This is a genomic window from Pseudoalteromonas sp. AOP7-A1-14, from assembly GCF_052376275.1.
Taxonomy (GTDB): domain Bacteria; phylum Pseudomonadota; class Gammaproteobacteria; order Enterobacterales; family Alteromonadaceae; genus Pseudoalteromonas.
Window position 1 is genome coordinate 1 of the sequence record NZ_JBQSVO010000016.1, and the last position, 42,817, is coordinate 42,817.

Here is a 42,817-nt window from a genome sequence, read left to right on the forward strand (position 1 = left end):
GCTTTGTTACATATCAACAGTGCAATATAACGCCCTAAGCCTGAGAAAATAAAAATATACTATCCATTCTGAGTAATTAGCGGGATATTAAAAAAGGTGTAAGAATAAGTGCCATAAATACATTACGGTAAATATGCATGGCAATAAACCTAACTTAGAAAGGTATAAATAACGTTAAATGGTATTTAAAACATTTAACTTCTACATAGTGATTAATATGCCAATTTTTTAGGGCAGATAAAAAAGTGCGTGCAAATAATGCCCACCACCAATGATAACGTTACCACCTCCGGATTGAAGGGAGTTCTTCGACTATTGTCTGATGTCTAGTTAGTCTTGGAGTAACTCGTTACTTATCTGCGCTAGAGCTAAGTCTATTTGGTTTTTTAGAAAGGATTTAAAGCAAAAAGCGAGCATTAATGCTCGCCTTTAAGTTTAGCTTCTATCGATATCGGGTTAAGGTGCCCAATAAACCTCAATATTGATTTCTGGGTGATTTAATACCGCGCGAAGTGGCATATCGTTTACATCGCCACCAGCCTTTGCCGCTTTATATACAGCAAGCTTTTCTTCTCCGCTAATTAACAACTTCACCACTTTAGATTGCGCAATAGCATTTAAAGTCAAAGTCATACGTTCAGTTATTGCGCCGGTAACATCACTTTCAATAGCATTGATAGCACAGACAAGACTATCGGTTTTTAAACCGTTATCCAAACCTTGTGCATGTGGAAATAATGAGGCGGTATGCCCATCAGGGCCCATTCCTAAAATTGTAATATCGAAGGGGCGTTTGAGTGACTGATAAGCACTTTCACATGCTTCACTTCCCTGCTCTGCTGTCGATGCATCATTTTTCATGGTGATAAAATTGGCTGTTGCTGCATGATTTTGTAGAAGCGTGTTTTTAATAAACGCTTCATTACTTTTATCATGACTTGCATCAACCCAGCGCTCATCGACCATAGCCACATCTATACTTGCCCAATCAAGCGCAAGATTTGATAAATGTTTATAAGCTGGTGCTGGCGATGAACCACCTGAAACCATTAATACTGCACGGCCATCAGTTTCAATGCCACTAACTAAACGCTCTTCAAGGCTTGATGATAACGCGTGAGTTAGTGCTTCTTTTGAATCGAAAAACTTTTCTACAATTGCCATTATTTATGCCTTATCGCCAGTATTAAACCAAACGTGATTATTTTCAGCTAATAACTCATCTGCATCATCGGGCCCCCAACTACCTGCACGGTATAAAGAAGGTGCACTTTTTTGCTGCCAACGTTCAATGATTGGATCAATCCACTGCCATGCTTGACGGACTTCATCACGATGTATAAATAATGATGGATTATCTGCTGCGGCATCAAGCATTAAGCGCTTATATGCATCTGAGTGAAAGCCATTACTATAAGCTTGTGATAACTCAATATTCATTGTTACTGGCTCAAGTTGCATCTCAAGGTTATCTAGGCGTTTTGACATCAGGGTAAGTTGAATCGACTCTTGCGGCTGTAAACGAATAACCAAACGGTTCGGTTCAATATCACCTACGTTGTCGTTATAAACGTTATGAGATACTTTTTTGTATTCTACGATAATTTCTGCACAGCGCTTTTTCATGCGCTTACCGGTACGTAAGTAAAAAGGTACTCCCGCCCAACGCCAGTTATCAATGTGCGCACGAATGGCTACAAATGTTTCAGTTTTACTTGCGCCTTCGTTTAACTCTTCTAGATAACCGGGTACAATTTTACCGTCTAAATCCCCTGGCACATATTGACCACGAACAATGTTGTTATCTACATCTTCATCAGTTAGTGGGCGTAATGACTCAAGCACTTTTAGTTTTTCGGTACGGATACTACTGGCATTAAGCTTATTTGGTGACTCCATTGCCACAAGGCAAAGCAATTGTAGCAAGTGGTTTTGCACCATATCACGAAGTGCGCCAGCTTTATCGTAAAAGCCAGCTCGAGTTTCAAGGCCCACTGTTTCAGACAAACTAATTTGAATATTATCGATTGATTTAGCATCCCACATGTTTTCAAATATTGAATTTGAAAAACGTAACGCCATTAAATTCTGTACCGTTTCTTTACCTAAGTAATGGTCAATACGGAATATTTGATCTTCACTAAAAAACTCTGCAATTTTAGCGTTAATTTCTTCAGCTGAATTACCACAGTAACCAATTGGTTTTTCAACAACCACACGGGAGGTTTTAGTAATGAGGTTTTTATTTGATAAAATTTCACAGCAACTACCGTAAACAGCAGGTGGAAGTGATAGGTAAAATACGCGAGACTTATCTTCTTCATGTTCATCTAAAATAGCTTTTAGCTTATCCCAGTCATCATCAGCTTCGGTAACGTTGGTAACAACCGGCACTAAAAAGGCTGAAAAAGCTTTCCAATCCTTGGCGTTAAATTCACCTTTTGCTAAAAACTCTTTAAGTGCAGCGTGTGCCGCATCAATATATTCTGCACATTTTGTATGATCACGAACAGTTGGTAGGATACGCGAACCTTGAGGTAAATTACCCTCTTGGTATGCACGATACATAGCAGGTAATAGCTTGCGTAGAGCAAGATCACCGCCGCCCCCAAAAATGATGATATCAAAAGGATTTAGCATAATTAACTTCCTACGTTGGATATACCCGGTTTTCAGCTACTTTAAAAATAAAGAGCATAGGTATACATACTTGTTATTTAGATGATAGGACCTTGCAGGAAAACTGATATTCAAGCAAAAGCCTTGGCTGTTAGTAAATGAGCCTTAGGGGCCCTGCAATTCCTCTCACAAAAGTACAGGCCCTAAGAACTCCAGCGCTACCCGTTCAAAGGTAATTGGTTTTGGCGTATAGCCTACTAAACTTTTACTGTTTGCGATTCGCTTTGTAATGCGCAATTAAACCGTCAGTTGAACAATCGTGAGCGTTTGAAATGTTATCGTCAAAAAGTTCAGCTTCGATTTTTGAAGCCAACCCTTTGCCAAGCTCAACACCCCATTGGTCAAATGAACAAATCTCTAAAATAATGCCTTGGCAAAATATTTTATGCTCATATAAGGCAATTAAGCGCCCGACTGTTTTAGCATCAACCTTATCTAACAACATTGACGTTGTTGGGCGATTGCCTTTATGAATTTTATGTTTTAGTAATTCAGCAATTTCATCTGCCGACTTACCTTTAGCCGTTAAGTCGGCTGTTATTTGCTCTGCATCCACACCCATCATCATTGCTTGTGTTTGTGCAAAGAAATTCGATAATAAAATATCGTGATGCTTACCCACACTCGTTTGCGGTTCAATAGAGGCGATAAAATCAGCTGGAACAATTACATTACCTTGATGCAAACATTGGTAAAAAGCATGCTGGCCGTTAATACCAGTCATACCCCAAATAATAGGCACCGTTGTATAAGGCACTGTTTCGCCATTAAAATTAACATGTTTGCCGTTACTTTCCATCTCACCTTGCTGTAAATAAGCTGGCAACATATGTAATGCTTGATCATATGGTAGAATAGCTTGCGATTCATAGCCTAAAAAGCTGGTATTCCATACACTTAACAGAGCCATTATTAACGGCACATTTTCATCGGCAGGTGCATTTTTAAAGTGCTCATCGATTTCAAAAGCACCTTCAAGTATTTCTTCAAACGCTTCAAAGCCTAAATATAACGCAATAGGTAAGCCTATGGCACTCCATAGTGAAAAGCGACCACCGACCCAATCCCACATAGTGAATACGTTTTCATCAGCGATGCCAAACGCTGCGGTTTTTTCTAAATTAGTGCTCACCGCCACAAAGTGCTTGGCGATATCTTGCTCTGCGGCTGTTTGTAAAAACCATTCAACTGAAGTTTGCGCGTTAGTCATGGTTTCTGAAGTGGTAAATGTCTTTGATGAGATAACAAATAACGTAGTTTCTGCGTCAAGCTTTTCTAATACAGAGGCTATTTGTACGCCGTCTACATTTGATACATAGTGTACGTTTAATGTCTCATCTGCATTCGATGCCAGTGCTTCTGTGGCCATTTGTGGACCCAAATTTGAGCCCCCCACACCAATTGCAACTACATCTTTAACCGCTTTACCGGTATAACCTTGCCATTGACCACTGCGCACTTTATTTACAAACTGCTTCATTTTAGCCAGTTCACTATTCACAGCATCAGTTATGTTTTCACCATCGACAATAAGGGGGGTACTTGCACGGTTTCGTAATGCAGTATGTAATACAGCTCTGTCTTCGGTGATATTAATTTTTTCACCGCTAAACATTTTTTTGCGCCATGTATCTATGTCGCACTCTTTTGCTAAAGAAATAAGTTGTTTAAACACCGTTTCGTCGACACGTTGTTTTGAAAAATCAAAAAGCAAGCCCGGAATTTGAGTAGAAAACTGCTGAAAACGTGCGCTGTTTGCGGCAAATAAATCTTTAAGATGAACGTCCTTCATCTTAGTTGCACTATTTTGCAATGCTTGCCAACTTGCTAACTTTGTACGGCTACTCATAAATATACCCTCTAAAAACTTGCAACAAACTGATTTACAACTATCTTTTAATTTACTTCGCTTTTCGATAGCGTAATAACATACAAAAAAAGTCAACGATAAGTTAAAATCACAACGCTATCAATTATCCGATTTTATATTTTACAACCGAGATAATAACGCACTTTTACGCTTTTGACACCGGTATCATAAAAATTTTCTCAATTATTTTACTGCTAATTTTGCTGAACATTCGATACACTAATAAGTCTTGATGAAAAACGGGGAAATTAGCTAAGTATTTCATAGTTAATTACTTAGCTTCATTAAAGCATACACACTTTGCTTTAAAAATAGATAAAAGCGGCCGGAAAAACATCAAGTACGGTTAACCACACAAGTGCTAGGCCATAAAAATAAATGACAATAAATAACAACCTATAAGCAACTTTATGAAAGTAACTATTAATGATGTAGCGAAACTCGCTGAGGTTTCCATGAAAACCGTCTCAAGGGTAATTAATAAAGAGCCATCGGTACGTAAAAGGACCTACGACACTGTCATGGAAGCCGTCGCACAACTAAATTATCAGCCAAACTTAGCGGCGCGTAATTTAGCGGGTACTTCATCATTTACTGTAGGTTTAGTTTACGATAACCCAAATGCATACTATGTCATCGACATGCAAAACGGGGTATTGTCACGCTGTAAAGAAGAAGGCTATGAGCTGGTTATTCACCCGTGTAGTTCAACCGATAGCAACATGGAGCATGACTTTAAAACCATGGTTAAACGCTCTCGCTTAGCCGGTTTAGTGCTCACTCCTCCGCTTTCTGAGCAAACCAATATTACCGATATGCTTGATGATCTAGGTATTCATTATGTGCGCGTATTATCAGGGCGTCCAACTGATGACAATCAAGATACCTGCATTTATGTAAATGACTATAAAGCAGCCTATGAAATCACAAGCCACCTATTAAGTTTAGGTCATCTACATATTGGCTTTTTGTGTGGGGATAAAGAACATAAATCGACCACAGAACGCTTTGCAGGTTATAAAGCAGCACTTACTGATCATAATATAACATTTAATCCTGAGTTTATTTATGACGGTAATTATTCGTTTGAGTCAGGCGTTAATGGCGCTAAAACATTATTAGCCAATAATAACAAACTCGCCATCACTGCGTTACTTGGCGGTAATGATGAAATGGCGGCAGGGGCATTATTTGCGGCACGCTTGATGGGCATTGGCATCCCTGAACAACTTTCTATCACAGGGTTTGAGGACTCGCCGTTCTCACGCCAAACGTGGCCAAAGCTCACCACCGCGCATCAGGCCAATGATGTTATTTCACAGCATGCTGCGCGTTTATTATTTACTAAAACCCGTGGAATACGTAACCAAGATAAAGAAATTATTACTTCTTTTACACCATCGCTAGTGGTGCGTGAAAGCTCAGGACCGAAAATACCATAACGCTGCAATAAAAATGATGTTTTGATAACTTCATGTTTTGTATCCGTTATTAACCTATTAATGCTTTTTAAACATTAAACAAAGCTAACCCCCCTCTTAAATTATACACGTTTTCAAAGCCTAACTGAGTCAGGTTAAACGCAGCCTGCTTGGACCGGTTACCACTTCGGCATAACAAAATATAATCGGTGTGTTTTTTAAGTTGCTGTGCAACTAATGCATTCGCCATCCGGCTTAGCGGTATATTAATAACGCGCTCAGCACTCACTCCGAATAGCAGTGGGATATCAGCAACACTGTGCTCATACGGTTCTCGAGTATCAATTATATAGCAGCTTGATTTTTTAAGCATCGCTCTTGCTTGTTTGGGATCTAATTCCTTTGCGTTGATATGCTCTAAACTTTGCGCATAACCACAAAGACTAGCAAATTGATCCATATTAACCTCATCACTGGCCAATTTCTGCTTTGCAAACTCTTCGTCACTCAGATCATTATTTAAAAGTGAATTTAAAAGCGCAGTTTGTTGCTTTTGTACCTGCCAGTTAATTGCAAAGCATTGCTGATAATCATGGCCAGAACAAATCACTGAATCTTCTGATAAACATGCGTTAAGTAACTTTAAAGACTTTGCCATCAATAACGCATTACCGCCTTTAATAGCCGTATTACCGAGCCCCGCAGGCAATAATAAGTCACCACAAAAACAAAATTGTACCTGATTAGTATTATTACAGCGTAGTAAATAGCTCACGCTGTCATCACTGTGCCCTGGAGTCGCTATTGACTCGATAATACATTCAGATAACAAAATCTGAGAAGTGCTGATTGGCCAACCTAAATTATTACTTTCAGTCAAGGTGAGCTTAAGCGCTTCTGTAAGTAGCACTCTCGCTGCGGTACGCTCTTGATGGGCATGTGTGTCAAGAATGGCGACAAGCTGTAAATTTTGCGTTTGCACTATTTTTTCAAGGCGAGGAATAAGCTCAACAATAGGGTCAACAATCACTGCTTGCTTATTATTGCTTACATACAGCCAGCAGCAGGCTCCTTGATGTCTAAATTGAGTGAGCCCTAAAGCGCAAACGTCTTGGAACGGCTCTGTAGAGTCTGATACTACTAAACAGTTAACTGCTAAAATAGTTTTTAATGAACGAATTCGTATACAAGCTTGTTCAATTTCACTTTGCGTTATGCCAGGGCCAAACGATAATCGAATGGCATTTTCACTTTGCCAATCACTCATACCCATGGCATCTAACACAAAACTGCGATTAGCGCCTGAACTACATGCAGAACCGCCACTTACGCGAATACCTGCAGCATCAAACATATCCATGACTTCTTTACTGCTTAAGCCATCAACAGCAAAGTTTAAAGTGGTCGGTACTGAGTGTGAAAAGCTGTGATTAAAAGTTAAAGAACCAAACGTATCGAGTAATGCTTGATGTAGCTGAGTGCGATACTCATACAATATATCCAGTGATTTGAACGTATTGTCATCAGTATCAAGTAATAAGCTAAACAGTTTATTTAAACCTGCAATACCAGGCAGGTTTTCAGTGCCTGAACGCATACCACTTTCTTGCCCACCGCCTGCTATAAACGGGGTATATGCACTGCCCTGTCGAATATACAAAATACCTATGCCTTTGGGTGCATACAGTTTATGGCCAGAAAATGGGGCGTAGTCTATGCTGGTTTCACTTAAAGCCAGCGCCGTTTTACCAAGCGCTTGTACACAGTCTACCATCCAAGCCACATCAGTATTATGACTGCGAATTGCATTTTCTATAGCTGCCAAGTCTTGAAAAACACCGGTTTCGTTGTTCACAGCCATAGTGCAAATCATCAGTGCATTTTTGGCGTGTTTAGCAATAAAGTTACAATCTAATATGCCGTATTCATCTACAGGTATGGCCAAGATTTGTGCATTAATACCTAGTACTTGATTCCAATGCTCTAATGTATTCGGTACGGCTTTATGCTCTGTGGCACCATATAATAATACCGGCGCACGAAGACCGTGATTTTTTGCGGCAATAAGTGTCGATACTACACCAGTTTGAATACCTTCTGTAGCGCCTGAGGTAAAGAGTATATCTCCCGTTGTCGCGCCAATAACCCTACGCGCTTTGCTGCGAGCACTCTCTAATAAACTTTTTGCCTGAATACCCGAGATATGTGATGAAGAAGGGTTACCAAAACAAATTTGCATAGTATGAGATACAACATCGCTAATTGATTTTAACACCGGCGTTGTGGCATTCGCATCAAGATAAATTTGTGAAGTGGGATCATTTTGCAATAAAAATTCAGACATTAAAAGCGCACCATATTACTAAAAAGCATACCTTATAACCCATTCTACATAAATTTAATGGGCTTGGTTATAATCAATTACTTAGTAAGGTGCGCTTTATATATTATTTAATACTATCTATCAGTTTATTATGAGTGATGCTCAATTGCATATTCTTCTTGCTTGGTTGACCAAGCATTAAGTAAAGCCTTAACCAACGACGCAAGCGGTATAGCAAAAAACACACCCCAAAAGCCCCATAAACCACCAAAAAATAGCACCGCAACAATAATAAACACCGGGTTCAAGTCAACCGCTTCAGAGAAAAGTAAAGGCACTAACACGTTGCCGTCCAGCGCTTGAATAATTCCGTAAACAATTAAAATAGTCCAAAACTGGGTTTCTAAACCAAATTGAAATAGTGCTACTGCAGCCACCGGAATAGTGACAAGCGCCGCACCAACAAAAGGAATTAATACAGATAACCCCACTAATACACCGAGTAATACTGCATAACGTAAGTCAAAAATAGTAAAGGCAATAAATGAAGAGGAGCCGATAATTAAAATCTCAAACACTTTGCCACGAATATAATTCATAATTTGCTGATTCATTTCATGCCAAACTTGTAGAATTAAACGTCGCTGTTTAGGTATTAGCTTTTCAGTACTTTTAATCAAATCAAGCTTATCTTTAAGCATAAATAACACTAGTAGTGGTACTAAAATTAAGTAAATAAGCCACGTCACCAGATCTTTTAATGAAGTCAATGATATTGAAAGTAACCGCTGACCAAATTCAATAGCTTTGGTTTCAACACCGGCAACCATCGACTTTACTTGCTCGGCATTAATTAAACTAGGATATTGCTCAGGCAAATGTAGTAAAAATGACTTACCCTGCTCAACCATATACGGCGACTCTTGTACTAAATTAGTAGCTTGCTGCCAGAGTACTGGGCCAATACCAATAATTAAGGTCAACATCAAACCACTAAAAATAAGCATAACGATAATGGTGGCGGTCACGCGGCGTAAACCAAAACGTTCTAAGTGTACAACTGGCCAATCAAGTAGATAAGCAATCACCAATGCAACTAAAACCGGCACGATAAAAGCACCAAAGAAATAAAACATTGCCATTAGAGCAAGTAATAAAAATAACAGAGTTACTGAATGAGGATCTGAAAACTTTCTTTCGTACCATAACTTTACATATTCAAACACGTTTTGGCTCCACAGTAAGCAAATGATGCTGCTGTTTTAATTGATATTGAAAATAGTATTTTTTTAAATACCGCTCAATGTCATGAGTTGATTGACCTGTTGGTAATTGAAACACAATACCTTGCTGGCTTGTTAATGCCTCACGTAACCCTAATTTAAACTGAATAAATAGTTGCGGGCATTTATATTGTTGTAAGTTGTATTCTAACACTAGCAAAATCTCCAACAAATAAAATGAATAATTAATTGCATAACAAAGGTCTTTTTTAAACTGCTCGCTATCAAAAAAAGAACTTTCTCTTAAAACCCGCTCTGCAATAGTTTATCCTTGAGGTATAAACAGCAGTAAGGATACGTTAATACTTAGTACTCATAATAAAACGCAACTACTCAGTAATCCAACATTAAAAGAGGTTACGGGTATAAAAAGCAAATTAACAGAGGTGAACTGCCACCTTTTTATCATATGGTTAGTGCTAGGGAGTCTGAGGGGAATTTAAAAGATAGCCTGATGACACAGTAAAGCGATTACTTGATAAACATAATTTGTATCTCGGTTTACTCGCTAAATATAAAGGTGTTTTTTGCGAAACTCATTATCAGCATAAACCGTGTAGCGCTGTGTATAAAATCTTATAGGCCACAGGTTTAAGCATTATGGGTACTGGCTTTTACAAAATATACTAATACAGAACAGGATGTTAAATATAATCGTTTTATGGAGTTTATGGTGTAGGATCTGCTCACTATAAAACTTCAACTGTATAAATTAATTACATAAGTTTATTAGGTTTTACTAGTAAACGAGATGGCAAAGCCAATAAAGCGTTGATACTTCAGTATAAACGAAGTTGTTCATTTATTAGTTTTTATAACGTGAATTGAACGTTATTAAGCCTAATGGAGTCACAATAAAAAGCTTTATCAATTATGTAAAAAATAGCAGAGCCTATCGTGATGACATAGACATTACGAAACTAATGCTCGATGAAATTATTAACAAGGAATAAAATGCAGCTAAAATCAGCCTTTATTACACTGTGCAGCGCACTACTTACATTTAGTGTACTGGTGAGTGAGCCATTAAAGGCACAAAATAGTTTTCAGTTGCCTGATTTAGGCACTTCAGCATTACAAGCATTGCCACTTGAAAAAGAACAAGCGATTGGCAAGGTAATGATGATGCAAATCCGTGGCTCGTCACCAGTAGTGAACGATCCTGTTTTAGATGAATACTTAACGACCATTGGCCGAAAACTGATCGCTAATGCTAGTGATGTGCGCTTTCCGTTTTCATTTTTTTGGATCAACAACCCCGAAATTAACGCCTTTGCCTTTTACGGCGGACATGTTGGCGTACATACAGGATTAATCGCACAATCAGATAACGAAAGCCAATTTGCATCAGTGCTTGGCCACGAAATTGCCCACGTTACCCAGCGTCATCTAGCACGTCGCATTCAGCAACAACAAGATAATAGTGCCTTAACAATTGCCGGCATGATTGCCGGAATACTAGCAACGGTAGTATCCCCTGATGCGGGTATTGCGATAATTTCAGCTAATCAAACCCAGGCTGCATTTAGCCAATTAACTCATAGCCGCTCTGCAGAGCAGGAAGCCGACCGTATCGGTATGCAAACTCTAAATAATGCAGGGTTCGACCCTTACGCATCGAGCGAGTTTTTAACCAAACTAGCTGCGCAAATTCGCTATCAATATAAACCACCTGCATTCTTGCTTACTCACCCGTTACCTGAAAGCCGAATATCTGATGTACGTTTACGTGCTCAGCAGTACGAAAAGCGCCAATACCCCACAAGTTTAAATTTTCACCTTGCCAAAAACCGAGTTATTGCTCGTTATCATCAAGACCCTGAAGGTGCAGAAAACCAATTTAGAAAGCTCATTCGTGAAAACAGTTTTTATAACCTAACAGCGCTTAATTATGGTCTGGGTATTAGCCTATTAGATCAAGAAAAGCTCGATGAAGCCGCGCCTATTTTAAATAAGTTATTGGCTGATGATCCAAAAAATTTATTTTATATCGACACCCATACCGATTTACTCATAGCCCAAGAAAAAGCTGACGAAGCGGTTAAGTTTTTAGCGCCACTGCATGATAATCGTCCTAACAACCAAGTGATCACTTTAAACTATGCTAATGCCGCAATAGAGGCAAAGCAATATAATGTTGCAGAACGAGTACTAAAATCATTTTTGTTAGCAAAACCTAACCATAGCTTAGGCAAGCAATTGATTGCGGATGTATATAAAAAGCAGGAAAAATTAGCCGCCTATCATGAAGCTCACGCAGATGTACTGTCGCAATACGGCGCCTATTTAAAGGCTGCTGATGAAATACAAAAAGCCCTTAACTTTGTTGAGCCAGGGGAGCTTAATAAACAGCAGCGTCTCAAAGCATTGCTAACACAATACAGGAAAATGCAAAAAGAACTCGCGAGACTTTAAGTCTCGTGCTGCATGGCCTAAAATAGCGCTACTTTATTTAATTGGATTGTTACTATGTCAGTTACTATTTATCATAACCCACGCTGTTCTAAATCTCGTGAAACACTTGCTTTATTAGAACAACAATCAATTCAGCCTGAAATTGTTGAATACCTTAAAACACCGTTAAATAATGAGCAAATTACCACTTTAGTGAAACAACTCGGCTTTTCGTCTGTACGCGAGTTAATGCGTACCAAAGAAGATACTTACAAAGCCCTTGATTTACAAAATCAACACGATGAGAATGTACTTATCAATGCGATGGTCGATAACCCTAAATTAATTGAACGCCCTATTGTAGTTAATAACAATAGAGCAGCATTAGGCCGCCCACCTGAAAATGTATTAAGCGTACTTTAATGAACGTTAATATCGTTGTTTTGTACCATTCTAGCCATGGCTCTGTTGCAGCTATGGCCAATGAAATAGCCGATGCTATTGAAAATCAAGGTGGGACAGCATTACTGCGTACCTTTGTTGCAAAAGAGTCTCACGATATCGTGATAACAAAAGATGACTTAATAGCCTGTGATGCACTTGCCTTTGGCACACCGACTCGTTTTGGCATGATGGCCTCACAAGCAAAAGTATTTTGGGAAACCACCAGCGATTTATGGTTAAAAGGGCAACTCATAGATAAGCCAGCATGTGTCTTTTCATCGTCAAGCAGTATGCATGGTGGTAATGAAGCAACGTTACTGAATTTATCATTGCCACTATTACACCATGGAATGATGCTCCTTGGCGTGCCCTACGAAGTCCCTGAGTTATTAACCACACAAACCGGTGGCACCCCCTACGGAGCAAGTCACGTTGCAGGGGCAAAAAATAGTGCACAGCTGAGCAAAGACGAAATAAAAATCTGCCAAAGTGTTGGCCAGCGCCTAGTTAAAATAGCGAGAAAACTACAATGACAACATCGCCTAGCGATTTATCTGTAAAGCAAACACCTAAAAAATCAATTACCTTAAAATTTCAACGCACTGCAATTATTGGTTATGTTGGCTTGTTAATTTTAATGCCGCTGTGGTTATTTTTTATTGCCCCACGAGATGGGCATAGTAATGGTTTTATGTTTGCGGTGTATATCCTGCCTTTATTATTACCATTAAAAGGCATTATTCAAGACAAACCTTACACTTATGCGTGGGCTAACTTTATTGTTATGTTTTATTTTATTCACGGTTTTACCTTACTGTGGGTCGCGACTGATGAGCTGGTATGGGTATTACTTGAGTTGTTATTTGCTAGCATGATGTTTATTGGCTGCACATATTATGCACGCCACCGTGGACAAGAGTTAGGACTTAAAATACGCAAATTAAAAGAAGAGCTAGCGGAAGAAAAAGCCGCTCACGAGCAAGATAAATAATCATTAAAAAACGCGCTATCTAAGCGCGTTTTTTGTGGTATATATTTATGCCGAATGCTATTTACGATGTGTTCATAAATATTCAGCTAAACAAGTTCACTCAAGGTCGCAAGCGCAACAATGCTCGCTAAACCTAACTGCCCTACTAAGCTCACAAATGAAAAAAAGCGCAATACGAATAGCCCAGCTGGGTGCTTTAAATGTGGATATAAGGCGCAGCGTTTTAAACTCATAGCAAAGAAAAAACACACCACCGAGAGCATTGTTAAGCCCAATGTCAACTCGCTTTTTATAGCAAAATCGTCATCAAAAAAGAAGAACAACTGTAACGGTAACAATATAGTGACGATGGCATGTAAGGCATGCACTTTTTTAATACGAGCAAACTGCCCATCTGGAGATAATTCTTTTATACCAAAATCACGCTCTAAGCATTTAACTAGCTGCGTTGCTTTAATATTCACCGCAAGGCGATAGCAACTGAGCCCATCGTTATTGCGCACTCTAAAATCGTAACCCGCTTTAAGTAGCAGTACCATCAAGGGTTCATTTTTAGCGATAACCGCATAATGTAGTGCGGTGTTACCCAGCTGGTCTTTTTGCTTTTTATTTTGCTTATCTAGTAATGTTTGTACTAAATCAACAAAGCCATTTTCTGCGGCCCACATAAAAGCTGTTTTCTCGTTTTCATCTGTTAAGGTACCCGTAGCACCTTGTTCAATAAAACGCATAGCCATAGTTTGCTTGGCATTAGAACCACTCAAGTGAGCTAACAACGCTTGTTCTAAAAGCACCACAGAGTCGACATCAGGCGACACTTGCCTTAATAAGGTAAAGTAATCTTCACCACCAGCTACTTTTTGTGCTGCCAGTTCGCTAAGCTCTGTGATATCAGCAACAGAATCAGGAATAAATAAACTTAAACGCTCTCTAAAATCAACTTCTTTCCAAAGCGACAAGATATCTTCTGCACTAACTTTACTGCCAGAACTAAGTGCATACTCGATAATCGTAAAATAACGCTTGTTAAATAGCTGAGAAATTAACGAAATAGGCGTATCAATCTCAGCTTGCGCACTAATGCTAGCGTATTTTTCTAAGCGTTGGCAAAGCATTAGCACTAGGCTTTCAGGGGTATATTCATTAGCATAAAAGTGTTCTTTTGCCGCTGCAATATAATGCTGAGCAGATTCGTCATACTCGCCAATATGCTGAAAATAACATTCTTCAAAAGGTTCAAGCGGGGTAAGCCAAGTAAGATAATATAAAGGCGGTAATACAGTTGTGCAAACTCCATCATCTTCTTGGGTTGAGCGACAAGCAGGCCACGCTTCTAAGGCGTCCAAGATAAAGGCACCGTTTTGCTCTATTAGCCCTTTTAGCAATAACGGGTATTCTTTTGGCCAAATCAGTACATTTTCCATTAAAGCAACACAACTCCAGTGTATATTGACAGGTGTTTGGATTAGCAGGCAGTTATAGCAAACACAAACTGACACTGCGCTTAACATTGAGATTCTACCACACCCTTCACTCCACGCTAGCGCAAAGTAGGTGATTTTTATAGAAAATGATAAATAACATCAGTTGCTCATAAAGCCACTTTGTTGTAGGTTTACAGAGCAACTTTAATCACTTTATTTAGTCACCTAACTTTAAGGCTATCGATATGCAAGCATGGCACATAGTTGTAATTTTTATCATCGTATTTGCCGTCGTCATTGGCAATATCATGTTACTGAAAAAAACAGCTAATATGGAGTTTAAAAAAACATCCACAGATAAAGCTGACCACGATGATGATAATAACGACGAGTCACCACAAAAAAACCTTAAACCTTAACTTTTCACCAAGGCTTTGCATCACAGGGAATGCCTGCTGAACTTTAGATCTTTGGCTATTTACTTAGCTTTTTAAACAACTCTTTGGCGGCTCTACCCATATTATCAAGTTCTTCACGCGCTTCACAATGACGGGCTTTTAGGGCGCAAGCTGAGTTAACCCTATTGGGGCGCGGCTCCGGCCAGTTCTAAATAAATCTAAGTTCACGCTTTTTACCTACACGACACGCTTTTTTCCTACACGAGGAGATCCTAAGCTATGTAATTGTGCCCTACTACCAACTCCGCTTAGGTATTTCGAAGGCTAAAACACTGCATTCGCGTGTTCTGTGTTACAAATATTCGCCCTTCAGATTCAACTTGAGGTATTTTCATGAACATTCATTTTTAAAACATAAAAAATAAAATAATAACGCTGTAAAACTGAGCCATACTGTTAACTTGTAAAGTTTAGGTAAAATAAATACGAATTTTAGCCATCTAGACGTTGAAGCATCTTATTAAACAACGTAATATGTTCAAACTTTGAGTTTAACTCGCTTTTCTTATGAGATTTTTTAAAGATGATTGATATAAAACACCTAAAGACTATTTCTACCCTTAAAGAGACAGGCTCTTTAGTAAATACTGCCCGGGGACTATTTTTAACTCAATCGGCTTTATCTCATCAAATTAAAGATTTAGAAAATAAGCTCGACTGCCAATTATTTGAGCGAAAAACCCAACCGGTGCGCTTTACACCCCAAGGGATGTTGCTGCTTGAACTGGCAAATGAAATACTGCCGCGCGTAGAAGCAACTAAATGCCGATTAAAAGAAAGCCTGAATCAGCCAATTTCACAACTGCGTTTAAGTGTTGAATGTCATGCTTGTTTTCATTGGTTATTGCCAACAATTAAAGAATTTAATAATTTTTGGCCTGATATAAAAGTTGACTATGAGCGCGGCTTTAGCTACGACGCTATTCCAGACTTATTAAATGATGAACTTGATTTAGTATTAACTTCTGATATTCGTGAACCTGACAAACTCGAATATGCTCACCTATTTGACTTTAAGCTTAAGCTTATTGTCGCACCCGACCACGAGCTGGCTAAAAAAGCCTATGTCACCGCGCTTGATCTAAAAAACGAAACAATTATCTCGTATCCTATTCCTCGTGAACGCCAAGATATATTTAAGCACTTTATTCAAAATGCACGCTTTGACGGCACGCTAAAAAATGTTGACCAAGGTTTGTTGATATTTCAATTAGTCAGCGCCGGAATGGGTGTTGCAGCATTACCTGACTGGTTAGTCACACCTTATGAAAGCCAAGGCTTAATAAAGTCAATTCCGCTTGGTGCGCTTGGTTTAACCCGTCCAATGTATTTAGCTATGAAAAAAAATATGAAAGATAACCCCGTTTATCGTCACTTTTTAAATACCTGCAAGCTAAATAACGGTCGATAAAATCCATTTTTCGCAGTAGCATAGTGAAAACTTTTTATATGTGTTTCTGCTATGTTTGAACTTAAAAAAATAATAGGTGCGCTAATAATGCCACTGCCGCTAGTTGGCGTTTTGACCCTGGTTTTCTTAATTATGGCGCTCAGAGGCAGTAAACTTGCAGGTACGCTAGGCTTATTAAGTATTACTAGTTTGCTAGCCCTATGCACACCCTTTGTAGGGCAATTTATTGTCGCGCCACAAAACCAAGTAGCACTGCATTTTGAGGTAAAAAAACATAAATCGGTCGATAAAATAGTGGTACTTGGCTGTGATATAATACCAAATTCCATCCTTGCGGCTAACAGCCAACTTGGTAACTGTGCCAAAAGCCGCTTAATTGAAGGGCTGCGGCTAGCTTATTATTACCCTAAAGCCCAATTAATTGTATCCGGTGGTGGTTACGGTAATGTCACAAACAGCAATTTAATGCGTCAAACCGCTATTAGTTTAGGGGTTAACGCAAAGCGTATAAAGCAAAACCCAGCCGCAATGGATACCGCCGATGAAGCTAAATTCTTAGCCCCTACATTAGTTGATTTTGATGTTGCATTAGTTACCTCAGCGAGTCACATGCCAAGAGCTAGCGATTTATTTTACACACAAGGCGTCAACGTGATACCCGCAGCCACTGACTTTCATGACTTTAGTCAGTGGCCAGGCCATAAGCAGTTTATACCGAATGCTGATGTGTTATTGGCTGTGACCCGCCATTGGCATGAAGTTATCGGTAGTGCTTGGATTGCAGTGCGCCGCTGGGTTACCCCAGAGGCACTGTAACTGCATGTGTATTAAAGAGTACTTAAACAGGGTTATCTATATCAATAAAAGTAACATCAAAGCCATGCTCTAGTGCTAATAACTCTCCAAGAGCTTTAACGCCATAACGCTCAGTTGCGTGATGCCCTGCGGCAAAAAAATCGATGTCCTGCTCTCGAGAGCTATGAATAGTTTGCTCTGAAGCTTCACCAGTTAAATATGCATCTACACCTTGGCTTGCTGCTAAATCGATATAACCTTGGCCACCGCCAGTACACAAAGCAATGGTTTCAATTGGTTCATTTCGCACTAAACTAGTTAATGGTTCACGTCTTAACACTTGTGTAATTTTTGCTGCAAATTGCTCACCACTCATCGCCTGCTTTAACCGCCCTTTAACCGCAACGCTATTATTTACAGGCTCCAACCCTGTTTCAAGCTCAATATCAAGCAGCTTTGCCAGCTGTGCATTATTACCAATTTCAGGATGAACATCCAACGGCAAGTGATAAGCAAATAAATTTATATCATTAGCGAGTAATGCTGATATTCGGCGTTTCTTCATGCCGGTAATTGGCTGTGGCTCGCCTTTCCAAAAATAACCATGATGAACTAAAATGGTATCAGCGCCTTGCTCAATAGCGGCATCGATAAGTGCTTGGCTTGCAGTAACGCCTGTGACAATTTTTTTGATTTTCATGCGCCCTTCAACTTGTAAGCCATTTGGGCAAAAGTCTTTTATCGAATCTGGCTGTAAAATTGTGTTTAATAATTGATGAAATTTTTTACGCTGCATTTCTTACCCCACATTAGTATTAGATTTGTGCAAATTTTGGCGTTTATGAAGCTAAAATGAAAGGAAAATCGCAAAAAATTGAAAAGTAAGATAAAAATAGGTATAAATACCTATTAATAATCTGTGTTTACAACGTATAGGGTCTCCACTGATGAGCAAGCTAGATAAAACAGAAGTGTTAAACGCCTTTGAAGCCGCTTATGAAGCAGCCAATGGTAAAAAACCTGATATCACCACAAAATCAGGTTGGTACAGCATCGATGGCGGAAAAAACTTGCGCCTTGCCGATATCGCTGAACTAACTGAAGAACTGTCTTCAGGAAAAAGTGCAGGTAAAAAGCCTGCCGCTAAAAAAGCGCCGGTAAAAAAAGCTAAAACAAACACTCCCGTGCCTGCTAAAAAAGCCTCATTTACTGTTGTTAAAAGCAACGATGACGGCTATATCGCTGAAGAGCTATGGATAGTAGCGCTTGCTGAAAAAGATCACGATTGTCGCCTACCGCGTGGTGTTGTGTGATTTAAAGTAATACATTTTATAGTAAAAACCGCTTTTAAGCGGTTTTTTATGTCTAGACTTTCGTAGATAGCTATAAAAAAGCGACAATTAAGTCGCTTTAACTGTACTTTTAACGCTGATAATTACTTTTTTCAAAGTACATTTTTTCGCGTTGTTTTTTGCCTACTTCATTCATCGTGGCGGCATTGAATAATCGACCGTTGATCATAGTGTAATCAACTTTGTCTGTAGCACGGATATTGATCAGTGGGTTGCCATCAATCACTATCAAATCGGCAAGCTTACCGACTTCAAGCGAGCCTATATTTTTATCAAGGCCAATATATTTAGCTGGATCAAGCGTCGCTGCTCGAATAGCTTCAAGTGGCGTCATACCGCCTTGTGCAAACATCCAAATCTCCCAGTGAGCTGCTAAGCCTTCGCGTTGACCATGAGCCCCTAAGTTTACTAATACACCTAAATCTTGCAGCTCTTTTGCTACGCGGGCGTTATTAAAGTGATTGTAGTGATGATCTGGCGCTTTTACTCGGCGCATTGAACGTGGTAGTAATTGGTTTTTTGGTACAAATTTACTCAACCTTGGATGATTCCAAACATCGGTTTTATCGTACCAGTAGTTTTCACCCCAAATACCTCCATAAGCAACACCTAAAGTTGGCGTATAACCGACATCACTTTGTGACCAAAGCTGTTTAATGTCGTCATAAATATTAGCAACTGGAATTGAATGCTCAATACCGGTATGACCATCCACAACCATCGTTAAGTTATGTTGTAATAACGAGCCACCTTCTGGCACCACCATCATTTCAAGCTCGCGGCCAGCTTCAATTACTTGTTGGCGCTGCTCACGACGCGGTTGGTTATATGATTTAACACTAAACGCTCCTACTTTCTTTAAGCGCTCAAGATGAAATTTCGCATCATCCAATGAATCAATATGCGAGGTATAGCCCGGCATATTAGCGCCATACAAAATAGTGCCGGTGGAAAATATACGTGGGCCAACAATATCCCCCGCTTTTTGCATTTCACTGGCTACAAAAATTTCAGTGGTATCATTTGAAGGGTCGTGAATTGTGGTCACACCAAGAGACAAGCCGGCAAAGTTTTTCCAGTTTTGCTGTGGGATAATTTCATCGCTACCTTGTGAGCCATGTGCGTGGGCGTCGACAATACCAGGCATAATAGTTTTACCCGATACATCAATCACTTCTGCCCCTTTAGGAATGCTCACGTCAGCAGCACTGCCAACGGCTTTAATATGTTTACCATCAGTGAGTAGCACGCCATCTTCAATAACTTGCTCACCCTGCATGGTGATTATACGTGCGCCCGTTAAGGCAATCATACCTTTAGGTTCAGCCATTTTAGTACTAAAACCAATGCTTTCGCCGCTTTTCACTTTAAAGTCGGCGTCATCGGCTTGTTGAATATTAAATACACCGTCTAAGTTAGCATGATAAAGCTCAGGGCCAAGCGTCCAATACAACTTATCGCTAGTCGCACTCCAGCTAATGTTCTCACCGGCGCGAACAGATAGTTGTTCAATTGGAAACTGGCTGTCTTTTGGGCCTATATTAATAGTTTTACCGCTTGCAACTAAAGGAGTAACAAATACCTTAAAACGCTCTGCAAACGCTAAGTATTTGCCATCTGGAGAGACTCTAAACTCAGTAGCGTGCTCAGATTCATAAAGTTTAGTTATTTTTTTAGACTCAAGTTCAACCGCACTTAATGTCGGTTTAGGCCACGGACTCATCACAAATATGCGTTCGTTATTAGCGCCGAACTGCGGTTGATAACCACTTTTAATAATAAGCTCAGATTTGCCTCCTTTTGCGCTAACACCATAAATACCCGGATGTAACGACCAATCTGGATTTAAAATACTGCCACCTGACGCTTTACGATAAACTACGGTTTTACCATCAGGGCTAAAAGTAGGCTCTACATATTTACCCGGTTCTTCGGTAATCGTATCGCCGCGGCCACTGTGCGCTGACACAACACGCACTGCACCTTGTTCGTTGTCATCCCAAGTTACATAAACGATTTTTTTACCATCGCGTGAAAACTGTGGAAATAGCTCAAAATGTTCATCTTGTTTAGTTAAACGTTTTATTTTTCCTGATTCTAAATCACGTTTATAAATATGCCCAAGCGCTTCAAAAATGGCCGTATCTCCATCAGGAGATACTTGCACGTTACGGAGCATTTTTACGTCAAATTCATCGCTGTCGATATTTTGTGTAAAGCGTACTGCTTTTTGAATTTTTTTACTGGTTTGTACTTCAAATGGCACTGTGCCAACATCGCCATTTGTAACGTCAAGTTTATGGATAGTACCACCAGCCCAAAATACCAGCTCTTGGTTATCTGGCGTCCACGCAATAGTTGGGTAAACACCATGAATAGCCCATGTTTCTTGCATATCTCGCTCAAGTTTATCGTAAAGTTTGGTATGCTTTCCTGAGGTTAAATCATATAAATATAAGCTTGTTTGGAAATCATCACGCTTAATATACGCCAGCTTTTTACCATCTGGTGAAGGGGTTGGCCGAATTGCGCCACCCATGCCGTCAATAATGGTTTCTATTTCACCCGTTTCACGGTCATAGCGTTTAATTTTATAAATACCGGCTACAGAATCTTTTGAGTAATGAAAGGTTTTACCCGGTGTTGCATCATGCGAAAAATAAACATACCGGCCACCAGGTGAGAACATTGGCTCGCCTAAATCTTTTTGGTCGTCCGCGCGCTTGGTTAACTGTACACCTTTACCACCGGCTTTATGATAAAGCCATACTTCACCGGCACCGAGTGAACGCGTTGCAGTAAAATGCTTACGGGCAACAATATAATCACCATCTGGACTCCACGCGGGGCTATTTAATAATCGGAAGGTTTCATCAGTGACAGCTGTTTGGTTTTCGCCGTTAATATCCATCAGCCAAATGTTATCGCCCCCCCCTTGATCAGAGGTAAACGCAATATGTTTACCATCAGGGCTAAAACGTGGCTGCATTTGCCATGCAATATCAGTGGTTAATAGCGTAGCTTTTCCGCCACTTGCCGGCATTGTGTAAATATCACCGAGTAAATCAAACACAATCGTGTTGCCATCTGGGCTGACATCGACATTCATCCAAGTGCCTTGTGAGACACTAATATTAGCATCAACAAATTGACCTTGTGGTGCATTAACTTGCCATTTTTTATCTTCGCTCGATTCCTGAGCTTGAATTTGCCCTGTAAAGGCAAATGACACAGATACCGCTAACGCAGTTCGGAGCATTGTTTTCATGGTATTCTCGCTTGTTATTACTTATTGTTATTACTTATCCTAATATTGATTGCAACAAAAAGCACAGCAAGATTCCAGTATTACGTGTTAAATACCCCGGTTTAAACGATTAATGCCATTTTATAGGGTCAAATTGATAATAGTTAACCAACAAGCGATATATTTGTGGGTCATATTGGCGCAGTTCACTGGGTTTTTCTAAAAAAGTTTCAGTGAGTACCGCAAAAAACTCAGCCTCGTTAGTCGCACCATAACTATGAATTACATGGGGCATATTATAAGCGACATGACTTTTTAGTTGAGTAAATGCATGACTAAATACCCTTCCCCACTCCTTATAGTCTGCTGAACTGGTTAATAATGGAGTGCCCGTGGTTTTACCTGTTTCTTGGTCAAGCTGATGGGCAAATTCATGAAAGACTAAGTTATGGCCGTCACTTGGCAAGCGGTTACCTTCAAGTACATCATGCCAGCTAAGTACCAAAGTACCACCGGGCCAAGATTCACCTTGTCGCACAGTATTATGATAACTCACAAGCCCAGCACCATCACGAGAGGTTTGAGCTGCATAATAAGCACTCGGATATAGCAAGATTTCTTTTACATTTTGATAAAGTGGCCATGGCTTATTAAGCACCAAAACACAGGCATCTGCTGCAACAATTAATTTCATTGCGTCATTAAGTACTAATCCATCACAACCAACAAAACATTTTTCATGCAAAAACCAAACAATATGACGCTCAAGTTTTTGCCGCTCTGCATCAGTCATTTTTTGGTAAATAGGCATAGAACGTAACAATATTGTTTTTTGGTTTTCATTTAAAAGCGTTGCTTGATACTTTTTTTGCCATAACTGGTTTTGAATACTCGGCCAACGCCAATAAATAACTACAAACGCAAGCAATGTGAGAATTAATAACCCATTTATCATGGTACGACCTAATTAATTATAATAACTAGTTAATATGTCCGAAATGGATAAATTTCAATCTATTTAAGAATAAAACCGTTTTTGAAAGGAAATAAGCTTCACGTAAACAAAACCCATCATTGGTGGCCTGCTGTTGTGAGATGAGCTAGAACAAGTAGTCTAGCTTTCTGTAAAGTCGTCGTTTAATAATAGCTTTAAGTTCGCCGACATTAGAAAAACCAAGCAAAATATAATATCTAAAAAAAACAACCTTGCCATCAATTTAGCAGGAATCATTGCAAAAAAGTGTCATCTGCTTGTTTAGTGCAGCAATAAACTGTGCAACATGTAAACCATCCATTAGAGCATGGTGAACATCAATCGACATAGGTATTTCACCGGTTTGATCGTCGTACTGGCCAAATACTATTTTTGGAATAGCAAGGCTTGAACCGTGAGTTACAGCATGTGAAAAGCTGGTAAAATTAAGCCACGGTAATACTGAGATATGAACTAAATCTGGTTGGCCTTCTGTCGCCTCAAATGCATCACAAAAAAGGGCTTGTTCTTTGGCATCGCGACTGGCTTTTTTAGCATGATTTATAAAGTCTTGGGCGTTGTCGCAAGTATTAAAGTAACTGAACCGAAAGGTATCATCATCAGCAAGTTCAACAACACTAGCTCTTATTGTATCGAGCTGCCAAGGTGAGTTGTTTACTATTCGTTGTCGCATCGGTGCATATGCATTGCACGCAAGCAATGTCGTATAAATATACCCGTGAAAAAAAGAATACTGCTGCGATTTACAATAATTATACAGCTCCCTAATTGGCAACTTAATACAAACATTAAAATAAGGCTGGCTAAAGTCTTTAAAAAGCGCAAAATGCTGGCTGCGTGGCCAATTTGCTAAATCGATGGGTGTCATTTTTAGCTTAAATAGGGGTAAATGCGAATTGTAACGTGGTTTTTTAACCAAATAAAGTAAGAGCGTGAAAGTTCACGCTCTTACTAATTTATAGTATAACTTACAAACCGTTGGTAATGATCTCTTGAGCAAGTTCATCAGCAATAATATGCGTCGATTTTTGCTCTTTTTCACTACGAGCAAAAATTTCAGTTAAAGTGTTATAAATCCCTTCGACATGTTTATTTGAAGCCGCTTCGCTGTAACCTTCTGGCGCAGTTTCGTAATACACATTAATAATACCACCGGCGTTAATTACGTAATCAGGGGCATATAAAATACCTTTTTCACGAATAATTTCACCGTGGCGCGATTCTGCTAACTGATTATTTGCACAACCCGCAATAATCGTTGCTTTAATACGTGGAATAGTTTCATCGTTAATCGTTGCACCTAATGCACACGGTGCATATACGTCAACATCAAGGTCATATATCTCGTCAATACTTACTGCTGTTGCAGTAAAGTCGTTAACAACGCGGTCAATAGCAACTTGATTAATGTCGGTTACAAACAGTGTTGCCCCTGCCTCATGTAAATGCTTACATAAACCATAGGCCACAGCGCCTAAACCTTGCACTGCTACTTTAATACCCGTTAGATCCTGATGACCACGTTGATGTTGTAACGCTGCTTTAACACCTAAAAACGTACCGTAAGCTGTAAACGGTGATGGATTACCGCTTTTACCCTCAAGACCTAATACATAATTAGTTTCTTTGTTCATTAAGGCAACATCAGCACAGTTGATATTTACATCTTCTGCTGAGTAGTAACTGCCACCTAAACGTTCAAGCTGGCGACCAAAGGCACGAAATAGCTGCTCTGATTTAATTTCTTTTGCATTACCGATAATCACTGACTTACCACCACCAAATGGTAAACGCGCAACGGCATTTTTATAAGTCATGCCTTTAGATAAACGCAGTGCATCGACAACTGCATCATCATCGCTTGCGTAATCCCACATTCTACATCCACCAACAGCAGGACCTAAATTAGTGTTATGGACGGCAATAATTGCGCGTAAGCCAGATTCTTTATCTGCACAAAAAACCACTTGTTCGTGGTTATCAAAGTCAACTCGATTAAACACAGCCACTTTATATACTCCGAAATTTGTAACCCATGAAAGGGTGTGAGCACTGAAATTGCCGAGACTTTACCACTTCAAATTAGTGCTTACTAGTATATGAGATGATAAAACTAAACATACTTTTCAAACTGAAATAAACAATCAAAAAACAAGAAAATAAAGAATAAATAAATCACATTAAAACAAAATTAAAGATTTATTATTCAATTTAATTTCAGTGTTTCAACATTTACTTTACGTGACCGTAAACGGCAACCATAGCGTAAACAAAAAAGGACACTCAGAACATAGCTAAGAATACTAAAAATATAGAAGATATAAAAAGGTAACAGCTAGGCCGCCGTGTAGGCTAGGCGTTTGTGGAGGAATCCTTAAAGCACAAAAAAGCGGCATTCTCAGGCTTGAGTATGCCGCTTTTATACTTATCTTTTCAGATGCTACATTTTACTGAAGCTTACCGTCAAGCTCTTCAATTTTAGCTTTCCAAATTGCAGGACCTTGAGTGTGGGCATTCGCGCCTTCACTATCTACAGCAACAGTAACTGGCATATCTTCAACTTCAAACTCGTAAATAGCTTCCATACCTAAGTCTTCAAAGGCAACTACACGGGCCTTTTTAATCGCTTTAGATACTAAATAAGCAGCGCCACCAACAGCCATTAAATACACTGATTTGTTGTTTTTAATAGACTCAACCGTTGCAGGGCCACGCTCAGCTTTACCAATCATGCCAATAATGCCGGTCTTTTCTAACATCATATCAGTGAATTTATCCATACGTGTTGCCGTGGTTGGACCCGCAGGGCCTACCGCTTCGTCGCGTACTGCATCAACGGGACCTACGTAATAAATAAATTTATTATCAAAGTCAACACCGTCAGGTAAGCCTTCACCTGAGTTAATCATATCTTGTAAGCGCTTATGAGCTGCATCTCGGCCAGTTAAAATCGTGCCTGAAAGCAACACTGTCTCGCCCATCTTCCACTCATGCGTGTCTTCTTTGGTTAGCGTATTTAAATCAACACGGCGCGTACCTTCACCCACTTCAAAAGTCACTTCCGGCCAATCTTCAAGTTTTGGTGCTTTTAAATCAGCAGGGCCTGAGCCATCTAAGGTAAAGTGTACGTGGCGTGTAGCTGCACAATTTGGGATCATAACTACAGGTTTTGAAGCAGCATGAGTAGGTGCTGTTTTGATTTTAATATCAACAACCGTTGTTAAACCGCCTAAACCTTGCGCTCCAATCCCCAGTTTATTGGCGCGTTCAAATATATCTAAACGCATTTTTTCTTCGGTTGTTTCTGCGCCGCGTTCCATTAACTCATGAATATCAACCGGATCCATGAGTGACTCTTTAGCAAGTACCGCTGCTTTTTCAGCTGTACCACCAATACCTATACCTAGCATGCCCGGCGGACACCAGCCTGCGCCCATAGTTGGCAATGTTTTTTCAACCCACTCTGCCACATCATCAGATGGGTTTAGCATCACCATTTTAGATTTATTTTCAGAGCCGCCGCCTTTTGCAGCCACCATAACCTCTACTTCATCACCCGCCACTAAATCAATATGCACAACAGAAGGCGTATTATCTTTGGTATTTTTACGTGTGCCAGCAGGGTCTTCAACAATAGAAGCGCGCAGTGGGTTATCAGGATTTAAATAAGCGCGGCGCGTCCCTTCATCAACCATTTGTTGCACAGTAAGATCTGTTTTATCCCACTTAACATCCATACCTACTTTTACAAAGCAGGTAATAATACCGGTATCTTGGCACAATGGACGCTTACCTTCAGCCGACATACGCGAGTTAATTAAAATTTGTGCAATAGCGTCTTTAGCCGCTTTACTTTGTTCTTTGTTGTAAGCTTTTTCTAGTGCTTGAACAAAATCAAGGGGGTGATAAAACGAAATATATTGTAAAGCATCTTCAATGCTATCAATAAAGTCTTGCTGAAGAATTGTACTCATTGGGGTTCCTTAAATTACCGTTACGTAACAATGCACGTAATTAAGATCAAACCGGTGACGGTGGTTTGCACAGCGTATTAACTATTACTAAACGCTGCCAAAAAAATTTAACTTATGATAACCTCCCAGCCCGTTTCGAGCCAGTTATTCAGAGTAAAAAGTAGATGATTAATGATGAAAAAACCTGCACTCAATTAAACATAACGCAAAATTGTCTTGAGGTTTTTGCTCATTTTGCAGATCAACCTTATGCAGTGCTACTTGACTCTGCCAACAGCGAACATGTAAATAGTCGTTTTGATATTATTGCAATCAGCCCTAAAAACACTCTTGAAGTAATTGATAATAAATGTTTTTTTGATGAAGTACCAAGCACAGATAATTGCTTTGATATAATAAAGCACACACTGACAACACTCGATAATAGTAAAGCCCCATTTGATTTACCCTTTAACGGTGGTTGGCTCGGTTTTTTTGGTTATGACTTAGGCCGAGTAATTGAGAAAATCCCCGAACAGGCTTGCAACGATATTTCCATGCCGCAAATGACTATTGGTTTATATTTAGATGCACTTATTTATGATAAACAACAAAACAACTGGTTTTATGTCGCCCAGCCTAACGTTAATCGTCTCGCAATGTATCTTGAGCCACTTAAGCAACCCGCTTTATCAGCACACTTTGCGCTAACCAGTAACTGGCAATCAAATATGAGCCGCCAGCAATATGGCGAAAAATTCGAAAAAATTCAAGCTTATTTAAAAAGTGGCGACTGTTATCAAATTAATTTGGCGCAGCGTTTTAGTGCAAGTTTTGAAGGCTCACCATGGCAAACTTATTGCCGTTTGCGTACTGCTAACAAAGCCCCTTTTTCAAGCTATATTAATCATCCGCAAGGGGCTATTTTATCAATCTCGCCAGAGCGCTTTATTGCCATTAACAATGGCAATATCGAAACCAAACCAATTAAAGGCACTTTGCCACGCTGCGAAAATAAAAACCAAGATACTGAGCAAGCAATACGCTTACAAACATCAACTAAAGATCGTGCTGAGAATGTTATGATTGTTGATTTACTGCGAAATGACTTAGGTAAAGTAGCAAAGCCTGGCAGTGTGCAAGTCCCCTCACTCTTTGCTATTGAAAGCTTTCCCGCGGTGCATCATTTAGTCAGTACAGTGACCGCAGTGTTAGCTGATGATAAAACCCCCGTTGATCAACTTAACGCAGCCTTCCCTGGTGGCTCGATCACTGGCGCGCCAAAAATCCGCGCGATGGAGATTATTGAAGAGTTAGAACCTCACCGCCGCAGCGTATATTGTGGGTCAATCGGTTATTTGAGTGCCTGCGGGAATATGGATACTAGCATTACTATTCGTACCTTAGTGTGTCATCAAGGACAGATTTACTGCTGGGCCGGTGGCGGTATAGTGGCTGATTCAGAGGTCGGTTTGGAATACCAAGAAACTTACGATAAAGTAAATAAAATACTCCCTTTATTAAAGTAATAACGTGAATACTCAGCAGCTTTTAGCGCGTTTTCAACTTAGTGCACCTGTACAACAGCACGATTTAAGAAGTACAAAATTAAGTGCATCAAAACGCGCTAGTGCCGTGATATTACCGCTAATAGATATAGATAATCACGCTCATATTTTATTGTGTAAACGCCCCGCTCATTTAAAGTACCACCCTTCAGAGATATGCTTACCCGGGGGTAAACATGAGCGCAGTGATAAAACGTTGCGCGATACTGCATTACGTGAACTCAAAGAAGAGCTTAATATAGCAAGTGTTGATGTGACTATTCACGGTAAACTTGCTAATTATTCAACCCTCACAGGCTTCACCATTACCCCTTATGTAGGCTTATTAGCTGCAAATACACATTGGCAAGCGGACCAAAATGAAGTCGCGGCAAGCTTTTTACTACCCATCAGTGCCCTTATTAATGTAAACAATTGGCAACCCTTGCTCTTTACCTACCAAGGGAGAACCATTACTTTACAAGGATTTTCAACACATTACGGGCTACTATGGGGAGCAACTGCAAACATTATAAAAAACTTTACAAAACAGCTCTTATTGCCAGTATAAATCTCTACTACAACAGGTTACACAATTAGTATTCCACGTTATCATATGCGCCCGTTCAAGGTAGCAGTAAGCTAATTAGTAGAGTTGAGTATAAAAATATGATCAGTGCATTTGATATGTTTAGTATTGGCATTGGCCCATCATCGTCACATACGGTTGGCCCGATGCGCGCGTCTCGTTTATTTGTTAATGACTTAGAAGAAAAAAACTTATTAACTAATGTCACAGACGTAAAAGTAGAACTGTACGGCTCACTTGGGCAAACCGGTATTGGTCACGGCTCAGGAAAAGCGGTTATTTTAGGTCTTGCAGGTTACGAGCCTGAAACCATTGATGCTGATTTAGTTGATGACATTTTAAATAAGATTGAACAAGAACAAATTATTTATCTAAATCAAACCCATAAAACTAAGTTCCCAAAGCAAGGTGGGATTGTTTTTCATCGTCGTAAAACCTTGCCTAAGCACTCTAATGCGATGGAAATTACCGCTAGTAATAATGGCGATAAAGTATATAGCCAAGTGTATTACTCGATTGGTGGTGGTTTTATCGTCACTGATGAAGAGTTTGAAAAAGAAAAGCAATCTGCATTAGATATCCGGGAAGAAAACCCCGCGCCATATCCGTTCAATAGCGCAAAAGAGCTACTTGAACAATGTAAAGAAACCGGTTTTAGTGTATCTACCTTAATGATGCATAACGAAAAAACACTGCGCAACGAAAAAGATATTAAAGACGAGCTATTTAATATCTGGCAAGTAATGAAAGCGTGTATTGAACGCGGCATGCGCACCGAAGGTATTTTACCTGGTGGCTTAAAAGTAAAACGCCGCGCACCCAGCTTACATTTAAAACTTAATATAGAAGTAAGCAATGACCCGCTTCGTGCTATGGATTGGGTGGATTTATTCGCCCTTGCGGTAAATGAAGAAAATGCAGCAGGTGGCCGTGTAGTAACTGCCCCCACCAACGGCGCGGCGGGTATTTTACCTGCGGTATTAATGTATTATCACACATTTATCAAAGAGGTAGACCGCGATATTGCAACACGCTACTTGCTTACCGCTGCAACTATTGGCATTTTATATAAAAAGAATGCTTCTATCTCGGGTGCGGAAGTGGGCTGCCAGGGTGAAGTAGGCGTTGCTTGCTCAATGGCTGCCGGCGCGCTAACTGAAATAGTCGGTGGTAATGTTGTTCATGTTGAAAACGCAGCTGAAATCGGTATGGAACATAACTTGGGTCTTACTTGCGACCCTGTAGGCGGGCTTGTTCAAGTACCCTGTATTGAACGTAATGCTATGGGTGCTATTAAAGCAATTAATGCTTCACGCCTTGCCATACGTGGCAGTGGCGAGCAAAAAGTATCGCTCGATAAAGTTATTAAAACTATGCTTGATACCGGTAATGACATGAAAACCAAATACAAAGAAACCGCTCGCGGTGGCTTAGCAGTTAATATTATCGAGTGTTAGATTAAAGCTTAAATGTAAACTATTAAAAAAGCCGCAATTGCGGCTTTTTTGTTTTTTGCTTTGATACAAATAATAACTTTATTAGTAATTACTTTACCGGTAGTTCAATATCTGCAAACAATTTATCTACGTCTTCTTGATTACGTAATAGGCTTGCGCGCTCTACTCTTTCTTTGGTTAGATGCGGTGCAAAACGCTCAATAAAGTCATACATATAACTACGTAAGAAACTACCTTTTCTAAAGCCAATTTTAGTCGTACTGGCTTCAAATAAATGGCTGGCATCAATACAGACTAAATCAGTATCAGAGACTTGATCTATCGCCATTGATGCCACAACCCCAACACCTAAACCTAAACGTACATACGTTTTAATCACATCGGCATCAGTGGCAGTAAATACAATATGTGGCTCAAGGCCTTGTGCGTTAAAAGCTTTATCAAGCTCTGAACGCCCAGTAAAACCAAATACATAAGTAATAAGTGAATACTTAGCAATATCGGCAACAGTTAGATTATCCGCCTTTTTAGCTAACGGATGATCTTTAGCAACCACAATGCTGCGATTCCAATGATAACAAGGCAACATCACCAAATCAGAATATAAATGCAGCGCTTCAGTGGCTATGGCAAAGTCTGCATCGCCTCGGGCTGCCGCATCAGAAATTTGCTGCGGCGTACCTTGATGCATGTGCAATGACACTGCCGGGTATTTCTTCATGAATCCTTGAATAACATTAGGTAATGCATAGCGAGCTTGAGTATGGGTAGTAGCAATGTTTAATTTACCTTGATCAGGTAAGGTATGCTCATTAGCCACCGCTTTAATACCTTCTACTTTAGAAAGAATTTCGCGAGAGATATTAATAATCTCACTACCCGCACTGGTAACATGGGTGAGGTGCTTACCGCTGCGACCAAATATTTGTACACCCAACTCATCTTCCAACATACGCACTTGTTTAGAAATACCGGGTTGCGAGGTAAATAAACTTTCAGCAGTAGCTGAAACATTCAATTTATGATTTTGAACTTCGACGATGTATCTGAGTTGTTGTAATTTCATGGCTGCATTTTAAATTTTATTATTCAGTTTATTTATAAATGCTGCGCACTATTAAGCCAAGTGTTATTTGTCTAAAAAACAAATTAAGCAAAAAGAGGAGCATATTTATAACTTCAATTGCTTTAGGCTAGCATATTACAAGGTATTGAGGTAGCCATCTTTTTTAGCAAATTAGTCTTATTTTTGGGCATTTAAAGCTATAACTACTGCAAACTGTACTAATAAATCATGAATAATTGCTCATTATGAGCACAAATCCACGCAAAACTACCCCGCTGGTAATTATTTATGTCAGATTTATACCACTAACTTGTGATGCTTAAGGCCTAAACCATGATCGTTTCTATCATTATGTTGGCTGTTGCAGTTATCGTTATTGCCCTATGAGTGAGTACAATACAACAACATAAAGAGAAACAAGAAGCCTGGCGCCGTAAAGAATTAACAAAACAAAAATCATCGAAGAATCTGAAGACGTGCTACTTAATAATGCGAATATTCCCATGTCAGAAGATACGCTTAGAATAGTTCAACGCCGTATATTCGATGCACTGAACGCCTTGGTTCAACTTTCATCAACTTCAAAAGAACTTAAAAACCGTTTCAACTATGCAAAAGAACGCTTAACCGCACCTGTTTAGGGAAATAATAAAGAAACGCTGACACTTCCAGATAACGATAAACAACTTGTAAGTCTTGTTCAGGGGATAAAAAAACTACGCGCAGTGCTTCGCTCGGAGCATGGTAAAGATAAAGTCGACAGCCAGACAGTATTTTGAAAAAGCTTATGCCGCAGTTAGCGCAGCGCCCTACTCTGATGAGTATATTGTTGCAAAGCGCACCGAATTTGAAGGTTATTTAGAAGCAATTAGTACTGAACTAAAAACCTCTAAAGCAACGGCATTAAAGAAAAAAACAGAACAAGACAACTTAGCTATTTTATTTGCACCAAAGAAAAAGTGGTAAACACTTTTTCTTTTATGTTTTGTCTAATTTCTAAACTACGCTAGGGCCTGTTGATCTTTGCGGATTAAAATTCGTTCAAACTAGGGGCGGTTTAATCGCGGCGCGAGGTTTGTAACCTAGTGGGCTAAGTAAAAACCGAGCAAAGCTCCCGCGTCCTGCTCACGCCCCTTACCTACATCCATGTAGGCAACAAAGAGTTAATCGCCCCTAGGCAGAACCCTTTGGACAGCGCCTGTTTGGCATTAATACTGCGTTACCGCCTATTTATGGGGAATAACACCACATAGGCGCTGCCTTGCCTAAATACCAAACAGACTGCTGCAAATTTAACCTTGAAAGGTCAACAGGCCCTAATCTAAAAACGCAAACTTTAATATAAATAATGCCGTTAGTATCCAAACACTAATGGTTATTTCTTCACGCTTACCACACACTAATTTAACGGCTGTATAAGCAATAAAACCCAGCGCAATCCCATGCGCAATTGAAAATGTAAGTGGTGTCATTAAAAGTACCACACTGACAGGAATAGCATCAGTCATATCATCCCAATTAACCAACTTTAAGTTTTGCATCATTAACACTGCAACATACAAAATTGCTCCAGCAGTTGCATAAGCAGGGATCATTTGAGCAAGTGGCGCGAAAAACATCATCAGTAAAAAGCACATACCCACTACCACCGCAGTAAGGCCTGTTCTACCGCCAACAGATACACCTGCAACCGACTCAATGTAAGAAGTAGTAGTAGAAGTACCTAACATTGCCCCTGCGATAGTCGCAGAGCTGTCAGCACTTAAGACACGGCCCAAGCGTGGCATATTGCCTTTTTCATCAGCAATACCTGCTTTTTGTGTTACAGCAACTAATGTGCCCGAGGTATCAAATAAATCCACAAACAAAAAAGCAAAAATAACGCTTAACATTGACAGTTCAAACGCCGCTGAGAAATCGAGTTGCATAAAGGTCGGCATTATCGAAGGCGGCATTGATATAACTCCATGGTACTCGACAAGTCCCATTGATAGGGCAATACCGGTCACTAATAAAATACTAATCAATACACCACTTTTCATATCACGATAAAGTAACGCTGTAATAATAAAAAAGCTCAAAATAGCCAGTAACGGACCCGCTGAAGTAATATCGCCTAATTGTACTAACGTGGCAGGACTTGCTATGATTATTCCGGCTTTTTTTAATGCAATTAACGCTAAAAAAGCACCAATCCCTGTGGCAATGGCTCGTTTAAGCACTAAAGGAATCGCATTGATGATCCACTCTCTGACTTTAAATAAACTTAGGCATAAGAAGATACAGCCTGACATAAATACAGCACCTAACGCAGCTTGCCATTCGTAACCCATGCTAAATACAACACCGTAGGTAAAAAATGCGTTTAAGCCCATCCCAGGTGCTAGTGCTAATGGATAATTGGCCCATAAGCCCATAATAAAACAGCCAATCGCCGCTGCAATACAGGTAGCAACAAACGCAGCACCTTGATCCATTCCTGCTTCAGCTAGCATTGCAGGATTAACAAAAACAATATAAACCATCGTAATGAAGGTAGTTAGTCCAGCAATAGTTTCACGTTTTACTGAGGTGTTATTAGCGCGGATTTTAAAGAGAGCGTCGAGCATTGTCGTATACTTAAGAAGTTAATAAATAGTTAATTAATTTTACCATAAAATTTATTAAGCTATAGGACAATTTGCTTCTGAATGACTAAATTACTTAACTGAATTAAATTATAAAAGTGACTCATGACAGATCAAACACCTGTAAGCTTTGACCTAGAACAACAATTAGATAACGTACTGTCTTATATTACCTAACCCCTATGTGATAAAAAGCGCCTAATGAAGACACCTTAATTAAAGCGCTTTATTTTAAAAAATAAACAAGATCCGTTAGCCTCTAAATCGATGCACTTAAGCGCTATGAAAGGAAACCAATAAGCGCAATTTTATTTAGGGTTATTTTTTATTAAAGTAAGGTGTACCAAAAAGTGTTTTTCATGCGCTGCATGGTTACGCTTGCTAGTAGCTAAGAATATAAGCCGGCAAATACCGCCCTTGATGAATTAAGAAAATATATATCTACCCGCCCGCTTCACTGATGCACAAAGCTACGCAGCCAGCTTGTATGAACAAATACATCAATTGCAGTTTTCTTATTTAATTTCTCGGCCGCCTAGCTCTGATAACACATCAAATGATAGTTAACTGAACAATCGTTTAAAAAAATAGCAAAATAAACCTTGCACACCAACACTGTATGAACTACTGTATACAAATACTGTATAAACAACCAGTGAGCAAAATTATGTTACAGCCTATTACCGTAAGAACAGTTAAAAGCTATCAACAAGATAACCAAAGTTCATCTGTCAACTTAATTCAGATAGAAGATGAGATCTCTGCAACCTTTGAATTACTGAAAGTTTTACACCATTATAATAATCAAAGCGCTTGGACATTACTGATTGCACCTGATCATGTTCCTAGTAAAGCATTACTCGACTCATGCTCAATTGATACCAGCAAACTACTAGTTATACGTCAAAAGCACTTAGTCAATTTAGAGTATGTTTTAAACTCAGCATTACATAATGGTAACTTTGCCGCCGTAATAACATGGACAGGTATAATCAAAGATAAGCAAATTACTGACTTATCACTAAACCTAGAACAAGCCAGTGCCAAGCTTTATTGCTTTACTAAAGCAGCGCAAACACCTGAGATAGCATTTGCGCAATAAGCTGGTAAAATACGCTTTTTATTAAAAAGTTATTTTTATGATCCAACCCACTAACAGCGCGTGTCTATGCGGTAGTTTACAAAACTATAAAGACTGCTGCGAGCCTCTGCACTCAGGAAAAAGTTCAGCACTAACGCCTGAGCAATTAATGCGCTCTCGTTATGCTGCCTACGCGCTTAAAAATGCCACCTACATTCACCAAACTTATGCACAAGAAAAGCAATCCCAAAACCCAATAAAAGAAATTGCTGACTTTGCTAATAGCTGCCGCTTTAGCGAACTTAAAATAATTGCCAGCTCAAGTGAGGAACATACCGGTATTGTTGAATTTTGCGTTAGTTACTTTTATCAAAATTTATATTGCCAACTACATGAGAAATCGTCATTTATTAAAGAAGATGGGAATTGGCGCTATCTAGATGGCGAAATTTACCCAATAGCTGATATAAAAGTCGGGCGTAATGATGAATGCCCCTGCTTAAGTAGAAAAAAATATAAAAAGTGCCATAGTGTTTAAGAAAGTTAAAATCTACTTTTTGTAACTAAGCTGTGATCATGCCCTAATATTTAATTTCCGCTATATACTCTGGCTACATCACTTAAATAATTAAGGAAGGATTATGTCGGTCATGACGATGGTGGTATTAATTGTATTAATCTCTGTAGGTTCGGGGGTTATTTACGATATGTATAAAAAGCACCTAGAATTTAAAAGGCGCACATTCCTTGATAATAAAGAATCAAACGGGAAAATTGCCGCGATGGCGGCTGAAATACTAGCACTTAAAGAACGTGTACAGACTCTAGAAGCTATTGTCACTGACTCAAGCTATAAAGTTAAACAGGATATTAATAATTTATAACCGTCTTGAATTTAAGCTTTAGAGAAGATTGTTATACTGCGTTATCACATCAGCATAATAGGCTGTATTTTTATTTTGCATTTGCTGGTAATGCTTTATCAGCTTTGTGTGATATTGCTTATGTGAAGGTTGGTTAAAATCCCACATTTCACCGGTAGCCGTTATTTCTGTTTTTGCGGACTGGCTAAGATGTAATACTTCATAAAATCTTTTATTTTCAGTAACTATTGATTCGTACTTTAACCCAAGCCCCAGCTCATTCAATCCTGAGCGTAATGTGTAAGCATGATGAACAGGGCAAACTATAAACTCTAATGGCTGAACTCGCGCTTTAGTAAACGATAAAGTTGCCTGAGTATAATAAGCTATTATTTGTTGCACCAACCAAAGTAGTAGTTCCCCACCAACACCTGCAATAATAATAATATTTTTCTGTGTAGGGCTCACATTAATAGCGGCCACATCTTGGCAATAAACTTGCCAATGCGGCTCATTCTGCCAAGGACTGAACTGACTCAACTTACTCTCAAGTTCATTCATTAAGCTTGGCACAATATCAACAAAGTTCACCATAGGTGCAGCTTTGCGTTTTAACAGCTCGATGCCCAGTAACCCATGATCGCAGCAGCAGTCCCAAATCACATCATAATATTTATCACCACGCACATCGATAAGTGCATCAATTTCAACTAAACGTCTACTAAGCGCCATAGACTAAAACTTATTCACTTATCGCACTTTCGTACACGAGCGCTTTTAAGCTACGATCAGCGTCTACGTCAATAAAACCCGCTGTTGCATCAAGTCGCTGTTTAAAGACAATACTACCTTGTGTGTGCTCGCTGATCAGATCTTTAAATGCTTGTTCAGATAACTCAGGACTATTAGCACAAAGCAATATTTTAGTTTGGCTGTTTAACAGTTCAGGTAAACGGCGCAACACCTTTTGATAGTCTTTAGTTAATATAAAACTCCCCTTTTGAAAGCTAGGCGGGTCAATAATGATCAAATCAAACGGGGCTGCTTTTTTTAACTTACCAAATGACTTTAAAATATCGTGAGGTAAAAAGCTCACTCCGCGGTCAACATTATTTAGCTGGTGGTTTTGTTTTCCGGTTCTAAGTACACCTTTATTCATATCCATATTCATTACAGAATCGGCGCCGCCATGCATAGCAGCCACAGAAAAACCGCAGGTATATGCGAATAAATTAAGTACTTTGGCATCACGACTATGATCCATAATAAATTCACGGCCACTTCGCATATCAGGAAATATTCCGGTGTTTTGGCGGCTTAATAAGTCAACATGAAATGCAATGCCGTTTTCTTGTACTGTGTGCTTTTCGGGTAAATGGCCGAAAACTAACTTATTAACTGTATTTTGTCCTGCTCGCTGTTGATAAATTAATGCAGTAACAAGTTCAGGGGCATTTTTTGCTATCCAATTCTCTACTCGTTCAGTCAGCTGATGAAGTTCATCATCAGCGATTTCTTGATACGACACTAAAAACAAAGCTGGTGGATAAAAATCTATATTTAAATGACTCAGGCTTTCAACACTATGGCCTCGACCATGAAACACTCTACATAATTCGTTGGCTGATAAAGGCGCCTTATCTAAGGCTGATAATATTTCAGTAAAATTGCTTGTCATTAGTTGATCAACTGTTGCTGTAGTTCATGTATTTGGTCACGTATTGAGGCGGCTTTCTCAAACTCTAAATCGCTTGCGTAGGCATGCATTTTTCCATCAAGCTCTTTAATTTGGCTAGCAATCTCTTTTGCACTAAGTACCTTATTTGACTCTTTTCGGATAAGCCTAAGGTTATCTTTGGGCTGCGCGTCTTCACCTATATCCATTATATCAGTAATGCGTTTTACAAGTGCTTGCGGCTCGATGCCGTGCTTTACATTGTGCGCATGCTGTATATCTCGACGACGCTCGGTTTCATCAATCGCTTTAGCCATTGATTTAGTAACACGGTCGCCATATAAAATAGCTCGACCATTTAAGTGACGGGCAGCACGACCAATGGTTTGAATAAGTGCACGTGCGGAACGTAAAAAGCCTTCCTTATCAGCATCTAGTATTGCAACTAATGATACTTCAGGCATATCTAATCCTTCACGTAATAAGTTAATACCCACTAGCACATCAAATACACCGGCACGTAAATCGCGAATAATTTCAACTCGTTCCACGGTATCTATATCTGAATGTAGGTAGCGCACTTTGACACCATGCTCACTGAGGTAATCACTTAAATCCTCAGACATACGCTTAGTTAAGGTGGTGACTAGCACTCGCTCATTCACGGCTACTCGTTTATAAATTTCAGAGAGTAAATCATCTACTTGGCTAGCAACTGGACGAACTTCTATTTGCGGGTCAAGTAACCCGGTTGGGCGAATAATCTGCTCGGCCACCTCACCATTTGAACGTTCTAACTCAAAATCTCCTGGTGTCGCTGAAACATAAATTGTTTGTGGAGCAATCGCTTCAAACTCTTCAAATCGTAGTGGTCTATTATCAAGCGCCGATGGCATTCTAAAGCCATATTCAACTAAGTTTTCTTTTCGGCTTCTATCGCCTTTGTACATGGCACCAATTTGCGACACCGTCACGTGAGACTCATCGATAATCATTAACGCATCATCAGGCAAGTAGTCGAGTAATGTCGGCGGAGGATCTCCCGGTGTACGTCCCGACAAATAACGACTGTAGTTTTCTATTCCTGAGCAATAGCCCAACTCTGTCATCATTTCAATATCGTACTGTGTGCGCTGCGCTATACGTTGCTCTTCAACCAATTTATTTACACTGAGTAATTGCGCTCGACGCTCTTTTAATTCATCTTTTATTTTTTCTATTGCGTCGAGTATTTTTTCACGTGGGGTTACATAGTGTGTTTTTGGGTAAATAGTGGTGCGCACGAGGTGTTTTTCGACGGCCCCGGTTAGGGGATCAAATATACTTAAACGTTCAACTTCATCATCAAACATTTCTACCCGTACTGCATAAGTGTCAGACTCAGCGGGAAAGATATCAACCACTTCGCCTCGTACCCGGTATGTACCTCGGCTAAATTCTATATCATTACGGGTATATTGTATTTCTGCTAAACGGCGCAACATATCGCGTTGATCTATTTTTTCGCCCACTTTGAGTAGCAACATCATCTTCATATATGATTTGGGGTCGCCCAAACCATAAATAGCCGATACTGAGGCCACAATAATGGTATCTCGGCGCTCAAGTAACGCTTTGGTGGCGCTTAAACGCATCTGCTCAATATGTTCGTTAATCGAGGCATCTTTTTCAATGAATGTGTCACTGGAAACCACGTAAGCTTCTGGCTGATAATAATCATAATAAGAAACAAAATACTCAACCGCATTATTCGGGAAAAACTCTTTCATCTCTCCGTAAAGCTGCGCCGCAAGCGTTTTATTGTGCGCCATAATGATAGTCGGGCGATTTAAATCATGAATGATATTGGCCATGGTAAAGGTCTTACCTGTACCCGTTGCCCCCAATAATGTTTGCTGTGCTAGCCCTGCTTCAAGCCCTTCACAAAGCTGTGCAATCGCAGTGGGCTGGTCGCCTGCCGGTTTAAAATCAGAAACCAACTGAAAATGGTCGCTCATTAATGACACTCCTGTAAAGATTGGTTACTTAACTTTTCAAGCTCTTTCATAAACCACTTATACGCAACAAGCGCAGTAAATAGATTACCTATGGCTGCGCCAATAAATAACCCGGTAAGGCCTGCAAGTTCATTGCCAAAATAGGCAAATGGTACATAAAATATAAATAATCTAACGACACTCAAAATCAATGCATTCATCGGCTTATGCAAAGCATTAAAAGATGAGTTAGATAAAATAATAATACCTTGAAAGCCGTAACTAAGAGGCAGTATATATATAAACAATTTAATTACTTCAACAACAGCTTGCTCTTTTGCAAATATTTCACTAATAAAGCCAGCGCTCGCAATTAATACTAAATAAATAATAAATTGCCACACCATGACAAATTTTAAGGTGGTGGAGTAAGCTTCTTTTACGCGACAAAATTTTGCAGCGCCGAAATTTTGGCTGATAAAAGGCGGCAATGTCATAGAAAGTGCCAACACCACTAAGCTTGCAATTGATTCAATTCGACTACCAACACCAAAGGCTGCAACCGCCTCTGGGCCGTGGCGAGCCACTAACGCGGTCATCACTGCCATCGCCACTGGGGTAAGCATATTAGCGCCTGCTGCTGGCAAGCCTATTTTTAAAATCTTTCTAATCGCCCCAGTTACGGTTTGGTTATTTGCTTGTAAACTTAATAAACCTTTTTTTATAGTTAAAATGTATAAAATAATCACCACAGCCACAGACCAAGCAATAACACTTGCAATAGCGGCTCCTTTAATACCCATCGCCGGTATAGGTCCAAAACCAAATATGAGCATCGGGTCTAAAAGCGCATTAATCAGTCCAGCCCCACCCATAACAATACTCGGCGTTGTTGTATCACCACTGGCGCGTAGCACAGAATTTCCGACCATTGGGGTAATTAAAAAAATACTGCCAATAAACCAAATGCTCATATAGTCATGAATTAATGGCAGAACTTGCTCCCCTGCCCCGAGCAATTTAAAAATAGGCTCAATCAATAAGTAACCGCTAAATGATAATATGCATACCATCACAATGGCTATCATCAGTGCAATACTGGCATCAAAGCGGGCTTCATCTAACTTATTACTACCAAGCGCCTTACCAATAACTGCCGAGGTACCAATACCCAACCCAATAGCTAAACTTATTACTGTAAAGGTAACCGGAAAAGTAAAGCTTACGGCAGCTAAAGGCTTTGTACCTAATAAACTAATAAAAAAAGTATCTACGAGATTAAACATCATTAAAGTAATCATGCCGAAGATCATCGGTATCGTCATTTTTTTTAGGGTCGGCAGTATTGGAGCGTTTAAAAGGTCGGTATTTGAATGTGTCTGCAAGGTTGCGCGCATAGGAATAAATTAGCCTTCTTCAAATGAACCAATTATTTTAAAGCATCACGGCTGTTCTAGCCATGCATTTATGAACTGATCGAGAATATGGTAATATTAATGAAGAAAAAGTGTGCTTTTAGCCTCTTAAGCTTAAATTATAACCGAATACGTCATAAAACAATAAAAATACATTTTAATTACGTTAATTACACAAAAATAGCGTATCCAGGCTTATTTTTACACAATAATTGCGCCTTTCTAATCGTAACGAATAAACTTTCTCATCAAACTAGAAGCAAACAAAATGAAAACATAACCAATTGTTTTTAAATAAGTAAAAAAAAACATTTGAAATGCTTGAAATCCTTGTAGCGCCCTAAAAACCTAGCGTTGCCAAGGTTCTTAAAGTTTCATAAACAGAGTTATCCACAGAAACCGTGGATAACTCATCCAACCGCCCATTTATAAAGGCTTAGCAGAGTGCTAATTTTTCTTGAGCAGTTTGAATATTGGTAAATACTTACTTTATTTAATTTAACACAACTCAGTGAATAAACTCCCAATACTTCAGTAAAGGTTCTATCATCACCTAAGATAGATTTTATACACTCAACAGCTAACCACCTAAGTGACTGATAAAATAGAACTATTAATTTAACTCTCTATTATTACCTGATAATAAATAGCCCACATGTATTATTTTTATATACTACGATAAAGCTTAACAATATCTACACATTACTAATGTGAATATGAGCGATACAGTGCAAAGATTATTTATATGACGCTGTAATGCTAAATATCAAAAAATTATAAGATCTATTCTTTTTAAACCTAAAAGCTAAAAAGTGTAATTTTTAATTTATTTAGTCTTTTGCTCACTCAATTTGGTGGTCATTAATCACTCAGAATAAATTGCTTGAGCTTTTAGATGCCTTTATTTTTAGCTTAATTTTATAAATAAAGAGCGATAAAGCACTCAGATTGAGCATAAAAACAACGAATAAGCTATTTTTTTGAGTTTATGAAGTTTATATGTTGACACTTGGCGGCGCGGTCATTAATATTTCGCCCCGTTGAAAGGCATGACGCTTCCCCCTTAGCTCAGTTGGTTAGAGCGACGGACTGTTAATCCGCAGGTCCCCCGTTCGAGTCGGGGAGGGGGAGCCAAGTTTTTCAGCCATAAACGATTCCCCCTTAGCTCAGCTGGTTAGAGCGACGGACTGTTAATCCGCAGGTCCCCTGTTCGAGTCGGGGAGGGGGAGCCAAGTTTATGAATATGATTGTTCCCCCTTAGCTCAGCTGGTTAGAGCGACGGACTGTTAATCCGCAGGTCCCCTGTTCGAGTCGGGGAGGGGGAGCCAAATCATATAATCTGCAATACTCAATTTGTTCCCCCTTAGCTCAGCTGGTTAGAGCGACGGACTGTTAATCCGCAGGTCCCCTGTTCGAGTCGGGGAGGGGGAGCCAAATTAAACAATCCATTAGACTTTATTCTGTAACTACACTACCCTAACA

34 protein-coding genes, 4 tRNA genes and 1 pseudogene are annotated in these 42,817 nt (G+C 39.5%); 20 read left to right on the forward strand and 19 right to left on the reverse strand.

Annotated elements, in window-relative coordinates; all coding sequences use genetic code 11:
• Positions 1-456: 456 nt before the first annotated feature.
• The 3 genes from pgl to pgi all read right to left on the reverse strand — a co-directional run bounded on the left by pgl (position 457) and on the right by pgi (position 4,528).
• Positions 457-1,167 (reverse strand): 6-phosphogluconolactonase, encoded by a 711-nt coding sequence (gene pgl, locus ACT3RM_RS04620; RefSeq protein ID WP_441834187.1) that lies wholly within the window; start codon positions 1,165-1,167, stop codon positions 457-459.
• A complete protein-coding gene (zwf, locus tag ACT3RM_RS04625) occupies positions 1,168-2,640 on the reverse strand; it encodes a glucose-6-phosphate dehydrogenase (RefSeq protein WP_441834158.1) in 1,473 nt (490 codons plus the stop codon). It abuts the gene before it with no gap.
• 244 nt (positions 2,641-2,884) lie between these two features.
• Positions 2,885-4,528: a glucose-6-phosphate isomerase gene (pgi, locus tag ACT3RM_RS04630; RefSeq protein WP_441994570.1), complete on the reverse strand. Its 1,644-nt coding sequence runs from the start codon at positions 4,526-4,528 to the stop codon at positions 2,885-2,887.
• A gap of 431 nt (positions 4,529-4,959) precedes the next feature.
• Between pgi and ACT3RM_RS04635 the strand changes: the two genes are divergently transcribed.
• On the forward strand, positions 4,960-5,991 hold the full coding sequence (locus tag ACT3RM_RS04635) for a LacI family DNA-binding transcriptional regulator (protein ID WP_441834160.1): 1,032 nt from the start codon (positions 4,960-4,962) through the stop codon (positions 5,989-5,991).
• Between the two features lie 67 nt (positions 5,992-6,058).
• Here ACT3RM_RS04635 and ACT3RM_RS04640 read toward each other — a convergent pair whose 3' ends face one another.
• The 3 genes from ACT3RM_RS04640 to ACT3RM_RS04650 all read right to left on the reverse strand — a co-directional run bounded on the left by ACT3RM_RS04640 (position 6,059) and on the right by ACT3RM_RS04650 (position 9,730).
• Positions 6,059-8,314, reverse strand: a complete 2,256-nt coding sequence (locus tag ACT3RM_RS04640) for an aminotransferase class V-fold PLP-dependent enzyme (RefSeq protein WP_441994571.1) — start codon at positions 8,312-8,314, stop codon at positions 6,059-6,061.
• A gap of 128 nt (positions 8,315-8,442) precedes the next feature.
• Positions 8,443-9,519 carry an AI-2E family transporter gene (locus ACT3RM_RS04645; RefSeq protein ID WP_441834162.1) on the reverse strand — a complete coding sequence of 359 codons (1,077 nt, stop codon included), beginning with the start codon at positions 9,517-9,519 and terminating at the stop codon, positions 8,443-8,445.
• Positions 9,512-9,730 carry a hypothetical protein gene (locus ACT3RM_RS04650; protein WP_441834163.1) on the reverse strand — a complete coding sequence of 73 codons (219 nt, stop codon included), beginning with the start codon at positions 9,728-9,730 and terminating at the stop codon, positions 9,512-9,514. The genes ACT3RM_RS04645 and ACT3RM_RS04650 overlap by 8 nt, the downstream gene beginning before the upstream one ends.
• Positions 9,731-10,530: 800 nt before the next feature.
• Between ACT3RM_RS04650 and ACT3RM_RS04655 the strand changes: the two genes are divergently transcribed.
• Genes ACT3RM_RS04655 through ACT3RM_RS04670 form a run of 4 tightly spaced genes read left to right on the forward strand, consistent with a single transcriptional unit; the run spans position 10,531 to position 13,405 of the window.
• On the forward strand, positions 10,531-11,991 hold the full coding sequence (locus tag ACT3RM_RS04655) for a M48 family metalloprotease (protein WP_441994572.1): 1,461 nt from the start codon (positions 10,531-10,533) through the stop codon (positions 11,989-11,991).
• 54 nt (positions 11,992-12,045) lie between these two features.
• A complete protein-coding gene (arsC, locus tag ACT3RM_RS04660) occupies positions 12,046-12,393 on the forward strand; it encodes an arsenate reductase (glutaredoxin) (RefSeq protein ID WP_441834165.1) in 348 nt (115 codons plus the stop codon).
• Entirely contained in the window at positions 12,393-12,947 is a 555-nt protein-coding gene (gene wrbA / locus ACT3RM_RS04665) for an NAD(P)H:quinone oxidoreductase (protein ID WP_441834166.1), read from the forward strand. The genes arsC and wrbA overlap by 1 nt, the downstream gene beginning before the upstream one ends.
• Complete coding sequence (locus tag ACT3RM_RS04670; RefSeq protein ID WP_441834167.1) at positions 12,944-13,405, forward strand: DUF2069 domain-containing protein; 462 nt, start codon at positions 12,944-12,946, stop codon at positions 13,403-13,405. Before wrbA ends, ACT3RM_RS04670 begins: the two co-directional genes overlap by 4 nt.
• 86 nt (positions 13,406-13,491) lie before the next feature.
• On the opposite strand, the gene ACT3RM_RS04675 is transcribed toward ACT3RM_RS04670, so the two are convergent.
• Positions 13,492-14,829: an ankyrin repeat domain-containing protein gene (locus ACT3RM_RS04675; RefSeq protein ID WP_441834168.1), complete on the reverse strand. Its 1,338-nt coding sequence runs from the start codon at positions 14,827-14,829 to the stop codon at positions 13,492-13,494.
• 245 nt (positions 14,830-15,074) lie between these two features.
• On the opposite strand from ACT3RM_RS04675, the gene ACT3RM_RS04680 reads away from it, so the two are divergent.
• The 3 genes from ACT3RM_RS04680 to ACT3RM_RS04690 all read left to right on the forward strand — a co-directional run bounded on the left by ACT3RM_RS04680 (position 15,075) and on the right by ACT3RM_RS04690 (position 17,514).
• A complete protein-coding gene (locus ACT3RM_RS04680; protein WP_441834169.1) occupies positions 15,075-15,248 on the forward strand; it encodes a DUF2897 family protein in 174 nt (57 codons plus the stop codon).
• Positions 15,249-15,810: 562 nt separating this feature from the next.
• Complete coding sequence (locus ACT3RM_RS04685) at positions 15,811-16,698, forward strand: LysR substrate-binding domain-containing protein (RefSeq protein ID WP_441834170.1); 888 nt, start codon at positions 15,811-15,813, stop codon at positions 16,696-16,698.
• A gap of 51 nt (positions 16,699-16,749) precedes the next feature.
• Positions 16,750-17,514 (forward strand): YdcF family protein, encoded by a 765-nt coding sequence (locus tag ACT3RM_RS04690; protein ID WP_441834171.1) that lies wholly within the window; start codon positions 16,750-16,752, stop codon positions 17,512-17,514.
• Positions 17,515-17,536: 22 nt separating this feature from the next.
• Here the strand turns inward: ACT3RM_RS04690 and ACT3RM_RS04695 are convergent, their stop codons facing one another.
• Complete coding sequence (locus ACT3RM_RS04695) at positions 17,537-18,289, reverse strand: Nif3-like dinuclear metal center hexameric protein (RefSeq protein WP_441834172.1); 753 nt, start codon at positions 18,287-18,289, stop codon at positions 17,537-17,539.
• A gap of 151 nt (positions 18,290-18,440) precedes the next feature.
• Between ACT3RM_RS04695 and ACT3RM_RS04700 the strand changes: the two genes are divergently transcribed.
• Positions 18,441-18,806, forward strand: a complete 366-nt coding sequence (locus ACT3RM_RS04700; RefSeq protein ID WP_441994573.1) for a hypothetical protein — start codon at positions 18,441-18,443, stop codon at positions 18,804-18,806.
• Between the two features lie 109 nt (positions 18,807-18,915).
• Here ACT3RM_RS04700 and ACT3RM_RS04705 read toward each other — a convergent pair whose 3' ends face one another.
• The 5 genes from ACT3RM_RS04705 to ACT3RM_RS04725 all read right to left on the reverse strand — a co-directional run bounded on the left by ACT3RM_RS04705 (position 18,916) and on the right by ACT3RM_RS04725 (position 27,060).
• The gene (locus tag ACT3RM_RS04705; protein WP_441994574.1) at positions 18,916-22,113 is read right to left on the reverse strand and encodes an amidohydrolase family protein; all 3,198 of its coding nucleotides are present in this window, start codon (positions 22,111-22,113) and stop codon (positions 18,916-18,918) included.
• A 109-nt stretch (positions 22,114-22,222) separates the two neighbouring features.
• Positions 22,223-23,047: a M90 family metallopeptidase gene (locus ACT3RM_RS04710; RefSeq protein ID WP_441994575.1), complete on the reverse strand. Its 825-nt coding sequence runs from the start codon at positions 23,045-23,047 to the stop codon at positions 22,223-22,225.
• Between the two features lie 262 nt (positions 23,048-23,309).
• Positions 23,310-23,954, reverse strand: a complete 645-nt coding sequence (locus tag ACT3RM_RS04715; protein ID WP_441994576.1) for a CatA-like O-acetyltransferase — start codon at positions 23,952-23,954, stop codon at positions 23,310-23,312.
• A gap of 100 nt (positions 23,955-24,054) precedes the next feature.
• On the reverse strand, positions 24,055-25,095 hold the full coding sequence (locus tag ACT3RM_RS04720) for a Leu/Phe/Val dehydrogenase (RefSeq protein WP_441994577.1): 1,041 nt from the start codon (positions 25,093-25,095) through the stop codon (positions 24,055-24,057).
• Positions 25,096-25,533: 438 nt separating this feature from the next.
• Positions 25,534-27,060, reverse strand: a complete 1,527-nt coding sequence (locus ACT3RM_RS04725) for a fumarate hydratase (protein ID WP_441994578.1) — start codon at positions 27,058-27,060, stop codon at positions 25,534-25,536.
• Between the two features lie 164 nt (positions 27,061-27,224).
• Here ACT3RM_RS04725 and pabB point away from each other — a divergent pair, with 164 nt between their 5' ends.
• The 3 genes from pabB (at position 27,225) to ACT3RM_RS04740 (ending at position 30,632) form a co-directional block, all read left to right on the forward strand.
• Positions 27,225-28,568 carry an aminodeoxychorismate synthase component I gene (gene pabB, locus ACT3RM_RS04730; RefSeq protein ID WP_441994579.1) on the forward strand — a complete coding sequence of 448 codons (1,344 nt, stop codon included), beginning with the start codon at positions 27,225-27,227 and terminating at the stop codon, positions 28,566-28,568.
• A gap of 4 nt (positions 28,569-28,572) precedes the next feature.
• Complete coding sequence (locus ACT3RM_RS04735; RefSeq protein WP_441994580.1) at positions 28,573-29,157, forward strand: NUDIX hydrolase; 585 nt, start codon at positions 28,573-28,575, stop codon at positions 29,155-29,157.
• A gap of 98 nt (positions 29,158-29,255) precedes the next feature.
• Positions 29,256-30,632, forward strand: coding sequence for an L-serine ammonia-lyase (locus tag ACT3RM_RS04740; protein WP_441994581.1), 1,377 nt, complete (start codon positions 29,256-29,258; stop codon positions 30,630-30,632).
• Between the two features lie 88 nt (positions 30,633-30,720).
• Here ACT3RM_RS04740 and cysB read toward each other — a convergent pair whose 3' ends face one another.
• Positions 30,721-31,698, reverse strand: coding sequence for an HTH-type transcriptional regulator CysB (gene cysB, locus ACT3RM_RS04745; RefSeq protein ID WP_441994582.1), 978 nt, complete (start codon positions 31,696-31,698; stop codon positions 30,721-30,723).
• 387 nt (positions 31,699-32,085) lie between these two features.
• Between cysB and ACT3RM_RS04750 the strand changes: the two are divergent.
• Positions 32,086-32,664, forward strand: a pseudogene (locus ACT3RM_RS04750) (hypothetical protein).
• A gap of 350 nt (positions 32,665-33,014) precedes the next feature.
• Here ACT3RM_RS04750 and ACT3RM_RS04755 read toward each other — a convergent pair.
• The gene (locus tag ACT3RM_RS04755; RefSeq protein WP_441994583.1) at positions 33,015-34,307 is read right to left on the reverse strand and encodes an NCS2 family permease; all 1,293 of its coding nucleotides are present in this window, start codon (positions 34,305-34,307) and stop codon (positions 33,015-33,017) included.
• Positions 34,308-34,992: 685 nt separating this feature from the next.
• Between ACT3RM_RS04755 and ACT3RM_RS04760 the strand changes: the two genes are divergently transcribed.
• The 3 genes from ACT3RM_RS04760 (at position 34,993) to ACT3RM_RS04770 (ending at position 36,290) form a co-directional block, all read left to right on the forward strand.
• A complete protein-coding gene (locus ACT3RM_RS04760; protein ID WP_441994584.1) occupies positions 34,993-35,427 on the forward strand; it encodes a SulA-like leucine-rich domain-containing protein in 435 nt (144 codons plus the stop codon).
• Positions 35,428-35,464: 37 nt separating this feature from the next.
• Entirely contained in the window at positions 35,465-35,944 is a 480-nt protein-coding gene (locus ACT3RM_RS04765) for a YchJ family protein (protein ID WP_441994585.1), read from the forward strand.
• Positions 35,945-36,047: 103 nt separating this feature from the next.
• Positions 36,048-36,290, forward strand: a complete 243-nt coding sequence (locus ACT3RM_RS04770) for a hypothetical protein (RefSeq protein ID WP_441994586.1) — start codon at positions 36,048-36,050, stop codon at positions 36,288-36,290.
• 18 nt (positions 36,291-36,308) lie between these two features.
• On the opposite strand, the gene ACT3RM_RS04775 is transcribed toward ACT3RM_RS04770, so the two are convergent.
• Genes ACT3RM_RS04775 through ACT3RM_RS04790 form a run of 4 tightly spaced genes read right to left on the reverse strand, consistent with a single transcriptional unit; the run spans position 36,309 to position 41,317 of the window.
• Complete coding sequence (locus ACT3RM_RS04775; protein ID WP_441994587.1) at positions 36,309-37,001, reverse strand: tRNA (adenine(22)-N(1))-methyltransferase TrmK; 693 nt, start codon at positions 36,999-37,001, stop codon at positions 36,309-36,311.
• Positions 37,002-37,011: 10 nt separating this feature from the next.
• Complete coding sequence (locus tag ACT3RM_RS04780; RefSeq protein WP_441994588.1) at positions 37,012-37,947, reverse strand: class I SAM-dependent methyltransferase; 936 nt, start codon at positions 37,945-37,947, stop codon at positions 37,012-37,014.
• Positions 37,947-39,941 carry an excinuclease ABC subunit UvrB gene (gene uvrB, locus ACT3RM_RS04785; RefSeq protein WP_441994589.1) on the reverse strand — a complete coding sequence of 665 codons (1,995 nt, stop codon included), beginning with the start codon at positions 39,939-39,941 and terminating at the stop codon, positions 37,947-37,949. The genes ACT3RM_RS04780 and uvrB overlap by 1 nt, the downstream gene beginning before the upstream one ends.
• The gene (locus ACT3RM_RS04790) at positions 39,941-41,317 is read right to left on the reverse strand and encodes an MATE family efflux transporter (RefSeq protein WP_441994590.1); all 1,377 of its coding nucleotides are present in this window, start codon (positions 41,315-41,317) and stop codon (positions 39,941-39,943) included. Before ACT3RM_RS04790 ends, uvrB begins: the two co-directional genes overlap by 1 nt.
• Positions 41,318-42,392: 1,075 nt before the next feature.
• Here ACT3RM_RS04790 and ACT3RM_RS04795 point away from each other — a divergent pair.
• The 4 genes from ACT3RM_RS04795 to ACT3RM_RS04810 all read left to right on the forward strand — a co-directional run bounded on the left by ACT3RM_RS04795 (position 42,393) and on the right by ACT3RM_RS04810 (position 42,769).
• Positions 42,393-42,469 (forward strand) — tRNA-Asn (locus ACT3RM_RS04795).
• Between the two features lie 21 nt (positions 42,470-42,490).
• Positions 42,491-42,567, forward strand: a tRNA-Asn gene (locus ACT3RM_RS04800).
• A gap of 19 nt (positions 42,568-42,586) precedes the next feature.
• Positions 42,587-42,663 (forward strand) — tRNA-Asn (locus ACT3RM_RS04805).
• A gap of 29 nt (positions 42,664-42,692) precedes the next feature.
• Positions 42,693-42,769 (forward strand) — tRNA-Asn (locus tag ACT3RM_RS04810).
• Positions 42,770-42,817 lie beyond the last annotated feature (48 nt).

What these genes read in the sequence shown, in the direction of transcription:
- zwf (WP_441834158.1), bottom strand. Translation starts at nt 2,640, where the DNA reads ATGCTAAATCCTTTTGATATCATCATTTTTGGGGGCGGCGGTGATCTT.
- pgi (WP_441994570.1), bottom strand. Translation starts at nt 4,528, where the DNA reads ATGAGTAGCCGTACAAAGTTAGCAAGTTGGCAAGCATTGCAAAATAGT.
- ACT3RM_RS04635 (WP_441834160.1), top strand. Translation starts at nt 4,960, where the DNA reads ATGAAAGTAACTATTAATGATGTAGCGAAACTCGCTGAGGTTTCCATG.
- ACT3RM_RS04640 (WP_441994571.1), bottom strand. Translation starts at nt 8,314, where the DNA reads ATGTCTGAATTTTTATTGCAAAATGATCCCACTTCACAAATTTATCTT.
- ACT3RM_RS04655 (WP_441994572.1), top strand. Translation starts at nt 10,531, where the DNA reads ATGCAGCTAAAATCAGCCTTTATTACACTGTGCAGCGCACTACTTACA.
- arsC (WP_441834165.1), top strand. Translation starts at nt 12,046, where the DNA reads ATGTCAGTTACTATTTATCATAACCCACGCTGTTCTAAATCTCGTGAA.
- wrbA (WP_441834166.1), top strand. Translation starts at nt 12,393, where the DNA reads ATGAACGTTAATATCGTTGTTTTGTACCATTCTAGCCATGGCTCTGTT.
- ACT3RM_RS04670 (WP_441834167.1), top strand. Translation starts at nt 12,944, where the DNA reads ATGACAACATCGCCTAGCGATTTATCTGTAAAGCAAACACCTAAAAAA.
- ACT3RM_RS04675 (WP_441834168.1), bottom strand. Translation starts at nt 14,829, where the DNA reads ATGGAAAATGTACTGATTTGGCCAAAAGAATACCCGTTATTGCTAAAA.
- ACT3RM_RS04680 (WP_441834169.1), top strand. Translation starts at nt 15,075, where the DNA reads ATGCAAGCATGGCACATAGTTGTAATTTTTATCATCGTATTTGCCGTC.
- ACT3RM_RS04685 (WP_441834170.1), top strand. Translation starts at nt 15,811, where the DNA reads ATGATTGATATAAAACACCTAAAGACTATTTCTACCCTTAAAGAGACA.
- ACT3RM_RS04690 (WP_441834171.1), top strand. Translation starts at nt 16,750, where the DNA reads ATGTTTGAACTTAAAAAAATAATAGGTGCGCTAATAATGCCACTGCCG.
- ACT3RM_RS04695 (WP_441834172.1), bottom strand. Translation starts at nt 18,289, where the DNA reads ATGCAGCGTAAAAAATTTCATCAATTATTAAACACAATTTTACAGCCA.
- ACT3RM_RS04700 (WP_441994573.1), top strand. Translation starts at nt 18,441, where the DNA reads ATGAGCAAGCTAGATAAAACAGAAGTGTTAAACGCCTTTGAAGCCGCT.
- ACT3RM_RS04705 (WP_441994574.1), bottom strand. Translation starts at nt 22,113, where the DNA reads ATGAAAACAATGCTCCGAACTGCGTTAGCGGTATCTGTGTCATTTGCC.
- ACT3RM_RS04710 (WP_441994575.1), bottom strand. Translation starts at nt 23,047, where the DNA reads ATGATAAATGGGTTATTAATTCTCACATTGCTTGCGTTTGTAGTTATT.
- ACT3RM_RS04715 (WP_441994576.1), bottom strand. Translation starts at nt 23,954, where the DNA reads ATGACACCCATCGATTTAGCAAATTGGCCACGCAGCCAGCATTTTGCG.
- ACT3RM_RS04725 (WP_441994578.1), bottom strand. Translation starts at nt 27,060, where the DNA reads ATGAGTACAATTCTTCAGCAAGACTTTATTGATAGCATTGAAGATGCT.
- pabB (WP_441994579.1), top strand. Translation starts at nt 27,225, where the DNA reads ATGATTAATGATGAAAAAACCTGCACTCAATTAAACATAACGCAAAAT.
- ACT3RM_RS04740 (WP_441994581.1), top strand. Translation starts at nt 29,256, where the DNA reads ATGATCAGTGCATTTGATATGTTTAGTATTGGCATTGGCCCATCATCG.
- cysB (WP_441994582.1), bottom strand. Translation starts at nt 31,698, where the DNA reads ATGAAATTACAACAACTCAGATACATCGTCGAAGTTCAAAATCATAAA.
- ACT3RM_RS04755 (WP_441994583.1), bottom strand. Translation starts at nt 34,307, where the DNA reads ATGCTCGACGCTCTCTTTAAAATCCGCGCTAATAACACCTCAGTAAAA.
- ACT3RM_RS04760 (WP_441994584.1), top strand. Translation starts at nt 34,993, where the DNA reads ATGTTACAGCCTATTACCGTAAGAACAGTTAAAAGCTATCAACAAGAT.
- ACT3RM_RS04765 (WP_441994585.1), top strand. Translation starts at nt 35,465, where the DNA reads ATGATCCAACCCACTAACAGCGCGTGTCTATGCGGTAGTTTACAAAAC.
- ACT3RM_RS04770 (WP_441994586.1), top strand. Translation starts at nt 36,048, where the DNA reads ATGTCGGTCATGACGATGGTGGTATTAATTGTATTAATCTCTGTAGGT.
- ACT3RM_RS04775 (WP_441994587.1), bottom strand. Translation starts at nt 37,001, where the DNA reads ATGGCGCTTAGTAGACGTTTAGTTGAAATTGATGCACTTATCGATGTG.
- ACT3RM_RS04780 (WP_441994588.1), bottom strand. Translation starts at nt 37,947, where the DNA reads ATGACAAGCAATTTTACTGAAATATTATCAGCCTTAGATAAGGCGCCT.
- uvrB (WP_441994589.1), bottom strand. Translation starts at nt 39,941, where the DNA reads ATGAGCGACCATTTTCAGTTGGTTTCTGATTTTAAACCGGCAGGCGAC.
- ACT3RM_RS04790 (WP_441994590.1), bottom strand. Translation starts at nt 41,317, where the DNA reads ATGCGCGCAACCTTGCAGACACATTCAAATACCGACCTTTTAAACGCT.